Source organism: Microbispora rosea, from assembly GCF_044460045.1.
GTDB lineage: Bacteria > Actinomycetota > Actinomycetes > Streptosporangiales > Streptosporangiaceae > Microbispora > Microbispora rosea.
In genome coordinates this window covers 393803-450686 of sequence record NZ_JBITJO010000005.1, presented here as the reverse complement: position 1 = coordinate 450686, position 56884 = coordinate 393803, and the positions used below count along the sequence as shown (strand labels likewise).

The following is a 56884-nucleotide window of genomic DNA, read 5'->3' as shown; positions in this document are numbered from 1 at the left end:
CCAACCCTCGCCATCTGGGATGCAAGGCCAGAAACCTGGCCCGCTATCAGCGCAGGATGGCCCGCAAGCAGCGCGGCAGCGCGAACCAGGCCAAGGCCAAGGCGAAGGTCGCCCGCGCCCACACCAAGGTGCGGGACGCCCGCGCCGACTTCCTGCACCGCATCTCCACACGGCTGGTCCGCGACCACGACCTGATCGTGATCGAAGACCTCAACGTCAAAGGCATGGTCCGCAACCACAGCCTGGCCAGGGCGATCTCCGACTGCGGGTGGGGCGAGTTCCGCCGCCAACTGGAGTACAAGACCGCCAAGTACGGCCGGACCCTGGTCGTGATCGACCGCTGGTATCCCAGCTCCAAGACGTGCAGTGCGTGCGGGCACCTGCTCGCTCAGCTCTCGCTCAGCACTCGGACGTGGCAGTGCCCGTCCTGCGGTACCCGGCATGACCGGGACGTGAATGCCGCCAAGAACATCCTGGCCGCTGGTCGAGCGGTGTCTGCCTGTGGAGCTGATGTAAGTCCGCAAGGGTCCTCCCTTCGGCGGTCGGCTGTGAAGCAGGAAGCCCAGCCCGTGAGGGTGGGAATCCCTCGCCTTTAGGCGGGGGAGGAAGTCAAGCGAACATCTCCTCCATCTGATCGGCGGCCGGCGACCGGCCGGAATCGATGTGCCGAGAGGCGAACGCGCGGACCCGGGCGACCAGCGCGGGCTCGGCCCCGAGGCGGGGCAGGGCCTCGGCGGCGGCGCGGAAGCAGGCCGAGGCGGACCGGCGCAGGCCGGGGTCGGCGAGACCGAGACGGGCGGCGTCCGCCCACCGGTGGGCGACCGGCCGGGCCGCCTCCATGGCGATCGCGGCGGCCCGGTCGTCGGTGACGAGCGCGTGGACGACGGCCACGCACACGGGCCACTCGGCGGCCCCCTGCGCGTCGAGGTAGCGCACCTCCAGCCAGCCCCGGGGCCGTACGGGCGGGAAGAGCGTGGTGGCGTGGTAGGCGAGGTCGTCCTCGCCGGGTGGCCGCCCGGCCACGCGGGCGAAGTCGCGGAACGCCGAGCCGTCGAGGACCGGCAGGAGACCGCCGGTGTCCCGGACCAGCATCAGGCGGGCGTCGAGGAGGTAGCGCGCCCAGTCGTCCGCCGGGTCGCCGTTCCGCGCGACCGGCGCGGTCCTGCTCGGGTCGAGCCTGCCCCACACGGCCTGGCGGCCGGAGGCCCACCCGTCGGCGGGCGAGTTGGCGAAGGCCGCCACCAGCACCGGGCCGAGCGCGTGGGCGCGTTCCCAGCGGGCCCGGGGATCCTCGCCGAAGTCCAGGTTGACCTGGATCGACGCCGTCGAGCACATCATCGTCAGGCCGTGCGGCCGCTCCAGGAACGCGGCCATCGCCTCATACCTGGGCTCTCGTAACTGCCGTACGGCGGGGCGCAGGGTGTCCAGGCCGCGGCCGCCCAGCCGCAGCCCGGCCCGCGCGAGCGCGAGCCGTACGGCGTCGACGTCGGCGGTGAGCTTCGCGACAGCGGCGGGCAGGACGTCCGGCGGGGCGGACAGTTCGAGCTGCCCGCCCGGCTCGAACGTCACCCGGCTGCCACCCGTGAGCGCGGGAAGCGCACCCGCGATCCGGGCGATGGGGACGGGAAGCACGGGGTTGTCCGCGTCGAAGACCAGGAACTCCAGCTCGACGCCCAACCGGTCGGAGGTGACCCCGCGGAAGCAGTCCCGTGCGTACCTCTGCACGTCGGTCATTCGCCCCCCAACGGGCCGATGTTTACGCGACTCGGTCGTGCCGAGTCAACTTTCCCCGTAATCTCCCCGTTCAACCTGAAACCCACTGAAACAGTGCGTTACACGGCTGCGAGGCGGGCGTCGTCCGCCCCGGGAATCCCTCGTCGCGAGCCGGTAGCGTTGGTGCACATGACAGCTATCGACTCCTCCACCTCGGGTGCGTACGGCATCGGCCTCGCCACGATCGCCGCGGACGGCACCGTGCTGGACACCTGGTTCCCCTTCCCGGCGCTGGGCGAGCCGCCGGCCGTGGGCACCGAGCCGATCACAGGAGACGACCTCGGCGACGGCATGACGGAGCTGGTCGGTCCCGACCCCGCCCGGGGCGTCGAGGTCGTGGCCGTGCGCACCGGCATCGCCGACCTTTCGGCCCCGCCGGCCGACGCGCACGACGTGTACCTGCGCCTGCACCTGCTGTCCCACCGCCTGGTCCGGCCGCGCGCGCTCAACCTCGACGGGATCTTCGGGCTGCTGGCCAACGTCGTGTGGACCAACCACGGCCCGTGCAAGGCGGAGGGGTTCGAGGAGGTGCGGCTGCGCCTGCGGGCCCGGGGCCCGGTGACCGTGTACGGCGTGGACAAGTTCCCCCGGATGGTCGACTACGTGCTGCCGGCCGGGGTGCGGATCGCCGACGCCGACCGCGTACGGCTCGGCGCCCACCTGGCGAGCGGCACCACCGTCATGCACGAGGGGTTCGTCAACTACAACGCCGGCACGCTCGGCGCCTCCATGGTCGAGGGCCGCATCTCGGCCGGGGTGATCGTGGGCGACGGGTCCGACGTGGGCGGCGGCGCCTCGATCATGGGCACGCTGTCGGGCGGCGGCAAGGAGGTCATCTCGATCGGCGAGCGCTGCCTGCTCGGGGCCAACTCCGGCGTCGGCATCTCGCTCGGCGACGACTGCGTCGTGGAGGCCGGGCTGTACGTCACGGCGGGCACCAAGGTCACACTGCCGGACGGGGCGGTCGTGAAGGCGAGGGAGCTGTCGGGCAAGTCGGGCCTGCTGCTGCGCCGCAACTCGACGACCGGTGCGGTCGAGGCGGTGTCCCGCGACAGCAGGGGCATCGAGCTCAACGCGGCGCTGCACGCCAACGACTGACGCCGACGCGGGCCGCCTCCCCCACCCTGAGATGACCCTGAGTCTGCCCTGAACTTGGCCTTCGGCCCTGTGAACGGCGGGAGGGCGGCCCGTACGGTGAAGGCATGGGACGCATTCTCCTCATCGCCGCAGCCGTAATCGTCGGGTTCTTCCTTCTCGGTTCCGTCATCGGGCTCATCTTCGGTGCGCTGAAGTGGGTCCTGATCATCGGCGCGATCGCGCTGATCGTGTCGGTCGTGCTCAAGCTCACGCGGAGCAGCAGGTCGAACCACTACTCCTGACCGGCAGCGTGGCCGGGAAAAGGGGGCGGGCCCCGCCGCGGATGCGGCGGGGCCCGCTGTCACTCGCGCCTCGTGTTACGAGAGGGGCGGGTAGGCGTTCTGCATGAGCTGCTGGAACTGCGCGGAGAACCAGTGGCCCGAGACCGGAGCGCCCGCCAGGGCGCCGCTCGGGTTGTTGCCGTTCAGGCTGTTGCCGCCGTACGTCGGGTCGCACATGCGGTCGAAGCCCTTGCCCTCGTCGTTGTCGATCGCCGAGCTGGAGCCGTCCGACTCACCCGGGGGCTTGATCCAGACGTAGGCGTCGAGACCGGCGGCGGGGTTCGCCCTCGGCCGCTCGCCCATACCGGCGCCGGACTGGTTGCACCAGTTGCCGGCGTGGATCCGGCGGTCGACGCGCGACTCGTTGACGAAGGTGTCCACGTTGGTGGACGTGCTCGCCCCGCTCGGACGGGCCGAACCGCCCCAGCCGTTGCGGGAGGTGTCGATCAGCATGCCGAGGGTGTTCGGGAAGCCCTTCGCGACCAGAGCGTTGCGGAGAGCGACCGAGAAGGACTGCTCGTCCACGTACCAGTTCCAGTCGACCCAGTGGGACTGACGCACCGACTGGCCGTTCACCGTGGTGTTGATGGTGAAGTACGGCTCGACCGTCGCGCCGAAGTTGGCGGTGTTCACGATGAAACCGTCGATGCTGTTCACGCCGGCGGTGGTGCCGGTGGCGACCTGGTAGAAGAGGTTCACCATCGGCTGGAAGTTGTTGTCCCAGCCGAGCCAGGCGTGGTGCGCCGCGTCCACGTAGGTGTAGACGTTCTTGATCGCGTGCAGCTTGTTCAGCGCGTACTGCACGCCCTGGACGTAGGCGCCCGAGGACTGGGCCTCCTGGCACGCCTGGAAGGCGTTGACGTTGGTGATCAGGTTCGGCAGCGAGTCGGGCTCGATAATCGTCACGATGCGGAGGTTCGAGTACTTCGAGTCCGCCATGATCCCCGCGATCACGTCGATGTACTCGCTCTTGTACCGCGCGAGGCCGTTCTGCGCGATCTTCAGCTCGCCGTTGGAGGCGAGCGCCGAGCAGTCGCGGTTCGGCAGGTCGTAGATGACGACCTGGATCGTGAGAGGCGCGCTGCCGTTGGCCGCGTCCTGGGCGACCGCCTCGTCGAGGTGGTCACGCAGGCCCATGCTGTTGTTGCCGGCCGAGCCGGAGCTGATCGCGGCGATGCGGTCCAGCCAGACCGCCGTGGAGATGTTGGCCACCCGCGAGCCGCCCGGCTCGGACTTCGCACTGGCCGACCAGTCCGGGTTCACGTAGCCCGTCGCACCGGAGTACGGGTTGTCCACGTGGGTCCCGGGCGGCGGCGGCGAGGACGACGGAGAAGCGGACGGCGACGGGGACGCCGACGGGGAGACCCGGGGAGAGGGCGAGGCCGACGGGGAGACCCTCGGGGAGGGCGAGGCCGACGGGGAGACCCTCGGGGAGGGCGAGGCGGACGGCGACGGCGACGGCGACTGCGGGGTGCCGTTGCAGGACACACCGTTGATCTTGAAGTCGGTCGGCGCCGGGTTGCTCCCGGACCAGGTGCCGTTGAATCCGATGCTCGTCGAGCCGCCGGTGGACAGGGACTTGTTCCAGTCCATGGCGGTCACGGTCACGTTGCTGCCCGACTGGCTCCAGTTGCCCGACCAGCCCTGGCTGACCTTCTGGCTGCTGTTCGGGAACGTGAAGGCGAGGGTCCAGCCGTTGAGGGCGTCGCCCAGGTTCTGAATGGTCAGGTTGGCGGACATGCCGCCCTGCCACTCACTGGCGGAGTAGGTGACTTTGCAGGAGACCGCGGCACTCGCCGAGGTGGCGGTGGCGACGGCCGCCGTGGAACCGAGCGCGAGCACGGCCGCCGCGACCAGGCCGCGGCGCACCGTGGAGCTCACGGCTCCCGGTCGGGGGGTGGATCTCATTGGGAAGGTCCTCCTGGCGATGAATTCTGCGCTTGGGAGCGCTCCCACGAACCATAGGCACCACCTCCGGCGCCGTACAGGGACCCGTCAAGAGCGGACGAACGGCGAAGTCGCGGCCCGGCGTTCACTTCGCGTCCGAGCAGGGATTCCGTCGCGCCGTTACGTCTGAAGTCACCTGCGTGTTTCGTGAAAGTTTCACCCTTTCGCCGGCGAAACCTGTGGCCAGAGGCCGGATGCCCCGTGCAACCCCCGACACGGGCGTGAGCGCCCCGACGAGCGAAGGGGGAACCCGAGCGAGCCGGAGGGGCGCGCCGCCAATCTGGACTGAGGAGCGCGCGGGAGCGAAGCGACCAGAGCGCGACGAGGGAAGATGGCGGATGTGAGCGCCCCGACGAGCGACGCGGGAAACACGGCCCTACCTGGTCACGGGAGGAACCGGCCCGACGGGTAGCATCCGTGAGTCACACATATCGTGAATGGGGATCGTCATGACCGTCAAAGTGACCGTCACCGGCGCGGCCGGCCAGATCGGTTACGCGCTGCTCTTCCGCGTCGCCTCGGGTCAGCTCCTCGGGGCAGACACCCCGGTGAAGCTGAGCCTTCTGGAGATCCCGCAGGCCGTCAAGGCCGCCGAGGGCACCGCGATGGAGCTCGACGACTGCGCGTTCCCGCTGCTGCGGGGCATCGAGATCTCCGACGACCCGGCCAAGGCCTTCGACGGCGCCAACGTCGCGCTGCTCGTCGGCGCCCGCCCGCGTACGAAGGGCATGGAGCGCGGCGACCTCCTGGAGGCCAACGGCGGCATCTTCGGCCCGCAGGGCAAGGCCATCAACGAGCACGCGGCCGACGACATCCGCGTGCTCGTCGTGGGCAACCCCGCCAACACCAACGCGCTCATCGCGCAGTCCGCGGCTCCCGACGTTCCGGGCGAGCGGTTCACCGCGATGACCCGTCTCGACCACAACCGCGCGCTCTCGCAGCTCGCGGGCAAGCTGAACGTGCCGGTGACCGAGATCAAGAAGATGACGATCTGGGGCAACCACTCCGCCACGCAGTACCCGGACCTCTTCCACGCCGAGGTCGGCGGCAAGATCGCGGCCGAGCAGGTCGAGCAGGAGTGGCTGCGCGACACCTTCATCCCGACCGTCGCCAAGCGCGGCGCCGCCATCATCGAGGCGCGCGGTGCGTCCTCGGCGGCGTCCGCGGCGAACGCGGCGATCGACCACGTGCGCGACTGGGTGAACGGCACGCCCGAGGGCGACTGGACCTCGGCGGCCATCCCGTCCGACGGCTCCTACGGCGTGCCCGAGGGCCTCATCTCGTCCTTCCCCGTGGTGTCCAGGAACGGCCGCTGGGAGATCGTCCAGGGCCTGGAGATCGACGCGTTCTCCCGGGAGCGGATCGACGCCTCGGTGAACGAGCTGGTCGAGGAGCGCGACGCCGTACGGGCTCTCGGTCTCATCTGACGACAGCGCACGGAGGGGGCGGGCCCGCATGGGCCCGCCCCCTCGTGTCGTCCGGGGCCGGCCGCACGATACGGCTCCGCCTGCCTGGGCAGTTGACGGGCATGGACGGCATGTACGACGTGGTGGTGCTCGGCCTGGGACCCGGCGGGGAGGACGTCGCGGGACGGCTGGCGGAGGCGGGCCTCAACGTCGCCGGCGTGGAGGCCGGCCTGATCGGGGGCGAGTGCGCCTACTGGGGCTGCGTCCCTTCCAAGATGATGGTGCGCGCCGCGGGGCTGCTCGCCGAGGCGCGGCGGGTGCCGGGCATGGCGGGCGCGGTCCGGGTCTCCCCCAAATGGGCCCCGGTGATCGACCGGATCAGGGGAGAGGCCACCGACGGCTGGAGCGACGACGCCAAGGTGGAGCAGTTCGAGAGCAGGGGCGTCCACCTCGTCCGCGGGCGCGGCCGGATCACGGGGCCACGGGAGGTGACCGTGGACGGCCGGGTGCTGCGCGCGCGGCGCGGGATCGTCCTCGCCACCGGGACCAGCCCCGCCGTCCCCCCGATCGACGGCCTGGAGGGCACGCCGTACTGGACGAACCGGGACGCCGTCGCGGCGCCGCACGCGCCCGAGTCGCTGATCGTGCTCGGCGGCGGGGCGGTCGGCTGCGAGCTCGCCCAGGTGTTCGCCCGGTTCGGCACGCGGGTGTCGGTCGTGGAGGCCGCCGACCGCCTGCTGGCGCAGGAGGAGCCCGAGGCCGGGGTGCTGCTGGCCCGGGTGTTCGCCGGCGAGGGCCTCGAGACGCACGTCGGCGTCGCGGCCGAGCGGGTGCGGCACGACGGGGACGGCTTCACACTCACGCTGGAGGACGGCCGGGCCCTCCGCGCCGCGCGGCTGCTGGTCGCCACCGGGCGCAGGACCGACCTGGCCGCGATCGGCGCGGGCGACGCGGGCCTCGACGAGAGCGCCCGGTTCGTCAGCGTGGACGGGCGGATGCGGGCCGCCGACGGCGTGTGGGCGGTGGGCGACGTGACCGGCCGGGGAGCGTACACGCACGTCGCCGTCTATCAGGGCAGGATCGCGGCCCGCGACATCCTCGGCGAGGGCGGCCCGCCGGCCGATTACCGGGCGGTGCCCCGGGTCACGTTCACCGACCCCGAGGTCGCGTCGGTCGGCCTGACGGAGCGTGAGGCCCGGGAGGCGGGGCTCGACGTGCGGGTGGGCTTCGCCTCCGTCAGCGAGTCGGCCCGGGGCTGGATCCATGGGGCCGGGCACGAGGGCTTCGTGAAGCTGGTGGAGGACGCGCGGCGCGGCGTGCTGGTCGGCGCCACGAGCGCCGGGCCGGCCGGCGGGGAGGTGCTCGGCGCGCTGGTGGTGGCGGTGCAGAACGAGATCCCGACGACGCGGCTGCGGCACATGATGTACGCCTATCCGACTTTTCACCGGGCCATCGAGGACGCGCTCGAGACGCTCGACGGCCAGACGTAGGCAACCGAGTTGTGACGAACCGGTGACGCCCGGGGCGGGTCCAATGCATGACCTCCCAGGAAGGAGCAGTCATGCGCAACCCCACCCTGCCGATAACCCTGCCGATCACATCGGGTCTGGTCGGCCTCGCCCTGTCCACGCTCACGATCTCGGCGGCGTCCGCCCCGGCCGCGGCCACCGCGCACCACTCGATCCGCTATGCCTCGGTGGACGCCTGCACGGCCAAGGACGGCACCGAGAGGCCGTGCCACACCTGGCGGCTGGACCTGCTCGACGGCAGGCGGGTCGCGCTCGAGGACGCCATGCTGTGGCCGCTCAACGCCAAGGGCAAGGTCGACAAGAGCACCAGCGCCCCCCTCACCGTCAGCGGCGACGGCGATTCGGTGGCGTACTTCCGTAAGTCGGACCATCGCCTGGTGGTGCGCGAGTTCCACGGCGGGGTGCACGGCGCGGTCCACGTGATGCCGAAGACGCCTCTACCGCGCGGCATCGGCATGGACTCGGTCTGGCTGGACATGTCCCAGGACGGCAGCCGCCTGGCCCTCGCCTACACCGACGACGACGGCGTGACGCGCGGCCGCCTGTTCGACGTCGCGCGGGCGACCGCGACCGGCACGATCCCGAAATCGGGCGGGTTCTCCGGCTTCAGCGGGGACGGCTCGGCCGTTCTCCTGCAGCGGGACGCCCCCGCCAACACCACCGGGCTGTCCGTCCACGACGTCACGGGCGCCGAACTGGCCGGCGCCGTCCCACCCCAGATCGTGGCCAACAACGGCCCGTGGGCGCTGTCCGCCGACGACCGCACGGTCGCCTTCGTCACCGGCAGCGGCAAGAAGGCCGCGCTGCGCTTCTACGACGTCAGGACCGACCAGACGACGGGCTCCGTGCGTTTCTCTCTGCCGGGGGACACCTCGCCCGACATGATCGACTGGACCGGCGAGCACGAGGTGACCGTCCACGTCACCGATTCCGAGGGCGGCCGCGACGTGGTGACCGTCCTGAGAATCGACACGCGGACGGGCACGACCCGGGTCCGTGACCGATACAGGGTCCGGGCCGGCATCTACACCTACCAGAGCTGCGGCGGTTGACCTCGCCACTGACCCTGCCGCCGACCTCGCCACTGACCCTGCCGCCGACACTGCCACCGACCCTGCCGCCGATACGGACATGGCCACCAGCGCCGCCATCTCGGAGACGACGGTGAGGCGCTGGGTGAGCCCGGCCGGAACGGCCCCGGGGTCGAGATGCAGCATCCGGAAGGCGTACGGCAGGACCACGAGGAGCAGCGAGCCGAGCGCGACGGTGCACAGCACGCGCACCAGGCGCGAACGGGTGACCCGGGCGACCATCAGCCCGGCCACCGGCAGGCTCGCGAAGGCGGCGAAGGCGGCATAGCGGTGAATGTTGCCGGAGAGCGACAGCGGCACCCCCAGCGGGTCGGTCGGGAACCCGGCCACCAGCAGCAGGCAGGCGCTCCACATGCCCACCAGCAGCGCCGCACGCCGGTCCAGCCGCCCCAGCCGGTCCAGCCGTACGGCCAGCACGGCCGAGCCCACGGCGATCGACGTCAGCGAGACCGGCAGCAGCCAGCCGTGGGGCGCGTAGAAATACTGGCTGATCGTCGCCGTGAGCGGGTCGAGCCCTCCCACCAGGTGCAGCGCGAGCATCGCGGTGGCGCCGGCCGCGACCAGCGCGTATCCCAAGACCATTCCCATGGCTCTTCACTGTGGCCGTGGGAAGGGCGCGGGCCCATCGGAGATCCACCCGAGCCGCCCCTGAGGGATCCCCTAGGAGACGTCGGCGGAATCGGCCGGGGCCGTCTCGGGGGTGGAGGCGCGGAACCAGCGGCAGCCGTACCTGCCCATGGGGAAGCGGGCCCGGCCGGAGCCGGAGATCTCGACCGTGCCGTCCACCAGCAGGTCGGTCAGCACCTTGGACGAGTCGAGCCCGTCCAGGGTGATCTCGACCTCGACCTCGGTCTCGCCGAGGTTGTGCACGGCCACGACCGTCTCGCCGTCGCAGTCGGCCCGGTGGGCGAACACGGCGTCCACGCCGGTGTCGAGCACCGTGTACTCCCCCCAGGCGAACTCGGGGCAGTCCCGGTAGTGCCGGATCAGCCGGGTGATCCACGACAGCAGCGAGTCGGGGTCGCGTTCCTGCGCGCTGACGTTGACCTTCTCGGGGCCGTAGTCCCCGGTGGGCATGGGGATCTGCACCTTCGAGGGGTCGGCGTCGCTGAAGCCGCCGTTTCGGTGCGGGGTCCACTGCATGGGCGTGCGGACGGCCTGGCGGCCCTCCAGCTCCAGGTTCTCCCCCATGCCGATCTCCTCGCCGTAGAAGAGCACCGGGGTGCCCGGCAGCGAGAACAGCAGGCTGTAGACCATCTTGATCCGGTCGAGGTCGCCGCCCAGCATCGTCGGCACGCGCCGGCGCAGTCCCCGGCCGAACAGCTGCATGTCCTTGTCGGGGCCGAAGGCCGCGAAGACCTCCTCGCGCTCGGCGTCGCTCAGCTTGTCGAGGGTGAGCTCGTCGTGGTTGCGGACGAACGTGGCCCACTGGGAGTCCTTGGGCGGCTTGGGGCGCTCCCGCAGCGCGGCGGCCAGCGGACCGCCGTCCTGACGGGCCAGCGACAGGTACGTCCGCTGCATGGTGATGAAGTCGAAGCACATGGTGATCTCGTCGCCGAGATCGTTGCCGAAGTACCGCACCAGGTCGCCGTACGGCAGATTCACCTCGCCGAGGAGGATGGCGCTGCCGTCGCGGCGACTGAGGAAGGCCCGCAGGCAGGCGAAGAACTCGTGCGGGTCCGGCAGGTCGTCGCTGTCGGTGACCTGCTCGACGAGGAACGGCACGGCGTCCACCCGGAAGCCCGACAGGCCCAGCTCCATCCAGAAGCCGAGGATCCGGGAGATCTCGTCCTGCACCTCGGGGTTGGCGGTGTTCAGGTCGGGCTGGAACCGGTAGAACCGGTGGAAGTAGTACTGCCCGGTCTTCTCGTCGTACTCCCAGAGGCTGTCCTCCTCGTCGGGGAACACGATGCCGTTGGGATCGTCGGGCTCCGGCTTGTCGGACCAGATGTACCAGTCCCGATAGCGGGAGTCGCGGCTGGAACGCGCATCCTTGAACCAGGGATGCTGGTCGGAGGTGTGGTTGACCACGAGATCGGCGATGACCCTGATGCCGCGGTCCCTGGCCACCCGCATGAACTCGACGAAGTCGCCGAGCGTGCCGAGGCGCGGGTCGACGCGGTAGAAGTCGGTGATGTCGTAGCCGTCGTCCTTGTCGGGCGTCGGGAAGAACGGCATGAGCCAGATGCACGTCACGCCCATCCGGTCCAGATGGTCGATGCGTTGGATCGCCCCTCTGAAGTCACCGATCCCGTCGCCGTTGCCGTCGGCGAAGGTCTCGATGTCGAGGCAGTACACGACCGCGTTCTTCCACCACAGATCGGAGGTCATGCTCAATCTCATGACCGTTGCCGCTGCCCGGCAAAGGAACGGTAAAACATCGGGCCCGCGCCGCCGCAGCGGCGCGGGCCGACGTGGTGCCGCAGGCGCGGCCGGTCACGACCGCGATGTCACCATGAGTCACGTCGTCAGAGCGGCGTGACCTGTTCGGCCTGCGGCCCCTTGTTGCCCTGAACGGTCACGTAGCTGACTCTCTGGTTCTGGTCCAGCGTGCGGTAACCGTTCGAAGTGATCGCCGAATAATGAACGAACACGTCAGCGGTGCCGTCGTCCGGAGCGATGAAACCGAAGCCCTTTTCGGCGTTGAACCACTTGACAGTGCCTTCAGACAACTGCTTCTCCTTCTTGGAAGCCACACCATGTTCCCAGGTCGGGAGCACGAGGCTGCGCAGCGGATTCGTCGCGCGACCGCGTGAGACGCTGGAAATGCGCGCATATCCGCCACCGGGTCTGACCCGGGTGCGCTTTTTACAAACCATGTTTTCAGGAATTGTCTACTGCGACACTCGCAGCCTGTACGGTCAGTACCCGCGATTACCCGAGGCTATGCCGGTGCCGCCATGTACCAGCGCGCGTGCCCGTCACCGCGTGTGAGCGAGTCGAGCCGCCGGGGCAACTCCTGCCGCGAGAACGGGTCGCCGGAGGCGTTCCGGATATGGATGCCCACGGCGTACATGTCTCGCACCTCCATCAGCGTGCTGTAGCCGGGCCACAGCCGCAGGTCCGAGCCGTACGCGCGGGCGAACTCGTCCACGTCGGCCGCCGACAGGCCGAAGCGGCGCTGCCCGTGGTAGGTGTGCACCAGGTCCCACTGGCGCGGGCCGACGGCCACGCCGTCCCAGTCGCACAGCACCACGTGCCCGTCCTGGCAGCGCAGCAGGTTGTCGATCCAGGCGTCGCCGTGCAGCAGCACCGGCGAGCCGGTGTCCAGGTCGTGCCAGCGCCCGGTGAGCTCCTCGATGCGGTCGCTCAGCCACGACCGCTGGGCGACGGTGAGCACCTCGGCCCGGTGCTCCACCGCGTGCCGCACCTCGGCGAGCGGGTCGGTGAGCGTCCGCAGCCCCACCGGCGGCACCGGCTCGCGGTGCAGGCTGCGCAGCACCCGGCCGAGCTGCCGGGTCGTCGGACGGCCGCGGGAGGGGACGTACCGCCAGAAGGTGACCGCCCGGCCGTCGTGCACGATCGGCTGGTCGGCGATCTCGTCGGCGGGCCGCACGGTCGGAAAGCCCCGGTCGGCGAGCCAGCGGGCGACCGCCACGACCACCGGCAGCCGGGTCAGCGCGTCCGGAGCGGTCGCGATCCGCACCACCAGCTCCCCGCCCGCCACGTCTCCCTGCAGCTTGAAGACCGCGTTGCTGCGCAGCCGCAGGAGCCGCGCGCCCCGCGGGTCCACCCCGATCTTCGCGCAGACCTCGCGCAGGACCCCGAACGCCTCCTCGGCCAGCGGTGCCGGCTCCATCGTCCTCATGGCGGTTTCAGGCGTTCTCGGCGGTCTCGGCGGCGACGTGGACGTCCGCGACGGGGAACAGCCCGCTGAGGGCGAGCGTGGGCGACGACTCCGACAGCACCCGTCGCAGGCGCCGTACGGCGGGCAGCGCGGGATCGGCGTCCGCCAGCAGGGCCCTGGCCCGGGTGACGACGATCGACGTGCGGTGCTCGGCGGGCACCTGCCGCAGCGCGTCCGCGGCGATCCTGCACGCCTCCTCGTGGTCGCCGTGCCTGGCCAGGTGGCTCGCCTGGTCGAGCAGGATCAGCGCCGGGTCGATGGTCTGGAAACCCGGAGGGAACCCGTCGATGCCCTGCACCTGCTGGGCGTCCCCCAGCTCGATCAGGGTGCCGGTGCGGTAGAACTTCATCCGCTTTTCGGTGAAGACGAAGGCCAGGTCGTCCTGGCTGATGCCGCGCATGCGGGCGAAGATCTGCTCCGCCTCGGCGAGCGCGATCCTGGCGGCCTTGCCGTCCCCCATCCTGGCCAGCGCGCGGGCCTCGGCCGCCGCCGCCAGCGCCGCGGGCGAGCTGGGGGCCGAACCGGCCAGCATCCGCGCCTCGCGGGCCAGCCGCACGGTCTCGTTCAGGTCGCCGTAGTAGTAGAGGAGCATGGTCTGCTGGGCCCGTACGAGCGCCCGCAGCCGCAGGTCGCCCACGTCGTCGGAGGCGGCGCGGGCGGTGCCGTACCAGGCGTGGGCCTGGCGGGTGTCGCCCAGCTTCATCAGCGCGTCGGCGGCGAGCAGGGTGAGCATGGTGGTCGCGGTGAGCAGGCGGCGCTGCACCGACGACGGCTGGCGGACCCCGCTCAGCCGGCGCACGTCGGAGATCTCCAGCATGACCCGGCAGAGCATCGGCGTCGGCGGGGTCGTCATGTACTCCCTGCGGTAGCGCAGCACCTGCTCGTCCAGCCGGTCGAGCTGATCCTCGCTCACCGTGCCCGTGGCCAGCGTGCGGTCGAGGTCGTGGCGCAGGCCCTCGACCTCCGCGAAGAACCGGCCGCTCGGCGTGCCCATCAGCATCGCCTGGTGGAACAGCGCCCGGCGCTCCGCGTCGTCGGCGGCCGGGTCCTCGGCCCGGGCCTGCTCACCGGTCTGGCCCGGCCCCACCACGACGATCTTCTGCCCGCCCGTGTCCTCGCAGTAGTCGCCGGCCAGGCCGAGCCGTACGGCGTTGGCCCGGTAGAGCCGGGCCAGCAGGTCGATGGTCTGGGGACGCGGGCGGGCCCGGTTGTTCTCCCAGGCGTTCAGCAGGTCGATGCTCGCCCGAGGGTGACCGAGATTGTGCTGTTCGCACAACTGCTCCAGCTCCTCGATCGCCTGCCTGGCCGACCACCCGCGGCCGAGCCTGTGCGCTTTCAGCAGGCTGACGCCGCAGCACCCGTGGATCGCCTGGACGGTCTGCCAGAGCGTCCACTGCCGTGCCTGTGCCTGTTCGCGCCAGCGACGCGCGCAAGCGGGTGAGTGCTCTCCGCGGGCCATGTGCACGCCCTCCACTGGTGAAGCGGTCCCCGTTTACGGTTGTTTCCCCAAGGTAAACGCGCAGGCACGCAACCCCCCGGGACTGTTACCCCTTCGTGTTCCCGAACCCGCGGGTGTTCCACGGAATCCGAGCGAGTTCCCTGGTTATTGCACGGTTTCGGCGAATCGGCGCGATTGCCGGTGGGTCGTTGCGGGTTCACCCTTTCCGGTGATAGGTCCTGACGTTCCCGGAGGCTGACCATGACGACGGTAGACCGCAGCGAGGCGATGGACCACCTGGAGCGGCTCGCCGCGCAGCTCGAGGCCCACTCCTTCCAGGTGCGCCTGACGGCGCCGGCCGGCCTCTATCCACGTCTGCGCGTCATCAACCCCATGGAGCCCACGATGGCCGAGGACGTGCTCGCGTCCAGCGCCAGCGACGGCGAGTGGTGGTACTGGCTGTCCTGGGCCGGCCGGATCGGGCACGCCTCCGACGTGGTCACCGCCGCGGAGCGCATCGCCAGCGTCCTCCACGTCATCCGCCGCTGAGTCACCCGCGGCACAGCTCCGCTCGACCGCGCCGCCGCCCGCCAGCGCCTGACCGGTAGCGAGGGTCAGGCGAACTTCGACTTCGGGCGGTCCTGGAGGACGCCGTCGACGTACACGTCCACCTTCTCGTCGTAGAAGGCGACCAGCCCGGCGATCTTCTGCGACTCCGGGAGCGGCGTGGGGTACGACCAGACGAGGTCCCTGCCGGACTCGTCCTCGCCGACCGACCAGTACACCGCGCGGCCCTTGTACGGGCAGTGGGTCACGGTCTCCGACGGGCGCAGCAGGTCCAGCCGCAAGTCGGTCTTCGGCAGGTAGTAACGCGGCGGCAGGCCGGTCTCGAACAGGATGCGCGGGCTGCGCGAGTCGGCGACGGTGACGCCGCCCACCTCCACCCGTACGTGACGCGAACTGGGCAGGATGTCCACCCGCGTGTACGGGTCGCGGGGATGGACGAAGACCTCCTCGTCCTCCTCGAACCAGTTGTCCATCGCGTTCCGCTCGAAGCGGACGTGGCCCCGGATCTGCTCCAGCGGCGCGTCGTCCCCGTACACGAGGGCGGCGCCCGCCCGGCCGGCCACGTCGTGGACCGCCGCGTCGCCCCTGCTCGGCGAGTGCCGCGTCTCCCCGGTGGCCTTCAGCTCCTCCGCGCGGACGTCGTCCGCCGGGAAGTAGTACGTCGGGTAGTAGGGGACCTCCCACACCAGCAGGGCCCGGGTGGTGTCGGCCACCGCCCGGCCCTCGACGTAGGCACGCACGCGCTTGGCCGTCGTCTCCACCCGGACACGGCCCCGTTTCGTCGGCTCCATGCCTGCGCCAACCAGCGGGCGGATCGTCCTTATTCCCCGTCCTCACAATCGCCATTTCCCGGTGTGCGGGGCGGGGTCGGCCCGCGCTATCGACAGCGAGCGGATAAGTCGCTTACCCTCGGCTAGGTGGGTCTTCGCCTTTACGATACGCATCGCCGCGCCGTCCGCGATTTCGTCCCCCGAATTCCCGGAACTGTGTCGATTTATCTCTGCGGTCCCACCGTCGTCGTTCCGCCGCACGTGGGACAGCTCAGGTCGCAGGTGAATTTCGACATCCTGCACCGCTGGCTGAAAAACAGCGGATATGAGGTCCTGCTCTGCCGGAACGTCACCGACATCGAGGACAAGATAATTCACAGGGCCATTTCCGAGGGGGTTCCCTGGTGGCGGGTCACCGACCCCGTCCACCGCGCCTTCGTCCGCACCTACACCGCCCTGGGATGCCTTCCGCCCAGCGTGGAGCCGCGGGCGACGGGGCACATCCCGGAGATGATCGAGATGGTCGAGCAGCTCGTCGCGTCCGGCCACGCCTACGAGTCCGACGGCAACGTCTATTTCTCGGTCGGCGCCTACCCGCATTACGGATCCCTCTCCCGGCAGCAGGCGAAACACCTGAGGGCGACCGAGGAGAACGAGCACGGAAAACGCGACCCGCGCGATTTCGCATTGTGGAAGAGCGCCAAACCCGGCGAGCCGGTGTGGGATTCACCCTGGGGCGAGGGGCGTCCGGGGTGGCATCTGGAGTGTTCCGCGATGGCCCGCAGATATCTGGGCACGGAATTCGACATCCACGGCGGCGGAGCCAATCTCATATTTCCGCACCACGAGAACGAGATGGCCCAGTCGCGGGCCGCCGGAGACTCTTTCGCGCGATTCTGGCTGCACAACGGGCCGGTGACGCACCGGGGCGAGAAGATACGCAAACACCACCGCAACCCGCTGGCCGTCCCCGCCCTGCTCGACCGCGTACGGCCGGCCGAACTCCGCTATTACCTGGCGGCGGCCCATTACCGGTCGCCGGTGGAATTCAGCCCCGACGCCCTGGACGAGGCGGCGGCGGCCTACCGGCGGATCGAGAGGTTCGTGCTGCGGGTGTCCTCCGACGCCGCCGCGTCCCTCCCCCCGCAGTTCAGCGAGGCCATGGACAACGACCTGAACGTGCCGCAGGCCCTCGCGGCCGTCCACGGCGCGGTGGCCGAGGGCAACGCCGCGCTGGCGTCCGGAGATCGCGAGCGGGCGGCCGCGAAATGCCGATCGGTCCGGGCCATGCTGAATGTGCTCGGCCTCGATCCGCTCAGCGATACCTGGCAGCGGGAAACGCATCTGCAGGAAGTGGCGGGGGCCGTACTCCGGGTGGTCCGTAATCTCGCCGCCGCCAGCGCCCGGCAGGGAGATCACGAACGCGCGCGGATCATGGAGCAGCACATCGAGAGGGCGCTCGCTAAACGCCACCAAATCGAGCATGCCGCGCTTATCAGATAGATCTTGATCGCCCGGCCGGCGTGCGGGCGGCCCCCGTCCCGCCGTCCGCGACGCGCGGATGACCGACAGGCGGATGTTACAAGAACAAGAACTGACGCTCGGAGGATAATCTCGGCCAATTCATGGGAATCATGAAGGCACCAGCTGACGGACTCCGCCGAAAGGAGGGCCCCGATGAAGAAGGTGCAGATCGTGCCGCGACCGCGGCCGCCGAGAACTCCCGCCCCGATCGACCTGCGCACCCCCTCGGGAAGGGTCCTCCCCTACTAGGCCCCGAGTGGCCCCGGATCAGCTTCCGGCCAGCTCGTAGCAGTGGGCGAAGCCCTCAAGCACGGCGGGCCAGGAGCACCGGACCGGCTCCGTCTCCCTGTTGTGCTCGGCGATCGACTGACGCAGGGCGGAGTCGCGGGCCAGCCGTACGACCGAGGCGACGAGGTCGTCGAACGTGCGGCCCAGCAGGCCCTCCTTGCCCGGCCTGACGAAGTCGGCCACGCCGCTCTGCGCCCGCGCGACCACCGGCACGCCGGCCGCGCGGGCCTCCAGCGCGGCCAGGCCGAACGACTCACGCGGCGCCGGGGCCACGAACACGTCGGCCCCGGCCAGCAGGTCCTTGATCTGCTCCCGGCTGTACCTGCCCGGCAGCGACACCCAGCTCATCCGGCGCGCCCGCAGGTAGCGCTCCATGCGCCCGCGGGCCGGGCCGTCGCCCACGATCGTCGCGCGCATCGCGACGTTCCCCGGCACCCTGTCACGCGCCGTCTCCAGCAGCTTGAGCAGGCGCAACGGCTGCTTACGCGGCGCCAGCCTGCCCACCGCCACCACATGCACCGTCCCGTCTCCGGCGTCCCGTACGGCGCTGTGCCGTTCCGAACCAGGCTCGGGCCGCCACGAGGTCACGTCGAGGCCGTTCGACACCACCTGTACGGGCACCCTAGGCCCGGCCACGGCGCGGATGGGGCGCGCGGCGGCCTCGCTGACGGCGGTGAGGACCAGGCCCCAGCGCCGCCACCCGAAGGCCGCCTCCAGCGCCCGATAGACGCCCCGGGTGACCGGATCCCACATGCTGTGGACGGTCGCGATCACCGGCAGCCCGGACCGCACCGCCGCGTGCACTCCCATCCACGCGAACGGCGAGACGGCCCCCGTGTGGACGTGCGCCACGTCGTACCGGCCGCTCGCCATGATGCGGAGAAGGTGGGCCGTGCCGCGCGGATGGACCGGCAGGTCGAACGGGAGGTTCGCGACCACGCGGTGCACCCCCGGCAGCCGCTCCCCCGGCGTCGCCGTCACCACCTCGACCGTGTGGCCCGCCTCTCGCTGGGCCCTGACGAGGTCGGCGACCTGCACCTCGATCCCTCCGAGCCGCGGCAGGTAGCAGTCGCTGACGTGAAGAATCCTCACCGGGTCAGCCTGGCAGAGCACGCCACGCCCATCAAACCGCGCGCCTGTCCTGACTGCTCACAGGGGAGGGCGACGTCACGCGACCCGGGCCACGTGGGATCATGGGCGGAAGCCGGCGCAGATGAGTGGAGCACGCGATGACGACGTTCCGTGGGGCGCGATGAGGACGGCGGTGTTCTTCCACGCCCATCCCGATGACGAGGCGCTGCTGACCGCCGGGACCATGGCCATGCTGGCCAACGAGGGGCACCGCGTGGTGCTCGTCGTCGCGACGGCCGGTGAGCGCGGCCTCGCCGAACTCCCCCACGGCGAGGAGCTCGGCAGGACCCGCATGGACGAGCTGCACCGATCGGCCGCGGCCCTGGGCTGTGCCCGGGTCGTGCTGCTCGGCTACGGGGACTCCGGCCTGGCGATCGACGGCGGCGTGGCCGGCGAGCGGCCGGACGACGCGTTCATCGACGCCGACATCGAGGAGGCGGCGCAACGGCTGGCCTCGGTGCTCAAGGAGGAGACGGCCGACCTCCTCACGATCTACGACCCGGCCGGCGGCTACGGCCACCCCGACCACGTGCAGGTCTACCGGGTCGGCAGCCGGGCCGCCGAGATCGCCGGGACGCCCATCGTGCTGGAGGCGACGGTCGACCGCGACCTGCTGCTCAAGGGCGTGCGGCTGGCCTCCCGGTTCTACCCGGCGATCGACGTGCGGAGCTTCGAACGGGCCTACTCGCCCCGGGACTCGATCACCCACCGGGTCAACGTGCGCAAGTACGCCAAGGCCAAGAGGGCGGCGATGGCGGCCCACGCCAGCCAGGCCACCGGCGGCGACGGCGACCGCACGCTGGGCGCGATGCTGAAGATCCCGGGGTTCGCCTACCGCTTCGTCTTCGGCACCGAGTGGTACGTGCGCCGCGGCCTGCCCCGCGGCACCCGCCTGCGGCATCCCTTTGACGGCGGCCCGCAGGCCACCCCCTAAGGGGCGTGCTCCTCCGTCAGGAGGATTCGGCCGCCCCCGAGGGCCCGGCAGACTGGAGGGGACCGACACCGGACTGGGGGCATACGCGGGTGAACAGAAAGTGGCTGCAGATCGCGCTGTCTGTGGTGTCGCTCGGGCTGGCCACGGCGCTGGTGGTCTATCTCCCGGAGATCGTCCACACCCTCACCGGCGCCACCGTAAGCTGGACGGAGATCGGCCACCAGTTCGGCGGTCTCGGGTGGCAGACCATCGCGCTGATGACCGTCCTGTGGCTGGCGAGCCTGCTGGCGTACACGTTCGTGATGACCTCCGCGCTGCCCGGGCTCACGCACATGCAGGCGCTCACGCTCAACGCGGCGGGAAGCGCGGTCAGCAACCTGCTGCCGTTCGGCGGCGCGGCGGGCGTGGCCCTGACGTTCGGCATGACCCGCGGCTGGGGCTTCGCCAACCGGCCGATCGTCGTCTACACGCTGGTCACCGGCATCTGGAACTCGCTGTTCCGGTTCATCCTGCCCGCCGTGGGGATCGTGTGCCTGCTCATGGCGGGCAAGGCCACCAATCCCACGGTCGCCAAGGCGGGCTGGGTCGGGGCCGTCTCGATCCTCGTCCTCGTCGCCGTCGTCGCCACGGCGCTCTACTGGGACCGCGCCGCCGCCGTCCTCGGCCGCGTCCTCGACGGGATCGTACGGCTCGCGCCCCGGCGGTTCCGCCCGGCGGAGCACGCGGCGTCGGCGGCCATCGAACGGCTGCGCAGGGACACCGCCGAGATCATCCACAGCCGGTGGGCGGGCCTGTCGCTCGGGATGGTCGCCTTCCTCGCCCTGCAGTGCCTGATCATGGCCGCCTGCCTGGTCGCCACCGACTCCTACCCGGGGCCGGCCGAGACCGTCGCCGTCTTCGCGCTCAGCCGCGTCCTCACCACCGCCCTCGTCACGCCCAGTGGAGCCGGGATCATGGAGGGGGGCGTCGCCACACTGCTGATCGGCGCGTTCGGGCAGCCCGCGGGCGGGGCCACCGCGGCCGCCGTGCTGTTCGGCTTCTGGACCTACACGATCGAGATTCCCTGGGGCGGTCTGGCGCTCGGCGGCTGGGCCCTGCTGCGCAGGCGGGAGACCCGCGCCGGGGCCGCCGAGGCGGGATCGGCCGCCTCCCCGCACCGCACCCGGGTCCGCTGATCAACTGCGGGTCACCCTGCCGATCTCCTACACTCGCTGGGCGAGAAGGTGAGAGTGCCCGGGTTGGTGAATGCCTTGTGCCCCTTCGCGGGCGCGCATACGGTGACGCCTGAGACAGGACGACCAGCGGCGGCCGGCAGGCACGGCGCACGAGAGCGGAGGAGCGCCCGATGAGCCCCCCGACGAGCCCGGTGGCGTTCCGGGTCCTCGGACCGGTGGGGGCGCACGACGGCACCGACGAGCTCGACCTCGGCGGGCTGCGGCAGCGCGCGGTGCTGGCCCGCCTGCTCGTGGCGCGCGGCCAGGTCGTGCCCGTGGACACCCTGCTGTTCGACCTGTGGGACGACGACACCGCCAAGGGCGCCCAGTCGGGGTTGCAGGTCTACATCTCCCGGCTGCGCCGCGTGCTGGAGCCCAACCGGCCCCGTGGCGGGCCCAACCGCCTGCTCGTGACCGTCGCGTCGGGGTACGCCCTGCGCGCCGCCCCGGAGCAGGTGGACGCCCTGCGCTTCGAGGCCATGGTCCGCTCGGCCGGGGAGCGGATGGAGGAGAGCCCCCAGGCCGCCCGGGCCCGGCTGGACTCCGCGCTCGCGCTGTGGCAGGGCACGCCTTACTCGGACTTCGCCGACCAGTCCTGGGCGGAGGCGGAGGTGGCGCGGCTGAGCGAGCTGCGCCTGGTGGCCAGGGAGCGGCACGCCGACGCCGGGCTGCGGATGGGCCTGCACGCCGAGACCGTGCCCGACCTGGAGGCGCTGACGACCCAGCACGCCCTGCGTGAGGAGGGCTGGCGGCTGCTCGCGCTCGGGCTCTACCGGTGCGGGCGGCAGGGCGACGCGCTCGCCGCGCTGCGCCGGGCCCGCACGATCCTGTCCGACGAGCTGGGCATCGACCCGGGGCCGGCGCTGCGGAAGCTGGAGTCGGACATCCTGGCCCAGGCCCCCGGGCTCGACCTTGTGCTCCCCGCGCCCCGGCGGCCCGCCGAGATCACCGCGACCTGGCCGCCCCGGCCGGTCGCCACCGGCGACGCCCCGCCGCTGGAGCCCGAGCCGTTCGTCGGCCGCGACGCCGAGCTGGCCGCGCTCGCCGCCGCCGCTCCCCGCGTCCAGGCGGGCCGGTTCACGGTCGCCGTGGTCAGCGGCGACCCCGGCGCGGGGAAGACGACGCTGGTGCGGCGGCTGTTCGAGCGGCTGGAGGGCGACGGCTGGATAGGGGCGACCGGAGGCTGCCCCGACAGCACGGCGACCCCGCCCGGCTGGGCCTGGGTCGAGGTGCTGCGCGCCCTGATCGCCCGCAGGGGCGCGGGCGAATACGCCGCACTGCTGGCGCCGCTGCTCGACGACGCCGCTCCCGACACCGCCGACGACGAGGCGTCGGGCGGCTTCCGGCTGCACCGGGCCGTCGGCGGCTACCTGTCGGCCGTGGCGCGCGAGGCCCCGCTGCTGATCCTCCTGGAGGACCTGCACTGGGCCGACGACCAGACGCTCGCGCTGCTGCGCGCGCTGCCCAGCCTGCTCGCCGCCAGCCGCGTGCTCGTCGTGGTGACCTGCCGCGACGGCGAGCTGAACGACCAGCAGCAGGACGTGCTGGCCGCGCTGGCCCGGCTCGACCCCGTACGCGTGGGGCTCGGCGGCCTCGACGACGCCGCGGTGGCGGAGCTCGTCCGGGCGACCTGCGTGCACGAGGTGGACGACGAGGTCGTCAGCACGATCGTCGAGCGGGCCGGGGGCAACCCGTTCTTCGTCAAGGAGACGGCCCGGCTGTTCGAGGCCGAGGCCGACATCTCCGAGGTGCCCTCGGGCGTGCGCGACGTGTTGCGGCGGCGGATCGCCCGGCTGCCGGAGCGGGCCCAGCAGGTGTTGCTGCAGGCGGCCGTGATCGGCCGCGACGTGGACGTGGACGTCCTCGTCGACGTCTCCGGCGACGAGGACGCCGTGGTGGACGCGGTCGAGGCGGCCCTGCTCGCCGGGCTGGCGACCGAGCCGGGCCCCGGCCTGCTCAGGTTCGACCACGACCTGGTCAGGGACACGATCTACTCGGACGCCTCCCGGCTGCGCCGCTCGCGGCTGCACGCCGCGGTCGCCTCGGTGATCGAGCAGCGCAGTCCGAACGACGTGGCCGCGCTGGCCCACCACTACGACGCGGCGGGCACGGTGGAGACCGCCGCGAAGGCCGTGCGGTACGCCGGGCTGGCGGCCGAGCAGGCCGAGCGCAGGTTCGCCCACCGGGAGGCCGCAACCCTCTGGCAGCAGGCCATCGCCGCCTTCGACCGGGCTCGCACAGGCCGTGGATCCGTACGCGACCGGCTGGAGCTTCAGCTGCGGATGATCAGGGCGCTGGCGCTGTGCGGGGACATGACCGCCGCCCGCGCGCATCGGGGGGAGGCGATGGCGGTCGCGCTGCCTCTCGGCGATCTGGAGCTGACCGCCCGGGTCGCGGCGGCGCTCGCGGTGCCGCACAAGGGCATCGCGCGCGACTTCACGCGCACGGCCTGGGAGATCGTCGACGTCACCGAGAAGGCGCTGGTCGAGCTGCCGGAGGGCGAGCAGTCGCTGCGGGCCAGCCTGCTCGCGACGCTGGCCCTGGAGCTGGAGGGGTCGGCCACCGAGCGCGGCTACCAGGCGTCGCTGGAGGCCGAGGAACTGGCCAGGTCGAGCGGCGACCCGGCGCTGCTGGCGATGGCGCTGAGCGGGCGGCTGCGGCAGTCCTACACGCTGACGCAGGTCGACGAGCGCGAGACCATCGGCCGCGAGCTGCTGCGGGTCGGGGCGGAGTCGGGCCAGATCGCGGTGCAGACGCTGGCGCACCTCGTGCTGCTGGAGTGCGCGGCGGCCCGGGGCGACTTCGCCGAGGCCGACGAGCACCTCGCGCAGGCCGAGCGCCTCGGACGGCAGTACGCCCTGCCCGCCCCGGCGGCGGTCGGCGCGTGGTACGCCGGGCAGCGGCTGATGATCACCGGCGACTACGCCGGGGCCGAGCGGGCCTACCGGAACGCGGCGCGGCTGACCGCGCGGGCCGGCATGCTCGAAGGCCGCCAGGACCTGCCGCTGATCGCCACGTTCTGCCTGCACCTGGTGGACGGGCGGGCCGCCGAGATGACCGAGCCGCTGGGCGAGGCGCACCAGCGCGGTGCGAAGTGGACGCTCGACGCCTACGCCGTGGCGCTCGCCTCGGCAGGGCACGTGCGGGACGCCCAGGTGGTGGCCACGAGCCGGGAGCCGGTCCGCACCGACTTCCTCTACGAGCTCGCGCTCATCTGGCGGGCGCTCGCCGGGATGCTGCTGGACGACGAGGGCCGGATGCGGGAGGCGTACGAGAAGCTGGCGCCGTTCCGCGACCGCATCGCCGGGGCCGGCACCGGCGTGGTCGCCCTGTGGCCGGTGGCGAAGACGCTCGGCGATCTCGCCGTACGGCTCGGCCTGCCGGCCCGAGACCACTACGAGAAGGCGCTGGCCGTGGCCGAGCGGGTGGGCGTGCCCCGCTGGGTCGCCGAGGCCCGCGGAGCGCTCGCGAACAGGTGAGCGGCCAGAGGGACGGGCAGAGGGACGGGTAGAGGGGCGGAGTTCGCAAAGGCCCCTGTCGCATCGCGAACCCGTCGCCTCTCGTCCTCTCAGGTGTACAAAGGACGAATTGATCGCCGCTTGACATCCGCTTGCAATAGGCGCGAGCCGGGACGCTAAGGTAAGGCTTGCCTGATGACTGCCCCCACGACCGGCGGTGAGAGCACGTGAGGATTCCCGACCCCACGGCCGCCTCCGTGTTCGGCCTTCCTCTGTGGCTGGTCGTCGCGGTCGGCGCGGTCGCCCTGTTCGGCGCGTTCCAGGTGTACTACTGGGTCGGCCGCAGGCTCGGCGAGGCGCTCTACCGCTCGCGGATGGGCCGCAGGATCGGCCGGGCACGGATCGAACGCGTGGAGAACGTGGTGCGCCGGTGGGGCGCGCTCGCCGTGTACGGCTGTTTCTGGGTGCCGGGCCTGCGGCACACGCTGCCGTGGGTCGCGGGGGCGCTGCGGGTGGACTACCGCTGGTATGTGGTGGCCAGCGCGCTCGGCTGCCTGACCTGGGTGCCGGTGACGTCCTTCGGCCTCTACTCGCTCCTGTGGGCCTGGCTGTCGCTGGCGGCCCGCTCCCCCGCGCTGGCCGCGGCCGTCGTCGCCGTCGTGGCCCTGGCCGTCGCCCTCCTCGTACGGCGCCGCAGGAGGAGGGGCGGGACCGGAGACGCGCCCTCCACGCCGGAAGCCGTGCGATCATGTCCGGATGCGTAACGGGGTAATCATCGCGCTGGCCGCCGCCCTCGTCACGGCAGGGGCCGCCGCCGCGCCCGCTCAGGCCGCCGCAACACCGTCGGTCACCGCCAGGGAGGCCTACCTGGTGGACACCACGGACGGAACGGTCCAGTTCGCCAAGCGCGAGACGCGCCGGGTGCCGGTCGCGAGCCTGACCAAGGTCATGACCGCCTACGTGGTGCGGCGGCAGGCCCGCCTGGACGACGTGGTGACCATCACCAAGGCCGACATACGGCACGCGACGGCCGGCGGGGCCGCGACGGCGGGCCTGCGGGCGGGCGAGCGGCTCACGGTGCGCGACCTGCTCTACGGGCTCATGCTCCCCTCGGGAGCCGACGCCGCGCACGCCCTGGCCGAGCGGTACGGCCCGGGGACGGCGAAGTTCGTCGCCAAGATGAACGCCGCGGCACGGCGCCTCGGCCTGCGCGACACCCGCTACGCCAACACCGACGGGCTGCCGTCGAAGGCGTACTCCACCGCCCGCGACCAGGCGACGCTGGCCGTCGCGGCGCTGCGCGACCCCGTGATCGCGACCGTCGCCAGGACGCCCAGGCGGGCAATCGGGAAGTCGGCCCTCCACCGGGCGCACGTGTGGCACAACACCAACGACCTGCTGGACGACGGCGCGGTGGGGCTGAAGACCGGCTTCACCAACCAGGCGGGCTACTGCCTGTCGTTCGCCGCCGTCCGGGACGGGCGCACGTACGTGGGGGTCGTGCTGGGCGAGCGCAGCGAGAAGGCCAGGCTGGCGACCGCGCGCAAGCTGCTCGACTGGGCCGGGACGGGAGCCTCCGAGGAAGCCGAGCCCGGGGTCACGATCCCCTGAGCAGGCCGTGGCAGGCGATGGCCGCGGCGGCCACCACGTTCAGGGAGTCGACGCCGAGGTCCATCGCCTGTGCGCTCATCGGGATGCAGACGGGCTGGTCGGCCTCGTGCAGCCAGTGGGACGACAGCCCGTCGCCCTCCGAGCCGAGCATCAGCGCGACCCGTCCGGACAGCGGGGCCTTGTCCAGCGGCACGGCCGACTGGTCGGGCGTGAGCGCGAGCAGGCGGAAGCCGGCCGCCCTGATCTCCGCCAGGCCGCCGTGCCAGTCGGCCATCCGGGCGTACGGAATGGCGAACACCGCCCCCATCGACACCTTGACGGCCCTGCGATAGAGAGGGTCGGCGCAGCGCGGTGACAGCACGATCGCGCCGACGCCGAGCGCCGCCGCGCAGCGGAAGATCGCCCCCACGTTGCCGTGGTCGACCAGGTCCTCCAGGACGAGGATCCGCGACCCCGCGTCCGTGAGGAGTTCGCCGACCGAGGGAAGCGGGGTGCGCTCCATCGCGGCGAGCGCGCCCCGGTGCACCTGGAAGCCGGTGATCCCCTCCATCACCCGGTCGGAGACCACGTAGACGGTGGCCTCCCCGACGACGCCGGCCAGCGCGTCGAGCCACTTGGCGGTGGTCAGCACGGAACGCACCGGATGGCCCGCGCCGATCGCCCGCCTGATGACCTTCTCGCCCTCGGCGACGAACAGCCCGCGCTCGCTCTCGACGCTCTTGCGCAGGTCGACGTCGCGCAGCCGCACGTAGTCCGACAGGCGCGGATCGGCGGCGTCCTCGACCGGGATGACCACGCGCCAAGGGTACGGGCAGGGAGAACACCTCCGCACACCCGGCGCAAGATGCGGCTTTTGCCAGTATCGTTCCGTAAACCTGTTTCGGCCAGTCGACACCGGAGAGAGCACCGTGGGCGGACGACACCGCACAGACGAACTCGATGGCGGCTTCGACCCCCAGTACGAGCCCCCGCCGCCGCCGCGGCGGCGCGCCGGGCGGGGGACGGTGTTCGTCCCGCTGGCCGGGGCGGTCGCCCTGGCCGTGCTCCTCGGCGTCGCCGCGTACGTGGTGGTGAACAAGAGCCCGGGCTGCGCCGGCGAGAAGGTCAAGCTCTCGGTCGTCACCGCGCCCGACATCCAGCCCGCCGTACAGAAGATCGCCGCCAGGTTCGGCAAGTCGGGCAGGGCCGTCGACGGCAAGTGCGTCGCCGTCACGGTCAAGGCCGCCGAATCGGCCGACGTCGCCAACGCGATGGCGGGCACCGGTCCCACCAGCGGAAAGCTGGACCCCGACCTGTGGATCCCCGACTCCAGCCTGTGGCTGAGCGGCGTCAAGAACGCGCCCGAGCCCGCCGGGAACGCCGCGAGCACCCCCGTCGTGCTGGCCGCGTCCAAGACCGGCGCGGACAAGCTCCAGTCGGCCTTCAGCCCCAGCTGGACCGGCCTGATGAGCGCCGCGAACGCCGCCAACCCCGACGGCCTGGCGCGGAAGGTGCGCGTGCTCGCGCTCGACCCCACGCAGAACGCCGCCGGCCTCGGCGCGCTGCTGGCCGGGGCCGCCGTGCTCAAGCAGGGAGGCGGCAGCGAGGAGACGCTCGTCGGCGTGCTGCGCCAGTTGTCGGAGTCCACCGTGTCGACCCCCGACAGCATGTTCGCCACGCTGACCAAGGCCGCGGCCCGCATCCCGGTCGGCGTGACGTCCGAGCAGGCCGTGTGGTCGTACAACACGACGACGACTCCGTCGAACCCGGCGGTGGCGCTCTATCCGGCCGAGGGAACGATCAGCCTCGACTACCCGATCATCGTCACGGCGAAGGACGCCACGACGCGCAAGGCGGCACAGGCCCTGGCGACCGAGGTGACCTCGCCCAGCGGCAGGAAGACCGTGCAGGACTATGGCTTCCGCGCGCCCGACGGCAAGGGCGGCGGCCTGCTGAAGCCCGACAACGGCGTCAGCGCCAAGAAGCCGGCCGCGATCCCGCTGCCGGACGCCGCGACCGTCACCCGCCTCTCGCAGGCGTGGCACCAGATCAAGCTCGGCACCAGGCTGCTCGCCCTCATCGACATCTCCGGGACCATGGCGCTGCCCGCCGACAAGTCCGGTGTCACCCGGATGCGCGCGATCACCGACCTCACCGTCGAGGGCCTGAAGCTGTTCCCCGACAAGGCCGAGATCGGCATCTGGGCCTTCTCCGACAACCTCCGCGGCGCGGGCGTCGACTGGAAGCCGGTCGTGCAGATCGGGCCGCTTGCCCAGCAGATCAACGGGGTCACCCGCCGCGACGTGATCGGTCAGGCCCTGCGCCAGGCGAAGGCCATCCCCACGGGCAACACCGGCCTGAACGACACCCTGTGGGCCGCCTTCCAGAAGATGACCAAGGAGTACGAGCCCGACAAGGTCAACACGATCCTGCTGTTCACCGACGGCGTCGGCAACGACGACCCGAACGGCGGCATCTCCAACACCGAGATCCTGCGCAAGCTGAAGGACGCCTACGACCCCAAGCGGCCGGTGAGCCTCCTGATCATCTCGTTCAACACCCAGAAGGACGAGGACCGGACGCAGATGACCTCCATCGCCAAGGCGACCGGCGGCGCCGCCTACTTCCCGCAGACGATCCTGGAGATCCGCAACATCTTCCTCAAGGGCATCGCCCGCAGGCTCCAGTAACAGCAGTCGCTGTTTTCGCAGGTCATACCCGTTGGGCATGGCCCTGCGACCCGTAAACGACGCCAGAGGGGACGGCGTCCCACTCGTGTGGGGACCGGCGAGACCAGGTTCCGTCACACGGGGAGGAATGTTCGTTGCCCGCATGGCCCGGCGTCGGGCGAGCCGACGACCATCGACTGCTGGAGGCGCTGCGCCGTGGGGGCGGCGCGGACGCCCAGGCCACGGCCGCGCTGTACGACTCCTACGCCGACCGGCTGAGCGACTACGCGTACGTGCTGGTGCGCGACCTCGACGCGGCGGAGCGCGCGGTGCACGACGCGCTCGTGGCCGCGTCCTGCTGCGCCGACCGGCTGAAGGAACCGGCCCGGCTGCGGGCCTGGCTGTACGCGCTGGCCCGGTTCCACAGCGCCACCCGGAAAGGGGCGGCGCGAGGGGCGAAGGAGGTCACCGGGCCCGTCATGGAGGTGGCGGAGTCCGCGGACCCGCCGCTCGCCGCGCTGGTGCGGGAGGTGCTCGGGGAGATCGCCGGAAACGAACGCGAGGTGCTCGAACTCGCCGTACGGCACGGCCTGACGGCGGCCGAGATCGGGTCGGTCCTCGGGCTCGCCTCCCGGCAGGTGTCGGCGCGGCTCACCCGGGCCCGCGACCACCTGGAGAACGCCGCCGCGGCCCTCGTGCTGGCCAGGGTCGGCCGGGCCCACTGCCCGGAGCTGTCGGCCCTGGTCGACCACGGTGTGGGCGCCGCCTGGCAGGACGGCCCCCTCGCTCCTCCCCTGCGCAAGCGGTTGAGCAAGCACATTGCGGGCTGCGAGGTCTGCCGCGACGGCCGGGGCAGGCACGTGTCGGCCGAGCGGCTGCTCGACATGATCCCCGTCGCCTTCCCCCCGCTGTCGCTGCGCCGCCGGGTGATCGAGTCCGCGCTCCACGCCGACCGGCGTGACGGCGCCGCCGCCACCACCGCCACCGCCGCCATCGCCACCGCCGAGTTCGACCGGCGCGGCTTCCCGGCGGCCGCCGGCAGGCGGGCGGAGCATGTGCCGGCGGAGCGCGGGCGGGCAGAGCACGGGCGGGCAGAGCGCAGGCGGGTCGGCTCCCGTCCGCTGCGGACCGCCCCCGTCATGCTCGCCGCCGTCTGCGTGTTCGGCGCGGCCGGCGGGCTCGCGCTGGTCTCCGGTCAGGCCCCGGCCGAGCGGCTCGAAGCGATACGCGTGTCCCCGACGGCGGCCCCGGAAGACCCCGCCCTCGAAAACCCTGCCCTCGAAGACCCTGCCTCCGAAGAGCCTGTGCTGGGCCCGGAGGAGAGCGGCCCGCCGTCGGCGACGCCCGGCGCGTCCCCAGACGAGACACCCCCACCGGACGATTCCCCCCACTCGGCCGCGACCGCCCCGCCCCACACCACCGCACCCTCGGGGCGGTCGCGGCCGTCTCCCCCTTCCACGCGACGCGCGCCCAGGCCGGCGCTGACGGCGCTGTGTCCCGGAGATCTGGGCGGGTCCACGGGCGCGTCGATCACGCTGGCCGCACGCAACGCCGTGATCGAGTGGACGGCCGTCACCTCGGGCGGGATCGCGGTCTCGCCCCGGCACGGCAGGCTCCGCGCGGGCGCGAGCGGCCGGGTCACGCTCACCGTCGTCGATCCCGGCGTCGCGGGCAGGGGCGTGGTGACCTTCGCGTCCTCGGCCGGCCGGCCCTCGTGCCGGGTGGCCTGGGACGGCCGGGAGGGGGACGGCGACGCCGACCCGCTGCCCGACCGGACCTCCGACCCCACGACGGGTCCCCCGACCCGCCCTCCGACCCGCCCGTCGTCCGAGCCCCCAGGCGACTCGGGCGACTCGGCCGAGCCGGGCGACGGCCCGCCTCAGGCCGGCGAAGCCGCGGCCACTCCCTCCGGCTGACGCATCCGTCACAAAATCACCATTTGTTACACCTCCGTTGGAAGATTGGCACCCGCCAGTAACAATCAGGATTCGTCAGGTGTCAGCGGAAGTTTGAAAGGGGAAAAACGACGCGACCGAGGATTTGAGGGGGCATTGTGGCCCAAGCATGGCTGCCCGGCGCAAGCCGACTTCCCTCCCCCGGGGACTCCGGAGCGATGCTCGGAGGAGCCCCGAGGACCGTCTGGTTCATCTGGCCCGCCGACCCCCAAGGGGTCTCGGCCAGGTCCGTCGCCCAGCGGCTGATCCAGCTCCACCGGCCTTCCCACCTGGTGTGGAACCCGGTGACCGGGGAGATCGTCCAGTTGCTCCCGCCCACCAGGGCGGGCGGCGGACTAGCCGCGGACCGCGGCAGGAACGGACGGATCTGCGTGCAGATCCAAGTCATCGGCTCGGCGAGGGAACCGTTCACCGACACCAAACTCGACGGCCTGGACGACATCCTGGCCTGGCTCGACTCCTGGGAGGTGCCGCGCCGATGGCCGGCCGGCCCTCCCCTGCCCTATCCGCACTCCCTGACCGCCGAGCGCAGCAAACGGCTGTGGGCGCGGGGCGGCCACTTCGGCCACTCCCAGGTGCCCGGCACCAGGGAGGGCGACCCGGGATCGATCGACATCGCCCGCATCATCGGCGAGGAGGCGCTCAACCTGGAGGTCCCCCTGCCCGGACGCGAGCTCAGGCTTCTGCAGGAGGTATGAGCTCCCGGATCACCGCGCACCCGCGCCGCACGTCGGCCCGGGAGGCCGAGCCGTAGCCCAGCACGAGGCCGTGCACCCGAGGCGGCCCGAGATGGTGGGGTTCGGTCGTGTCCAGGAGCACGCCGCGTTCCCCGGCCCGCCGCACGAGGCCGGGGAGCACGCCGGCGGGCAGGGTGACCATGACGTGGAGCCCGGCCGTGTCGCCCCGCACGTACGGCCCGAGCGCCTCGACGATGGCCGCCCTCCGGCGGGCGTACTCCAGCCGCATCCTGCGCAGGTGCCGGTCGAGGTCACCGCGTTCCAGCAGGGTCGCCACGGCCCGCTGGACCGGCCCGGACGTGCGGTCGGCGAGCTGCATCCTGCGCTCGGCCACGGCGTCGAGCAGGTCGGCGGGGGCGACCAGCCAGCCGAGCCCGACGTCGGGACCGAGCGACTTCGACAGCGTGCCGAGCAGCACCACCCGCCCGGGGTCGAGCCCGTAGAGCGCGGGCAGCGGCGCGACGTCGTAGCGGAACTCGGCGTCGTAGTCGTCCTCGACGACGATCGCGCCGGTCCTGCGCGCCCAGGCGAGCAGCTTCTCCCTGCGCGGGATCGGCAGCCTGCCGCCGACCGGGAACTGGTGGGCGGGCGTGGTGTAGAGCACCCGCAGGTCGTCGGGGAGCGCCTCGACGATCACGCCCTGCTCGTCCACCGGGCAGGGCACGACCTCCGCGCCCCGGGAGGCGAAGATCCGCCGGGCGGCCCGCCAGCCGGGCTCCTCCACGCCGGCCCGGGTCCCCGGCCCGAGCAGCGTGGCGGCGATCAGGTCGAGGCCGTTGCCGGTGCCCCTGGTGACCATGACGTTCCCCGCGCCCACCGGCACGGCCCTGGCCCTGCGCAGGTGGTCGGCCAGCAGCTCGCGCAGCTCCGGATGGCCGTAGGGGTCGGGAAACGCGTTCAGCGCGAGCTCGCCGGCCGAGCGCCAGGCCCGCCGCCAGGCCGCCGTGTCGTACCCGAACACCCACGGCCGCCCCGGCCGCAGGTCCACCCATCCCGGCGGCGCCGGCTCGCGGTGGACGCTGCCGCGGGTTTCGATCACCTGTGCGCCGGGCTTCTCGTACGGCAGGGTGTCGTCGGCCACATAGGTGCCCGAGCCGTGCCGCCCGTCCAGCCACCCCTCGGCGTACAACTGCTGGTACGCGTCGGTAGCGACGGTCCTGCTGACCCCCAGCAGGGCGGCGAGCGCCCGCGTGGACGGCAGCCGCTCCCCCGCCCTGAGCCGGCCGGTGCGCATGGCCTCCCGCAGCTGACCGGCCACCTGGACGGCGAGCGGCACCGGGGCCTCGCGGTCCACGGCCAGCGGCAGATCTATGGTCACGCGCACAGTGATCCCCGCAAAGTGGTCTCTCCATATGGGCACTGAGTGGACGTGTTCCGCCGGTCCACTTCGGCCTAACTTATCGGACATGCTCTCCACAACCGCCCGTACAACCCTTAGGCGGTCGAAAGACCGCGCCCGCACCGACCGCGCCGACCTGTACGCGATCCTGGACGCCGGTCTCATCTGTCATCTCGGCGTGGTGGCCGACGGATCCCCCATGGTGGTCCCCACCGGATACGGGCGGATCGGCGACACCCTCTACCTCCACGGCTCCACCGGCGCGACCTCGCTGCGTGCCGCGCTCGGCAGCCCGGTCTGCGTCACCGTGACCCACCTCGACGGCATCGTGCTGGCGCGCTCCGCCTTCCATCACTCCGTGAACTACCGGTCCGCCATGGTCTACGGCCTCGCCCGGATGGTGGACGACCCGGAGGAACGACTCGCCGGCCTGCGGGCCATCACCGAGCAGCTCGCCCCCGGGCAGTGGGACGTCGTGCGCCTGCCGGACCGCAAGGAGACGGCCGCCACGGCCGTGGTCGCCCTGTCCCTGGAGGAGGCGTCGGTGAAGGTCCGGCAGGGACCGCCGGTAGACGACGAGGAGGACTACGACCTGCCCGTCTGGGCGGGTGTGCTGCCGCTCACCGTGTCGTGGGGCGCTCCCGAGCCCGACCCGCGCCTCGCGCCCGGCATCCCGGTTCCCCCGCACGTCGCGAACCGCCGGCCACGGCTGTAAGCGGGTTGCAAGCGGTTTCACCGACACTACGGCCGACCATCCATCGACCAGGGAGGCCGCATGAGTTCCGCCGAGCACTGGAATGTGCCCGGCTACACGGTGACGCGTGAGCTGGGCGCGGGAGGCGGCGGCCGCGTCGTCCTCGCCGTCCACGAGTGGTCCGGCGCCCCGGTGGCGATCAAGTACCTGTCGGAGGACCTGCGCCGGGACGAGGGATTCGTCGTCCGCTTCCGGCAGGAGGCCCGCCTGCTCGTCGAGCTGGACGACCCCCACGTGGTGCGGCTCTACGAGTACCTGGAGACCGGGCGGGGCGCCGCGATCGTCATGGAACTGGTCGACGGTCCCACCCTGCGGGCACTGCTGCGCGAGCAGGGCCCGACGGGCGCCGAGGCCGCGCTCGCCGTCCTCAAGGGCTCCCTGCTCGGCCTGGCCGCGGCGCACGCGACCGGCGTCGTCCACCGCGACTACAAGCCCGAGAACGTGCTGGTCACCGCCGACGGGGCGAGCAAGCTCGCCGACTTCGGCATCGCGGTGCGGGCCGGAGGAGCCCCCGGCTCCCCGGCCGGCACCCCGCCGTACATGGCCCCCGAACAGTGGACGGGCATGGCCACCTCGCCGGCGTCGGACGTGTACGCCGCGACCGCGGTCTTCTTCGAGTGCCTGACCGGGCACCGGCCCTACCGGGCGACCGAGCACTCCGTCCTCCGGCACATGCACAGGACGGCCCCCGTACCGGTCGAGGAGGTCCCGGAACCGCTGCGGCACCTGGTCGCGCGCGGCATGGCCAAGGACCCCGCGCTGCGGCCGGCGAGCGCGGCGGCGTTCGTCGCCGAGCTGGAGCGGGCCGCCGTGGCGGCGTACGGCCCGGACTGGGAGGAGCGAGGCCGTCGCAGGCTGGCCGCGCTCGCCGCCACCCTGGCCGCGACGTTCCCGCTGAACCGGGCGCGTCCCCCCGAGGTCGGTACCTCGCTGTTCACCACGGCGCTGCGGTCGCTGCGGAGCAGGGGTGTCCTGCTCACCGCCGGGGCCGTGCTGATCGTGGTCGCGGGCGGCGGCATCGGCGCGTACGCCCTCGGCTCGGCCGGGACGCGCACCGTCGCGGCGTCCGCGTCGCCGGTCGTCCCCGAGAAGACACCGAGCGGGACACCGCACTTGACGCCGCACGGGACTCCGCACGAGACACCGAGCGAGACGCCCCGGGAGACCCCGGACGCGACCGTCACGGAATCGGTCACGCCCTCGCCGGAGCCTTCTCCAGCACCCTCCCCGACGCCCTCTCCGACGCCCTCGGCCACACCGTCGGTGAAGCCGTCGCCCTCCCCGTCGCCCTCGCCGTCGCCTTCTCCGTCGCCCTCTCCGTCGCTCAGCACGGTCGCCGACCTGGATGTCGGCGGGCTGTCGTACCGAGCCGGAACCGGTGAGGACGGCGCGACCGGCGCAGGCACGGTCACCGTCAGGACGAGCGGGCCGGGCGCGGTGACCCTGACCGTGCGCTTCACCGCGAACGGCACGGTGACCGCCACCCGCACGCTCACCCTCCGCGGCGCGACGTCCTACACCCGCACCGTCTCCGGCGGGCTCGGCCGCGTCTGCTCGGGCAGCTGGGGCATGAGCGTGACCACCCGCCCGGCCGCGCCGGGCGGCGCCCGCGAGGCCACGGCGAAGGTTCCGCCGTGCCCGACCTCGGTCACCGCGCTGAGGGTCGGCACACCGGCCGTGTCCTCGGCCGGAGCCGCGACGGCCGCCGTGACAGCCACTGTGACAGCCACCGTGACGGTGACCACCGACGGCACCGGCCCGGTGGACCTCAGCGGACGGTTCTCCGCGCCCTCGGCGGACGGCGGCACGAAGACGGTCCGCCTGTCCGGGGCGAGGACCTACACACGGACGCTGTCGTACACCTTCCCGCGCCGCCCCTGCGGCGAGAGCGTCACGTTCGGCGCCTCGACCGACCCCGCGGCCCCGGGCGGCGCCGCCTCGCGTTCGGTCACTGTGACCTGCCCCGCCTCCGTCGGCCAGGTACGCGTGCAGAGCCTGGCCATCAGCGGGACGACGGCCACGTCCACCATCACCGTCACCACCGGCAACACCTCCGAGGTGCGGTTGAACCTCGCCTGGACGAGCGGCGGCTCCACCGTGTCCACCCGGACCGTCAGCCTGTCGGGCAAGACCGGCTACACCGTCACGACCTCGTATACCTACTCGCGCTGGCCCTGCGACTCGTACGGCGTGACCGCGTCGACCTCCCCTGCCGCGGCGGGCGGCGCCTCCACGGTCACCCGGCAGACGGATTCGTGCATCAAATAGGACCGGATGGGATCGGACTATTACTGACAACCCAGTCTGACTAAATCGTGACTTCTCAGCGCATCAGGCGGTGCGTCACTAAGCTACGGTCTCGTCATTCGGCGGGGGCCCCAGGCGATGAGGAGACAGACCGTTATGCACGGCCAGACGGGCGCCTGGCGCGTCCCCGGCTATACGGAAATTCGTGAACTCGGAACCGGGGGCGCCGGGCGGGTGATTCTCGCGCGGCACGACGCCGACGACATCCCTGTGGCGATCAAGTACCTGTCCGACGAGATGATGGCGGACCTGCACTTCGTCGCCCGGTTCCGGCACGAGGCCCGCCTGCTCGCCGCCATGGACCCCAGCCCCCACGCGGCGCGCTTCTACGAGTACGTCGAGACCGCGCGCGGCGCCGCCATCGTCATGGAGCTCATCGACGGCGTCTCGCTGCGCGCGATGCTCCGCTCGGAGGGCCCGACCGGTCCCGAGGCCGCGCTCGCCGTGCTCAAGGGCTCGCTGCTCGGCCTGGCCGCGGCGCACTCCATCGGCGTCGTCCACCGCGACTACAAGCCCGAGAACGTCATGGTCGAGGCCGACGGCACCAGCAAGCTCGTCGACTTCGGCATCGCGGCGCAGGCCGGCGAGGGGGTCAGGGCGGCCGGTACGCCGCCGTACATGGCCCCGGAGCAGTGGTCGGGCGGCAAGGCCGGACCGGCGAGCGACGTCTACGCCGCCACCGTCGTCTTCTTCGAGTGCCTCACCGGCGGACGGCCCTTCCGGGCGCAGAACATGGCCGCGCTGGCCCGCCAGCACCAGGCGACCCCTCCTCCGGTCGACGAGGTGCCGCCTCCGCTGCGCGACCTCGTGGAGTGCGGCATGGCCAAGCGGCCGGAGGACCGGTTCGCGTCGGCCGAGGAGTTCCTGCGGGAGCTCGAGACCATCGCCGCCGGCGCGTACGGCCCGGCCTGGGAGGAGCGCGGACGGCGCCGGCTCGCGGCGCTCGCCGGTCTGCTCGTGCCGTTCTTCCCGCTGAGGGAGAACGACCCCGAGACCGGCACCGCGCTGGCCGAGACCAAGCTCGGCGGGCTGCTGAGCCAGACCCGCATGAAGATCGGCCTGACCCTGGCCGGAATGGTCGTGATCGCGGGCGGAACGGTGGCACTGGTCCAGACCGTGAGCGGCGGCACGACCCTGCAGGCGGGGACGACGATCGAGACGTCGAGCCCGCCCGCGATCGATCCCTCGTCGATCGAGGTGGAGGACGACTCCGGCGGCGAGCCCACCGACGAGCCGGTCGAGCAGCCCGAGGACGCCACCCCCACCCCGGCCGCCACCGGCCAGGAGCCGAGCACCCCGCCGACGACGCCGCCGACCGTGCGGCCCAGCGCGACCCAGCGGGCGACCCCCAGGCCCAGCCTCTCGACGACCGCGAAGCCGAAGCCCACGCCGACCATCAGGCGGACCCCGAAGCCGAGGCCGTCGCCGAAGCCCGTGCCCTCGGACGACTCGGTCACGGTGGACCCGCGCGGCAACACGCCGACGAGCACGCGGCCCAGCCCCGCCCAGACCAGCAACCCGCCCACGACACGGCCCACTACCCGGCCCACCATCACGCCCACCACCAGGCCCACTCAGCCGACGGCGCAGCCCTCCACCAGCCAGCCGACGCCGACGCGGCCGACCAGCACTCCCGACGACCCGCCCGTGCTGACGTTTTCGCCCACCCCTCCTTCTGATACTCCGACGGGCGGGCTCGCCGCCGCCCTGGTGACGATCGGCCTCGTTCCCGCCACACTGGCCATGGGACGCATGCGCGGACGGCACCGAAGGCGGCGGTAGATGCGAGAAGGCGCGACGGTCGCGGGGCACCGGCTCACCGGCCGCACCCGGCGCAGCGAGGTCGGCACCTGGGCGGACGCCGTGTCCCCCGACGGACGGCCGTCCGGCGCGCTGTTATTCGATCCCCCGGCCGTCGCGACGGCCGGGGCACGCGAGCGGCTCGTCGCGACGGTCGGCGCCGACGTGCGTCTCCAGTCGGGCGGGCCGATCGGGCTGCTGCCCGTGATCGACCTGGTGGCCGCGCGCGACGAGGTCTGGCTGATCACCACACGGGCGACGCCGGCCGTCGCCGACCTGATGGCCGCCGGCCGCCTGGACCCGGGCGGCGCGGCGACCGTGCTCCTGGAGACCGCGCAGGCGCTGCTCACCGTGCACGCCGCCGGGGCGGCCCACGGCGCGCTGCACGCGGGGACCATCGTGATCGGCGAGGACGGCTCGGTGCTGCTGGCCGAGCGCGGCCTGCTGCGGGCGCTGCGGGGCGAGCACGCGTCCGCGGAGCAGGACGTGGCGGCCTGGGCCGCGCTCGCCGGCGCGCTGGCCGCGAACTGCGGTCAGGGACACGCCGCGGCGGCGCTGCGGCACGCGTCGGCCGCCGCGGCCCACGGACTGGCCGCCGCGCGGGACACGCTGCTCGCCGAGCGCGACGCGTTCCCCGGGGTGGGCAGGGAAGGGCTGGCCCACGCGGCCCACGGCCTGTCCGCGCCCGCGTCCCCCGATCTCCCCATCGGCCCTGCCGCCGCCCTGGCCGCCGGTTCTTCCGGCGGGGAGGCGGTGACCCTGCTCGACCTGCCGGACGCGGCGGACGGCCCCGGCGACGTGATGATGCGGTTCGGGCCCGGGGTCCCGACCGAGACCACGGCCGCGCAGATCTGGCGGGCCGGGCAGACCTCCGCCTCCATCACGGCCACCCAAACCCGCGGTCCGGCTCCCCGGCGGCGCCGGAGGCGTTCGACGGCCTGGGCGGGGACCTTGCTGCTGGCGATCCTGATCGCGGCGGTGATCCTGTGGCTGCGCCAGACGCCCGGCGCGCCGCTCGCGGTGAGCGACGTCGACGTCAAGGCGCCCAAGAAGACGGTGCGCTGCGACGGCCAGGCCGACTTCGTCGGCGTCGTCACCACCAACGGCGAGGCCGGGTCGATCCGCTACCTCTGGATCCGCAGCGACGGCCGCAAGCCGCTGGAGGGGGAGCAGCGCACCTCCTCGGGAGACACGTCGGTGGACCTCCCCCTGCACTGGAAGGTGACCGGAGCGGGGTCGTTCAAGGGCACGGCCACGCTCCGCGTCCTGTCCCCCACGACGTCCGGAAAGCCGATCCAGGACAAGGCAAGTTTCACCTACAAATGCTGATTTCATTAGTGTGGCGCGCATGACGACGACCCCCGCCGGCTGGTATCCGGACCCGTACGGCTCCCCTCTCCTGCGATGGTGGGACGGCACCCAGTGGACCGACGCCACCCACGCTCCCGGGCAGGAGGCCGGGGCGCCTCAGGCCCCGCAGCAGGCACCGCTGCAGGCCCCACAGCAGACGCAGCCCCAATGGGGACCTGTGAACCAGACGGCGCAGCTTCCGATGCCCGAGTTCGGCGCGCCGCGGCGTACGGCCCCGGTCTGGCCGTGGATCGTGGGCGGCATCGCGACGGTGGTGGTGCTCGCGCTGGTCATCGGTGGTGCGGTCATCGTCCTGCGCGATCGCGCCTACACGGCCAACGCCCGGCCGGACACCACCGCGACGGCCCCGCAGCTCGACCAGACCGTGCCGCCCGAGCAGGAGCCGCAGCAGTCCGCGCCGCCGCTGCCCCAGCTCCCCCAGCCGTCCGGCGACCGCATCAAGGACCCGGTGACCGGCCTGTCGTACGCGTACCCGGGCGACAAGTGGCAGGTGCCGGAGTCGAAGGACATCAACAACCCCGCCGACCAGCGGAGTCCGCTGTGGACGAGCGGCTGCACGGCGACGTCCCAGGCGAACTACGACGGCAGGGGCAACGACTGGGTCGGCAGCGTCTACACCGCCGAGGTGCCCCAGATCTACCCCTACAGCGGCTCCCAGGGTCTGGGGCAGCTGTCCCAGACCCTGCTGCTCACCTTCGACCAGGACTTCTACGGCATCCCGCATGACCACAAGATCCTGCGCAACGAGGCGCTGACCGTGAGCGGCAAGCAGGGCTGGGTCATCGAGTTCGAGATGGACTTCACCAAGGTCGCCGAGGCCAACGGCCTGAAGTGGAAGAAGGAGAAGGGCGCGATCGTCCTGGTGGACCGCGGTCAGAACGCCCGTCCTGCGATGCTGTACGTCTCGGTGCCGGACAACCTGGACCAGTCGGTCCTCAAGCGCGTGGAGGACTCTCTTCAGTCTCAGTGACGTCCCCATTTACCCTTCAGCATTACTCTTGAGCCATGACTGACCCGCTGGTCTGGATCGACTGTGAGATGACCGGGCTCGACCTCGGCCGTGACGCGCTGATCGAGGTGGCCTGTATCGTCACCGACAGCGAGCTGAACCAGCTGGATGAGGGCGTGGACGTCGTCATCAAGCCCCCCGCCGAGACGCTGGAGCAGATGTCCGAGGTCGTGCGGGAGATGCACACGGCCTCGGGACTGCTGCGGGCCCTCGCGTCGGGGGTGACCCTGGCGGAGGCCGAGGCCGTCGTGCTCGACTACATCCGCTCCCATGTGCCCGAGGCCAAGAAGGCGCCGCTGTGCGGCAACTCCATCGCGACCGACCGCGCCTTCATCGCCAGGGACATGCCGCTGGTGGACACGTTCCTGCACTACCGGATGGTCGACGTCTCGTCGATCAAGGAGCTGGCCCGCCGCTGGTATCCCCGGGTCTACTTCGCCTCTCCGGAGAAGCAGGGCGGGCACCGGGCGCTGGCCGACATCACCGAGAGCATCCGGGAGCTGCGCTACTACCGCGCCGCTGTCTTCGTGCCGCAGCCCGGCCCCGACTCCGCCACCGCCCGCGAGGTCGCGGAGGCCGTCTCCGGGCCCTGACCTCCGCACGTGGCGGTATTGAGGCGCGAACAACTCCGAAATGCCGCTACACTTTCTTCGTACGCCTCGAACGGCGCACATGGTGGGTGTAGCTCAGCTGGCAGAGCGCCAGGTTGTGGTCCTGGATGTCGTGGGTTCAAGTCCCATCACTCACCCCAGCGGCGAACGGCCGGTCCTTGCGGACCGGCCGTTCGCTTTTTTATCAATGGCTATGCGCCGCGTGTATACACTCGGGATATAGCCTGTGGGCATGACCGTACCCCTCGCGTTGCTCGGCCTGCTGGAGCGGGAGCCGAGCCACGGATACGACCTGAAACGCGACTACGACACCTTCTTCGGCCGCAGCAGGCCGCTGCCCTTCGGGCAGGTGTACTCCACGCTCGGCCGCCTGGCCAGGGACGGCAAGGTCACCGGGCAGAGCGAGCCGGGCGACGGGCCGGACCGCAAGCGCTACGCCATCACCCCCCTGGGCCGGCAGGAGGTCGCCACGTGGCTGACCGAGCCGGTCGCGGCCGAGCCGTACCTGCAGACGGTGCTGTTCACCAAGGTCGTGCTGGCGCTGATGCTGGGCCGTGACGCGGCCGGCTACCTGGACGCGCAGCGCGCCACGCATATGCGGCGCATGCGGGAACTCACGGAGGTCAAGCGCGGCGGCTCCCTGACCGACGCCCTGCTGGCCGATCACGCCATGTTCCACCTGGAGGCGGACCTGCGGTGGATCGACGTCACCCAGGCCCGGCTGGGCGCGCTGGCCGAGATGGTGCGTACGTCGTGATCGTCGAGGCTCGGGAGGTCAGCCGCTCCTACGGCAGCACGGTCGCGCTGCGCGAGGCGAACCTGTCGGTGGCCGCGGGCGAGGTCGTGGCGATCATGGGCCCCAGCGGGTCGGGCAAGTCGACGCTGCTGCACTGCCTGGCCGGCATCTTCACACCGGACAGCGGCGAGGTGTGGTTCGACGGACGCCGCCTCGACACCCTCGACGACGGCCGCCGCAGCGAGCTGCGGCGCACCGCTTTCGGCTTCGTCTTCCAGTTCGGCCAGCTCGTGCCGGAGCTGACCGCGGCCGACAATGTGATGCTGCCGCTGCTGCTGGGCCGCACCCGGAGGAAGCACGCCGAGCGGCGCGCGGCCGAATGGCTCGAACGGCTGGAGCTGGCCGGCCTGGGCGGCCGGCGCACCGGGGAGCTGTCCGGCGGGCAGGCGCAGCGCGTGGCGATCGCCAGAGCGCTGGTGACGCGGCCGCGGGTCGTGTTCGCAGACGAGCCCACCGGCGCGCTGGACACGCTCACGGGCGAGCACGTGATGGACCTGCTGGTGGGCCTGGCCCGCGAGGAGGGCGCGACCGTGATCGTGGTGACCCACGACGCCCGGGTCGCCGCCTGCGCCGACCGGGAGGTCGTGGTGCGCGACGGCCGGGTCTTCGACCCGTATACGACCGGGGCCGTCCGATGATCCGGCTGGGCCTGCGGCTGTCGCTGAGCAGCGGCAGGGAGGCGGTGGCCAGGCTGGCGATGATCGTCGTCGGGGTGGCGGCCGGCGTCGCGGTGCTGCTGGCCACGCTGTCGCTGTTCAACGCGTTCCAGGCCACCGACGGCCGTCCCTGCTGGGAGTGCACGACCGGCTCGGCGCCCAGCGGCTGGGCCCTCGACGCGACGGCCGACGGCGCGTTGTGGAGCTACCGCGAGGACTTCTACGCGGGCCGCACGATCAAGAGGCTCGACGCCGCCGCGCTCGGCACGCGGGCGCCCGTCGTCCCCGGCCTGTCCCGCATGCCCGGCCCCGGGCAGTATTACGCCTCGCCCGCGCTGGCCGGGCTGCTGGACTCGGCGCCGCCTGAGGAGCTGGCCGCCCGCTTCCCCGGCACGCGCGCCGGGCTGATCGGCGACGCGGCGCTGTCCGGGCCCGGCGAGCTGGTCGCCGTGGTGGGACGGACGCCGGATCAGGTCGCCGCCCTGCCCGGCGCCAGGCAGGTCGACGAGGTCGGCACCATGCCCGCCGTCGACGACAGCGGGGACGTCTACCGGTTCGCCTTCGGCGTCGCCGCGGTCGGGCTGATCGTCCCACTGCTGGTGCTCGTGGGCACCGCCACCCGGCTGGCCGCGGCTCGCCGCGAGACCCGCTTCGCGGCGATCCGCCTGGTCGGCGCCACCACGCGGCAGATCAACGTGCTCGCGGCGGTGGACGCGGCGCTGGGCGCGCTGGCCGGCGCGCTGACGGGCCTCGCGATCTTCCAACTCGTACGGCCTGCAGTGGCCGGGGTGCGGATCACCGGTGCGCGGTTCTTCCCCGACCTGGTCGCCCCGCACGCCTGGCAGTACGCGGCCGTGCTCGGCGGCGTGCCGGTGGTGGCGGCCTGCGCCGCCCTGTGGTCGCTGCGCCGGGTGCGGATCTCGCCGCTCGGCGTGGCGAGGAAGACCGCCGCGTCCCCGCCGCGGGCGTGGCGGGTGATCCCGCTGCTGGTGGGACTGGGGATGTTCGCGGGCCCGGTGTATCGGAACGGCAAGCCCGACGAGCTTCTGGCCGTCGTCGCGCTCGCGCTGATCATGGTCGGGCTGATGCTGGCCGGGCCCTGGCTGACCATGGTCGCCGCGCGCCTGGCCGCCCGGCTGACCCGGGGCGGGGCGACGCTGCTGGCCGCGCGGCGCCTGGCCGCCGATCCGAAGACCGCCTTCCGGTCGGTGAGCGGGCTGGTGCTGGCGGTGTTCATCGGGACGACGATCGCGGCCCTCGTGCCTGCTGTGGTCGCCGGCCAGCAGAAGGTGGCCGGGGGCACCCTCAACGACGTCCTGGGCGCCACGTTCGATCGGCCGGGCGTCCCCGGCCTGTCACCGCGGGCGGCGACGGAGCTGCTCGCCCGGCTGCACACCTATCCGGGTGTGGAGGCGCTGCCGATCTACGGCCGGACGGACGCGGGGAAGGTCCCCCCACGGCCCGACGGCCCGCCGCCCACGCCGTACGTCGTCGAGTGCGCCGGCCTGGCCCTCTTCCCCGTCCTCGGCCGCTGCCCCGCAAGCACGCACGCCGTGGCGGGCAACTTCGCCCGCATCGTCGGCGCCGACAACCCGCTCACCGTCGACAGGCTCCTTCCGCTGGCGGGCCCCGACAGCCCGACCGCCTCCGCCGACGGACTCGACCTGGCGGCCGTCATGATCACCACGCCGGACACGGCGACACTGGAGCGGCTGCGCACCCTGCTGGCCGGTTACACCGTCGAAGCGCCGATGACCTTCGCCGAGATCGCCCAGGTCAGGGCGGACCTGTACACCCGGGCGGAGAACGTCGCGCTGGCCATGGTCGGGCTCACCCTGGTCGCGGGCGCCTGCGGCCTCGTGGTCGCGGCCGGCGGCGGGCTGGTGGAGCGCAGGCAGCCGTTCACCCTGCTGCGGCTGGCGGGCACGCCCACGCGCACTCTGGCCGCGGTGGTGCTGCTGGAGTCGGCGCTGCCGCTCGTGCTGGCCGCCACGCTCGCCGCGGTCGCCGGTTTCGGCGTGGCCGAGCCGCTCATCGACGCCCTCGCGATGAAGAGCGCGTCGACGGCCATGCCGGGCCCCGTCTACTTCGCCTCCCTCGGCGGCGGCCTGGCCGCGTCCCTCCTGGTGATCCTCACCACGCTGCCGCTGCTGCGGCGCATGACCACGCCCGACAACGCGCGTTTCGAATAGGAGCTCCCATGAAGCTCGTGCCTGCCGCGGCGATCTCGCTGGCGTTGCTCGCCCCTCCCGTGTCCCCGGCGGAGGCGGCCGACGCGGGATACTCGGCCACGATCCGGCGTACCGAATACGGCATCCCGCACATCACCGCCAAGGACTACGGCGGCCTCGGTTTCGGATACGGCTACGCCTTCGCCCAGGACAACCTGTGCACGCTGGCCTCCTGGGTGGTGACCCTGCGCGGCGAGCGCTCCCGCTACTTCGGCCCGGAGGCCGAGTCCGACGACCCCAAGCCGGTCGCCAACCTCACCAGCGACGTCTACTACAAGAGCGTCGCCGCCTCGGGCGTCGTACGGCGGCTGCTGGCCCGGCCCGCGCCGGTCGGCCCGAGCGACGAGCTGCGCCGCCTGGTGGACGGCTACGTCGCCGGATACAACCGCTACCTGGAGGACACCGGGGTGGCGAACCTGCCCGATCCCCGATGCCGGGGCAAGGCGTGGGTCGGCCCGATCACCGCCACCGACATGTGGAACAACCTGCTCGACCTCAGCCGGATGGTCTCCAGCTCCAGCCTGAAGGAGGCCATCACCGGCATGGCCGAAGCCGAGAGACCGAAGCCTGAGCCGCCGGCGGCGGGCAGCAACGCCTGGGCGCTCGGCCGTAAGGCCACCCGCGAGGGCGGCGGCATGGTGCTGGCCGACCCGCACTTCCCCTGGCAGGGAATCCGCCGCTTCTACCAGGTCCAGCTCACGATCCCCGGCGTGCTCGACGTCTCCGGCGGCAGCCTGTACGGCACCCCGGTCGTCCAGATCGGCCACAACGCCAAGGTCGCCTGGACCCACACCGTCTCCCATGCGCAGCGCTTCACCGTCTACCGACTGGAACTCGCGGGCGGCCACAGCTACACGGTCGACGGCCGGGCGGAGCCGATGGGCGAGCAGGAGGTGGAGGTCGCGCTGCCGGACGGCACCCTCTCCGGCCACACCCTCCTCACCTCCCGCTACGGCCCGGTGCTCGCGGTCGGACGGACCGGCGAGGCCGCGTACGCGCTGGCCGACGCGAACGCCGCCAACCTGCGGGCGGCCGACGAATGGCTGGCGATGGCCAGGGCGGGCAGCCTCGACGAGCTGCGTGAGGCCCAGCGGACCCACCAGGGGATGCCGTTCGTCCACACCCTCGCCACCGACGTGAGCGGCACCGCCTACTTCGCCGACACCTCGGTCGTCCCGCACGTCACCGACGCCGAGGCGAAGCGCTGCGCCAAGCCTTCGCCCGTTCCGGGCCTCGACGCGTACGTCCTGGACGGCTCGACCTCCGCGTGCCTGTGGGGCAGGGACGGCGACGCCGTCGTGCCGGGCATCTTCGGGCCGGGTACGCAGCCGAGGCTGGTCCGGGACGACTACGTCGCCAACTCCAACAACACCTACTGGATGACGAACCCGGAGAAGCCGCTCACCGGCTATCCCCAGGCGTACGGCGAGACGGGCACCGAACTGGAGCCGCGCCCCCGGGTCAGCCTCGACATGATCGCCCAGCGGCTGTCCGGGGCCGACGGGCTCGGCGCGCCCGGCTTCACGCTGGAGACGTTGCAGGCCACGGTGCACGGCAAGCGCAACCTGACCTTCGAGCTGATGCGCGACGACCTGCTGAAGCTGTGCCGTACCCATCCCGAGCTCGGCCACGAGGCCTGCAGGACGCTGGAGAGGTGGGACGGGCGGGCCGCCCTGGACGGCGAGGGCGCCATCCTGTGGCGCGAAATCTTCACCCGGCTGGGCCGTCCCATGTGGCGGGTGCCTTTCGACCCCGCGCGTCCGCTGACCACCCCGAGAGGGCTGAAGATCGATGACCCGGCGGTGCGGCAGGCCCTCGCCGACGCCGCGCTGTTCTTCCGGTCGAACCGGATTCCGCTGACGCTCACCCCCGGGCAGGCGCAGAGCTACTCCTCGATCCCGATTCCCGGCTGCACCGAAGGGGAGGGCTGCTTCGACCGGGTGCGCACGGGCGGGCCGCTGGGCACGGACGGACGCTACCCGGAGGTGAACACCGGATCCAGCTTCATGATGGCCGTCGAGCTCACCCCCGGCGGCCCGCGCACACGTACCGTCCTCACCTACTCCCTGTCCGCCAACCCCGCGTCACCCCACCACGCCGACCAGACGGCCCTGTTCTCGCGCGGCGGGTGGGTGACTGAACGCTTCACCGCGGCCGAGATCGCCGCCGATCCGCATCTCGAGACCGTCACGATCCACGGGGGGCATTGACCCGGGCAAGTCAGTGCACTTTTCCCCAAAGGTGGACGATGCGGGTTATGCTGCCTCACAACCGCCGTGCGGGGGCCTCGGCGATCTCTGATCGTCTTCTACGGAGGCCGGATGAGAATCGACGACCGCACCGGAATGGGGCTGAGCAAGCGCGAGGCCGAGGTCATGGAGCTGATCGCGACCGGTCACTCCAACGGCGAGATCGCGCGGCTGCTGTTCCTGAGCGAGAAGACCGTGAAGAACCACGTCAACCGCATCTACGCGAAGCTGGGCGTGGACTCGAGGATGACGGCCATCTGCCGGTGGCGCGGCGAACCCGCGCCACCCGCGCCGTCAGCCCCCGGCCCGATCCCCGGTCCGATCCCCGGCGAGGACGGCGCGCAGCCCGGCCAGGCCGTACTCAAGCTCGTCCGGCTGGACGGACAGGGCAGGGCGTAGCCGTACGGACCGCTCGCCGCAGCGCAGGACCAGGATCGCGCGTTCCTCCCGGAGCCGGGCGACCAGGCCGCCGGGGTCGGGAACGTCGAAGGCGCACATCAGCCCGCGTCCGCGCGCGTTGGCGACCAGGCCCTCGGCCTCCAGGCCCTGGAGGGCGCCCAGCAGCTTCTCGCCCAGGATGGCCGCCCTCGGGATCAGGGCGTCGCGCTCGATGATCTCCAGCATCCGGCGGGAGCGCACCATGTCGGCCAGGCCGCCGCCCCAGGTGGAGTTGATCCTGCCGCTGACCCGGAACACGTTGTCGGGCACGAGGTCCACCCTGCGGCCCGCCATGATGCCGCCGACCTGGACCTTCTTCGCGAAGGCCACGATGTCGGGGGCCAGGCCGAGCTGCTGGTACGCCCAGGGGGTGCCGGTCAGGCCGACGCCGGTCTGCACCTCGTCCACGACGAACAGGGCCTCGTACTCGTGGCAGAGCGCCTGCATCGCCTGGAGGAACTCGGGGCGCATGTGGTTGTCGCCGCCCTCGCCCTGGATGGGCTCGGCGATGAAGCAGGCGATGTCGTGACGGAACCGCTCGAACGCCTCCCTGGCCTGCGCGAGCGCCCGTTCCTCCGCCCGCTCGACGTCCCCGAAGTGGATGGCGGGGACGTCCACGCGCGGCCAGCAGAACCGGGGGAACCTGTCGGTCTTGACGGGGTCGGTGTTGGTGAGCGAGAGCGTGTAGCCGCCCCGGCCGTGGAAGGCCCGCGTGAGGTGGAGGACGCGCGTGCCGAGGCCGGGGTGGCGGCCGTGGGCCTCATTCCAGCGGCTCTTCCAGTCGAAGGCGCACTTGAGCGCGTTCTCCACGGCCGCCGACCCGCCCTCGACGAAGAACAGGTGCGGCAGCTCGGGGTCGCCGAGCACCCGCCGGAACGTCTCCACGAACTCGGCGAGGTGGACGGTGTACATGTCGGAGTTGGCCGGCTTGTTGGCGGCCACCCGGCCGAGCAGTGCGACGAACTCCGGGTCGTCGGCGAACGGGTTCACCCCGAGCGGCGACGACGCGAAGAACGTGTAGAAGTCGAGGTATCTCCGGCCGTCCCGAGCATCGACCAGCCAGGAGCCGGCGCTCCTGTCCAGGTCGAGCACGAGGCGGTAGCCGTCCACGAGCAGGTGCCGTGCGAGGGCGTCGTGCACAGTGGTGGGGTCCATTTCGCCTCCGCGTCATACTGGGAAACGAGATGATTCCCTCACATCAGGGCATCTATGTGAAGGGTTTCCGCCTAGATAGCACCTCAAGAGAACATTTTTCAGGCCGCAAGGGTAGGTCCCACGTCCGAGAAGCTCATCACGGGCAGACTGCTGACGATTCGAATCCGATTGTGTACCTTTGCTTCAGATTCCGTGGGTTTATACGGATTGCAGCGATCTTTTCTGAGGCAGGGATGATGATCGACCGTAGTCGGCTGGCCCGGTTGCTCGACCGCGAGCGCGACGCGTTCCGGAGGCGCAACCCGCGCTCGGCCGCCGCGTACGAGCAGGCGAGAGGTCACCTGTTCGGCGGCGTGCCGATGACGTGGATGAACAAGACGGCCGCGGGTTTCCCGCTCTACCTGGCCGAGGCCCGCGGCGCCCGGGTCACCGACCTGGACGGCCACGAGTACGTCGACCTCTGCCTCGGCGACACCGGCGCGATGGCCGGGCACTCCCCTCAGGCGACCGTGCAGGCCGTCGCCGACCGGTTCGGCCGCCGGGGCGGCGCCACGGTGATGATGCCGACCGAGGACGCCGCCTGGGTCGGCGCCGAGCTGGGCCGCCGGTTCCGCGTGCCCTACTGGAGCTTCTCGCTGACGGCCACCGACGCCAACCGATGGGCGATCCGGCTGGCCAGGGCGATCACCGGCAGGCCCAGGATCCTCGTGAACAGCTACTGCTACCACGGCAGCGTGGACGAGGTGCTGCTCGTGGTCGGCCCGGACGGCCGGCAGGTGTCCCGCGAGGGCAACGTCGGCGCTCCGGTCGATCCCACCGTCACCTCACGCGTCGTGGAGTTCAACGACCTGCCCTCGCTGGAGCGCGAGCTGGCGTACGGCGACGTCGCGGCGGTCCTCATGGAGCCCGCCCTCACCAACATCGGCATCGTGCTGCCCGAGCCCGGCTACCTGGAGGGCGTCAGGGAGCTGACCCGGCGGTACGGCAGCCTGCTGATCAACGACGAGACGCACACCTTCTCGGCGGGCCCGGGCGGCTGCACGAGGGCGTGGGACCTGACCCCCGACATCGTCACGATCGGCAAGGCGATCGGCGGCGGCATCCCGAGCGGCGGCTACGGCCTGTCCGCCGAGGTCGCCGCGCGCGTCGAGGCGATGGACGGGCTCGACCTGGTCGACATGGGCGGTGTCGGCGGCACGCTGGCCGGCAACGCCCTGTCGGTCGCCGCGATGCGCGCCACCCTGGAACACGTGCTCACCGACGACGCGTTCGCCGCCATGACCGAGCTGGCGACCCGCTTCACCAAGGGCGTCCAGGAGGTGATCGACGCGCACGGCCTGCCGTGGTCGGTCACGCAGCTCGGGGCGCGCGCCGAGTATCGCTTCACCCGTCCCGCGCCGCGCAACGGCGGCGAGTCGAACGCGGCCGGCGACCCCGACCTGGACGACTACCTGCACGTCTACCTGGCCAACCGGGGCGTGCTGCTCACGCCGTTCCACAACATGGCGCTGATGTCCCCCGCCACCACCGAGGCGGACGTGGACCTCCACCACGAGGTGTTCGCCGCTGCCGTGGCGGACCTGGTCTCATGACGCTCGACGAGGTCGACCGGGTCCTGCTGCGCGAGCTGCAGCGGGACGGCAGGGCCTCCTACACCGCGCTCGCCGAGGCCACCGGCCTGTCGGCTCCCGCCGTACGGCAACGGGTGCAGCGGCTCCGCGACGAGGGGGTCGTGCAGATCGTCGGCGTCACCGACCCGATGGCGCTGGGCCTGCCGGTCATGGCGCTGATCGGCGTCCGCGTCGACAGCGACGTGCACGAGGTCGCCGACCGGATCAGCGAGCTGTCCGGCGTGATCTACGTGGTGCTCACGGCGGGCTCGTTCGACCTGTTCGCCGAGGTGGTGTGCCGGGAGCCCGCCGAGTTGCTCAGCGTGCTCAACGACCACGTCAAGCGGGTGCCGGGCGTCACCAGGGCCGAGGCGTTCACCTACTTCGGGATCCACACCCACAGGTTCGCCTGGCCCGGTGTGTGATCACAGGGCCCTGAGGAACCGTGCGGCGACGGGTACGGCGGCGCCGCGGCCGGTGCCGCCGTGCTCGACGAACACGGCGAAGGCGAGGTCGCCCCGGTAGCCGATGAACCAGGCGTGGTCCTGCCCGCCCCGGTAGTCCTCGGCGGTGCCGGTCTTGCCCGCGGTGCCCTGGGGCAGATCGGAGCCGGCGGCGGTCCCGTCGATCGTGACCGCGCTCATCAGCGAGCGCAGTCCCTCCGCCACGTTGGACGGCAGGGGCACGCTCTGCGGCAGCTCCCCCTGCGGCGCCTCGTCCGCCAGAGGGCGGGCCGGCCGCCACTCGCCGCTCTCCACCGCGGCGGCGACCAGCGCCATGCACAACGGGGTCGCCTCCACGGTGCCCTGTCCGAAGGAGTCCTCGGCGAGCGCGTCCTGGTTCGCCGGCCGCCCCAGGCTGCCGCACGTGCTCGTGCCGGCGCTCTCCCCCTGCACGCCGAAGCCGAACGCCCTGGCCTGGTCGACCAGCGTGTCGCCGTTCAGCCGCTCGACCGTCAGCCGGGCGAACGTGGTGTTGCACGACAGGGCGAACGCCTGGCGCAGCGTGACCGTCCCGTGGTCCTCGTTGTGGTAGTTCGAAATCGACCGGTTGAAGGGGATCTGGTAGGACGCCGGGCACTCCACCGTGCTGTCGGGGGACAGCCCGTTGGCGAGCAGGGCGGCCGCCGTGACCGTCTTGAACGTGGAGCCGGGGGCGTACTTACGCTCGAACGCCGCCCGGCCGCCCAGCCGGTCGGCGACCGCGAGGATCTCCCCCGTGGACGGCCGTATGGCCACGACGGCGCCCCGCTGCACGCCGTCGAGCGCCCGGGCCGCCGCAGCCTGCACCGCGTAGTCGATGGTGGTCCGTACGCCGGCCGGCGGCTTCTCCGGCTTGTAGGACAGAACGGTCTTCGCCGGCATGCCCGGGTTGTCGACCTCCAGCGCCCATCCCACGGCCACCCCCGTCGCGGGCGCCACCCCCTGGCTCACCAGGTTGTCGAGGTACGCCTCGGCGCCCGAGTCCCGCGGGAACTCCCGCCCTCCCCTCGTCACCGGCCGCAGCGGCCCCACGTCCGGCTCGGTCCTCACGAGACTGCCGCCGGGCTGGATCTCCGGATGCAGGACGGACGGCGACCAGACGACCTTCCAGGTGAGGTCGCGTACCGCCAGCTGCAGACTGGAGTCGAAGCGCCAGGTGCCGGCGTCCTGCTCGTCGCGCTCCTGGGTGAAGGGGATCTCGGCCGTCTCCTCCCCGGTGCGTACGATGGTGCCCACCGTGATCCGCAGCGACTTGGAGAGGGCGGCGTCCTCGAACTCGCGGTGCTGGTCCGCGAAGTCGTCCGGGGGATCCTCGACCAGCTCGCGCATGGCGTCGTAGTCGCTCTTGACCCAGGCCTGGAAGTAGGCGGCGGCCGTCTCGTCCGGAGAGCCCTCCGGAGAGCTCGCGGGAGACGGCTCGGGAGATGACACCGGGCGGAGCTGGAGCGTCTGCGGGCCGCCGGGCGCGGACGTCCCCCGCGGCGCGGCGACGAAGTCCGAGGCCGGATCCTGCATGCCGGAGACAATGAGTCCGGCAACGCCGAAGACGAAGATGGCCGCGGCGACCATGACGAGGGCGAGCAGGGCCCTGTTCCGCATACGGTTCTCATATCACGCGAAAGGAGTCATAGGTGGCAAGGAGCAGAGAACCGTTGCCAGGCCGCTATCCGGTGACCTTCGGCGAGGTGGAGCTCCTGCGCGACCTCGACCGGCCCGACGGGTGGATGCTGATCAGGGACGGCGTGCCTCAGTCGTACGTCGACCTGACCGATCCCACCTATCTGGACTTCTCATACACGCAGCTCATGGCGAGTGTGATCGACTGCCTGCCCGAAGGCCCGCTCGACGCCGTCCACATCGGCGGCGGGGCCTGCACGATCCCGCGGTACATCTCCGCGCGACGGCCCGGCTCCCGGCACATCGTCGTGGAACCCGACGCCGGGCTGGTCCAGCTCGTACGCGACCAGCTCAACCTCAAGTCGGTGCCCCGGATGAAGGTCCGGGTGGTGGACGGCCGCGCGGCGACGACAGGTCTCGGTGACGACTCGGCCGACCTGTTCGTGCTCGACGCGTTCTCGGGCGCGACGATGCCGGTCGAGCTGGCGACCGTCCAGTACATGACGGAGATCGCCCGCGTCCTGCGCTCCTCCGGCATGGCGCTGATCAACGTGGCGGACGGCAAGGGCCTGCCGTTCGTGAAGCGGGTCGCCTCCTCCGTGAGCCGGGTCTTCCCGCATGCCGCGCTACTGGCCGAGCCCGGCATCCTGCGTGGACGCAGATTCGGCAACGTCGTCCTGGCGGCCTCGCGCGGCGACCTGCCCATCGAGGCGCTCACCAGGAAGGCGGCGGGCGGCCTCACCCAGGCGCGATGCCTGGCGGACGAGGACCTGACCCGCCTGGTCGCGGGCGCCCCTCCCATCCACGACGGCGACGCCGTCCTCTCCCCCGTTCCCCCGCCGGGGCTGTTCGACTAGCTCACGACCTCGGCCGAACCTGCGCCCGGCTTGCGGGCCTCGGCCGAGGCGGCGCAGGATTTGCGGGCCTCGGCTGAGCCGGCGCACGGCGCACGGCCTTGGCCCCGGTCACTGCGCCGGAAGCAACCTCCGGTCCTCGCGAAGCCCGCTCCGCTGGGCCTTCGCTGCGGTCCTCGCTTCCTTCCGCTCCGCTCCCTCGATCCGTCGATCCCTCGCGTCGGCCATGGTCGTCATTTCCGTAGCCGTGTGGCTCCAAGTCGGTGGTAGGTGAAGGCCCAGCGGTCGGTGCCGGTTTTGCGGCGGGTGTAGCGGTGGGGGTGCTGGTAGCGGTCACGGTTGTGGAACTGGCAGGCCGGACCGAGCAGCTTCAGGTCGGTCAGTCCGCCGGTGCTCCAGTTGTCGGCGTGGTCGATCTGGCACATTGTCGCCGGGAGTGGGCAGCCGTCGACCCAGCAGGTGGCATACCGGGCGAAGACGGCTCGTCGTTGGGCGGGGGTGGCCAGGCGGACTTTGCGACCCATGTCGAGCACCTGCCCCTCGGCGTCCATGACCAGCCGCACCAGAGCCGAGGTGCGGGCGAGGCGGTGCACGCTGGTGACGGGCAGCATCTGCCCGGTCGCCAGCAACAACCCCGGCACCGTCCCCAGCAACGCCCCGGCGCCATCCCGCGTAGCCTCCCCGGCGGCTCTCCGGCCGATGCGGTGTCCTGCCCACGCGGGTACTCCCCCGCAGGCCGAGGCCCGGCGTGGGCGTGATGCGCGAAGGCATCCTCGGGAGGAGGATCCGGCTGCGCTGCCTCGGAAGGCGCTGCGCCGGAAGGTGTTATGTTCGAAGGCGCTGGGTTTGAGGGCGCTGCGTGTGAAGGCCCGCCATCGTCTGCAGGCCATGCTGACCCGTGCCGCCCCGCGTCCGGTGCCCCAGTCTTTGCCACAGCACGGTCGCGGTCTGCGCCCTCTACGGGCGGGGTGTCGTCGCCCTCGGCAGAGGCGGCGCTCGCGGTGTCGTGCGGCTCGCACTCACCGGCCCGCCGCTTACCAGGCCCGCGCTCACGGGACGCCCGCCCACCAGTTCCGCGCTCGTAGGTTCCGTGCTCACCCGCCCCGCGCTCGTCGGGTCCTGGGTGGCGGGACTCCTCATCGCGGGGACCGGTGGTGGCACGGTCGGCGTTTCCGGCACCGGCGTCCGCGGCTCCATCGGCTCCGGCGTCGCTCCCCGCACTGGCGTCCGCCGCTCCATCGGCACCGGCATGCGCCTCAGTCTCGGCTTCGGCGGGGTCGGTGGTGGCGGCCTCGCCCGGGGCAGAGCCGCTGGTGTCGTCGGCGGCGGCGGCAGAGTCGCCGGTGTCGGCGGTGGCGGCGGGGTCGGAGTCGGCAGAGTGGGGGTCGCTGGCGTCGTCAGTGGCGGGGTCGGTGGGGAGGGATTCGGCGTTGACCAGGACCAGGAGTTCGGTGGCGATTTTCTGTTCCAGCAGGGCGATGAGGGCATCGGCCTGGCGCACACTCAGCGGGCGGTCATCGCCCTCCGCCCGCGGTTTGGCGTAGGCGTCCAGCAGGGCCCGCAGCCGGGCTGCCGCCTCGCGGGGGAGGGAGAACTCCCCTTCCAGGCCGCCGCCCCGACCGGGACGCACCCGAAGGAACCGCCGCCCGTAGTCGGCCCGCTCGTCGTGGTCTTCTCCGTCGGGGTCCAGCACCGCCCGCAGATAACGCCCGGCCTTGGCCACCTCCGCCGCGCCTGCCTTGCCCGCCAACTCCAGCAGGATCGGCTCGGCCACACCGGCGTGCTCATTGCTCAACTGGGCGGTGGCGGTGCAGATCGCCTCCACCACCCCTGCCGCCAACTGGCCGGCGGCGAACTTCTCCCGCACCCGCGGCAGACGCGCCAGCTCCACCGCCAGGGTGAGCAGGCGTCCCGCTCCGGCGACGCTCATCCCGGCGGCGGTGCGCAGCCAGCTGCGGGTGGAGGCGTGCCCATGCTGCTTGGCCCGCCCAGCGGCATGCACCCGCCCCACCCGATCAGCAAGCGCACACGTGATCCGATCCCGCGCGAACGCCAAATCCTCCGCCTCAGCCAGGCAGACATCCGCATCTTCCGGAAGCGGCGTCAACGCCAGTGCCTGCGCCGACTCCCGCAACGACCCCACCAGCACCCACGACGACCGAGCACGAGGGCGACCACCCGCGCCAACCCCACAACCATCGGCACCAAGGTCATCGGCACCCGGGCTGCTTGTGGTCCCGGCACCGGGCGCGCCGTCGCTCGTGTTCGCGCTCGTGTGCTGCGGCGACTGGAGGTCGATGATCGGAAAGTACTCGCGGGCGGTAGAGCCATCGGCAGACCACAACGGCGAGTCGGCGGTCAACCGGTCCCACCAGCCGTCGCCAGTGTTATTCGAACGACGAGAGCGGTCGGGATCGATGTCGAACAGATCCATCGCACCCTCCTCGTGAGATTCGAAAACCTGTATGAATTCTTTCACCCTCTGTGAGCATGCGGCAAGCTCGCAGGCCGACAAGCTGGGATCACAGGCGAGACCTGAGGCCCGATCGATTACTCTCCGTCACCGGTGACGGCTCGCTCGTAGGCCCGGAGCGTCTCGACGAACATGCGCCGCTGCTCGCTCGTCAGCGGCCACAGGGCGCTGCGCCACGCACCGGCGCCACGGGCGAGCCAGGCGTCGACGGCCTCCCGGTTGGCCTCGGCGATGCTCACGATCGTGCGACGGCGGTCCGCGTCGTCCTCGCGGCGGTCCACGACTCCCTTGCGGCTGAGGTCGCCCACCATCAGGCTCACGGTCGCCGGGGTGACCTCCAGTCGGGCGGCGAGCTCGTTCACCGTGAGCGGACCGTCGAACAGCAGGTAGGACAGCAGCGACAGGTGGCGTGGCGCCAGGTCGAGCGTCCGGAGCGACTCGGGGACCGGCATGCGCTTGGCCCGCCCCACCAGACGCGGCATCAGCAGCAGGAGGGTGCGAACCCCCTCATCCAGGCTCAGTCCCTCATCCGTTGACATAGATAGATCTCCAAAATATCTTTGCTATCAAAGCAAATACTTCTGAGGCTCGGGAGCCATCGTCGCATGTCCGAATGGAACGACAAGATCATCGAAGAGTTCCGGGTGAACGCCGGCGTGGTCGGCGGACCGTTCGAGGGAACACCGCTGATCCTGCTGACGACCACCGGCGCCAGAACGGGCGCGGCCCGGACGAACCCGGTCGCCTGCCGGCGTGACGGGGACAGGATCCTGGTGTTCGCCTCCTACGCGGGCGCGCCACGCCACCCGGACTGGTATCACAACCTGCTGGCCAATCCCACCGTGACCGTCGAGGCGGGCGACGGGACGGCGATCGAGACGTTCACCGCCACGGCCGTACCGCTGCCGGGCGAGGAGCGCGACCGCATGTACGCCCGGCAGGCCGAGCTGGCGCCGGTCTTCGCCGACTACCAGGCCCGTACCTCCCGTGTCATCCCCGTCGTCGCCCTCTACCGGCGAGACCGCGAACGCGCCCGGGCGCTCGGCGACGAGCTGGTGCGGATCCACGACGGGCTGCGGGCGGAGATGGCCGCGCTGCTGACCGCAGTGGAGGACGGGCTCGCCGCGGGCAGCCCGGTGAGCCTGCCGGGTCGTGGCCTGGAGGAGGCGCTGCGGGAGCGCTGCCTGTCCTTCTGCACGGCCTTCCACGAGCACCACGTCAACGAGAACGAGCGGGGCTTCCCCCTGCTGGAGCGGGCCTTCCCCGGGCTGGCCCCGACCCTCGACCGCCTGCGCGAAGAGCACGTGCGGCTGGCCGGGATCAGGGAGGACCTGCGTACGGCGGTGGGCGAGGCGGGCACCGGCGACCCCGCCGCTCTCATGGACAGGCTCACGCGCCTGTCGGCCGAGCTGGAGGCCCACTTCGCCCGCGAGGAGGAGCAGCTCCTCACCGCGCTGAACGCGCTCCAGATCTAGGACTGTCCGGACTCGTGGTCGGCCACGATGGCGTCGATGCGGGCGGCGAGCTTGTAGTCGAGGTCGGTCAGACCGCCGGCGTCGTGGGTGGTCAGCGCCAGGTGGAGGGTGCGCCATCGGATGTCGATGTCGGGATGGTGGTTGAGCGCCTCGGCCTGCTCGGCGATGTCGTTCACGATCGCGATGGCCGTACGGAAATCTCGGGCGACCACGGTCCTGCGGATCGTGTCTCCCTCTCGGCGCCACTCGGAAGCCTCGTACATGGAATCAGGACATCACGAAACACGGCCCATTGTGTAGATTCGCCCGCGTGGATGAGCAGGCGGGCGAGCAGGTGGACGAGCTGCGGCGGGAGCTGTGCGAGTACGGGC

At 72.0% G+C, this 56884-nt stretch carries 47 protein-coding genes, 1 tRNA gene and 2 pseudogenes (2 of these 50 cut by a window edge); 33 read left to right on the top strand and 17 right to left on the bottom strand.

Features of this window, described 5'->3' with window-relative positions; all coding sequences use genetic code 11:
- Positions 1 to 596 carry the 3' end of an RNA-guided endonuclease InsQ/TnpB family protein gene (locus ACIBK1_RS24050; protein WP_396737772.1) on the top strand. The gene continues 607 nt to the left of window position 1, outside the view, so 596 of the gene's 1203 nt are visible here — the last part of the coding sequence; the start codon falls outside the window, past its left edge; its stop codon occupies positions 594 to 596.
- A 13-nt stretch (positions 597 to 609) separates the two neighbouring features.
- Here the strand turns inward: ACIBK1_RS24050 and egtA are convergent, their stop codons facing one another.
- Positions 610 to 1734, bottom strand: a complete 1125-nt coding sequence (egtA, locus tag ACIBK1_RS24045; protein WP_030511607.1) for an ergothioneine biosynthesis glutamate--cysteine ligase EgtA — start codon at positions 1732 to 1734, stop codon at positions 610 to 612.
- Positions 1735 to 1902: 168 nt separating this feature from the next.
- Between egtA and dapD the strand changes: the two genes are divergently transcribed.
- Together dapD and ACIBK1_RS24035 are read left to right on the top strand one after the other, a co-directional pair.
- The gene (gene dapD, locus ACIBK1_RS24040; protein ID WP_030511608.1) at positions 1903 to 2871 is read left to right on the top strand and encodes a 2,3,4,5-tetrahydropyridine-2,6-dicarboxylate N-succinyltransferase; all 969 of its coding nucleotides are present in this window, start codon (positions 1903 to 1905) and stop codon (positions 2869 to 2871) included.
- Positions 2872 to 2975: 104 nt separating this feature from the next.
- Positions 2976 to 3152, top strand: coding sequence for a hypothetical protein (locus ACIBK1_RS24035; protein WP_156081201.1), 177 nt, complete (start codon positions 2976 to 2978; stop codon positions 3150 to 3152).
- 75 nt (positions 3153 to 3227) lie between these two features.
- On the opposite strand, the gene ACIBK1_RS24030 is transcribed toward ACIBK1_RS24035, so the two are convergent.
- On the bottom strand, positions 3228 to 5099 hold the full coding sequence (locus ACIBK1_RS24030; protein ID WP_449566888.1) for a glycoside hydrolase family 6 protein: 1872 nt from the start codon (positions 5097 to 5099) through the stop codon (positions 3228 to 3230).
- Positions 5100 to 5587: 488 nt separating this feature from the next.
- Here ACIBK1_RS24030 and ACIBK1_RS24025 point away from each other — a divergent pair, with 488 nt between their 5' ends.
- The 3 genes from ACIBK1_RS24025 to ACIBK1_RS24015 all read left to right on the top strand — a co-directional run bounded on the left by ACIBK1_RS24025 (position 5588) and on the right by ACIBK1_RS24015 (position 9125).
- Positions 5588 to 6565, top strand: coding sequence for a malate dehydrogenase (locus ACIBK1_RS24025; protein ID WP_030511610.1), 978 nt, complete (start codon positions 5588 to 5590; stop codon positions 6563 to 6565).
- Positions 6566 to 6666: 101 nt separating this feature from the next.
- Positions 6667 to 8034, top strand: coding sequence for a dihydrolipoyl dehydrogenase family protein (locus ACIBK1_RS24020; protein ID WP_363531641.1), 1368 nt, complete (start codon positions 6667 to 6669; stop codon positions 8032 to 8034).
- A gap of 71 nt (positions 8035 to 8105) precedes the next feature.
- Positions 8106 to 9125 (top strand): hypothetical protein, encoded by a 1020-nt coding sequence (locus ACIBK1_RS24015; RefSeq protein WP_396738029.1) that lies wholly within the window; start codon positions 8106 to 8108, stop codon positions 9123 to 9125.
- A 132-nt stretch (positions 9126 to 9257) separates the two neighbouring features.
- Here ACIBK1_RS24015 and ACIBK1_RS24010 read toward each other — a convergent pair.
- The 5 genes and pseudogenes from ACIBK1_RS24010 to ACIBK1_RS23990 form a co-directional block, all read right to left on the bottom strand.
- Positions 9258 to 9704 (bottom strand): annotated as a pseudogene (locus tag ACIBK1_RS24010) (DUF998 domain-containing protein); the annotation flags it as partial.
- Between the two features lie 120 nt (positions 9705 to 9824).
- Positions 9825 to 11495, bottom strand: a complete 1671-nt coding sequence (locus ACIBK1_RS24005; RefSeq protein WP_396737766.1) for an alpha-amylase family protein — start codon at positions 11493 to 11495, stop codon at positions 9825 to 9827.
- Positions 11496 to 11632: 137 nt separating this feature from the next.
- On the bottom strand, positions 11633 to 11836 hold the full coding sequence (locus tag ACIBK1_RS24000) for a cold-shock protein (protein WP_030511616.1): 204 nt from the start codon (positions 11834 to 11836) through the stop codon (positions 11633 to 11635).
- A gap of 212 nt (positions 11837 to 12048) precedes the next feature.
- On the bottom strand, positions 12049 to 12963 hold the full coding sequence (locus ACIBK1_RS23995) for a phosphotransferase enzyme family protein (RefSeq protein ID WP_197042899.1): 915 nt from the start codon (positions 12961 to 12963) through the stop codon (positions 12049 to 12051).
- A 16-nt stretch (positions 12964 to 12979) separates the two neighbouring features.
- Positions 12980 to 14470 (bottom strand): XRE family transcriptional regulator, encoded by a 1491-nt coding sequence (locus ACIBK1_RS23990; protein WP_197042900.1) that lies wholly within the window; start codon positions 14468 to 14470, stop codon positions 12980 to 12982.
- 240 nt (positions 14471 to 14710) lie between these two features.
- On the opposite strand from ACIBK1_RS23990, the gene ACIBK1_RS23985 reads away from it, so the two are divergent.
- Positions 14711 to 14998, top strand: coding sequence for a hypothetical protein (locus ACIBK1_RS23985; RefSeq protein ID WP_030511619.1), 288 nt, complete (start codon positions 14711 to 14713; stop codon positions 14996 to 14998).
- A gap of 65 nt (positions 14999 to 15063) precedes the next feature.
- Here ACIBK1_RS23985 and ACIBK1_RS23980 read toward each other — a convergent pair whose 3' ends face one another.
- A complete protein-coding gene (locus ACIBK1_RS23980; protein WP_396737763.1) occupies positions 15064 to 15807 on the bottom strand; it encodes a DUF427 domain-containing protein in 744 nt (247 codons plus the stop codon).
- Positions 15808 to 15933: 126 nt separating this feature from the next.
- Here ACIBK1_RS23980 and cysS point away from each other — a divergent pair, with 126 nt between their 5' ends.
- Positions 15934 to 17289 carry a cysteine--tRNA ligase gene (cysS, locus tag ACIBK1_RS23975; RefSeq protein WP_396737760.1) on the top strand — a complete coding sequence of 452 codons (1356 nt, stop codon included), beginning with the start codon at positions 15934 to 15936 and terminating at the stop codon, positions 17287 to 17289.
- 288 nt (positions 17290 to 17577) lie between these two features.
- On the opposite strand, the gene ACIBK1_RS23970 is transcribed toward cysS, so the two are convergent.
- Entirely contained in the window at positions 17578 to 18690 is a 1113-nt protein-coding gene (locus ACIBK1_RS23970) for a glycosyltransferase family 4 protein (RefSeq protein ID WP_363531629.1), read from the bottom strand.
- 160 nt (positions 18691 to 18850) lie between these two features.
- Here ACIBK1_RS23970 and ACIBK1_RS23965 point away from each other — a divergent pair, with 160 nt between their 5' ends.
- From ACIBK1_RS23965 to ACIBK1_RS23945, 5 genes are all read left to right on the top strand, one after another.
- Entirely contained in the window at positions 18851 to 19663 is an 813-nt protein-coding gene (locus tag ACIBK1_RS23965; protein WP_030511625.1) for a PIG-L deacetylase family protein, read from the top strand.
- 89 nt (positions 19664 to 19752) lie between these two features.
- Positions 19753 to 20838 carry a lysylphosphatidylglycerol synthase domain-containing protein gene (locus ACIBK1_RS23960; protein ID WP_051762571.1) on the top strand — a complete coding sequence of 362 codons (1086 nt, stop codon included), beginning with the start codon at positions 19753 to 19755 and terminating at the stop codon, positions 20836 to 20838.
- A 170-nt stretch (positions 20839 to 21008) separates the two neighbouring features.
- Positions 21009 to 24356 (top strand): BTAD domain-containing putative transcriptional regulator, encoded by a 3348-nt coding sequence (locus tag ACIBK1_RS23955; RefSeq protein WP_396737755.1) that lies wholly within the window; start codon positions 21009 to 21011, stop codon positions 24354 to 24356.
- A 206-nt stretch (positions 24357 to 24562) separates the two neighbouring features.
- Positions 24563 to 25099: a DedA family protein gene (locus ACIBK1_RS23950; RefSeq protein WP_051762573.1), complete on the top strand. Its 537-nt coding sequence runs from the start codon at positions 24563 to 24565 to the stop codon at positions 25097 to 25099.
- The gene (locus ACIBK1_RS23945) at positions 25092 to 25946 is read left to right on the top strand and encodes a D-alanyl-D-alanine carboxypeptidase family protein (protein WP_051762574.1); all 855 of its coding nucleotides are present in this window, start codon (positions 25092 to 25094) and stop codon (positions 25944 to 25946) included. The genes ACIBK1_RS23950 and ACIBK1_RS23945 overlap by 8 nt, the downstream gene beginning before the upstream one ends.
- Here the strand turns inward: ACIBK1_RS23945 and ACIBK1_RS23940 are convergent.
- On the bottom strand, positions 25933 to 26742 hold the full coding sequence (locus ACIBK1_RS23940; protein WP_363424954.1) for a TrmH family RNA methyltransferase: 810 nt from the start codon (positions 26740 to 26742) through the stop codon (positions 25933 to 25935). The two genes, ACIBK1_RS23945 and ACIBK1_RS23940, sit on opposite strands and share 14 nt — an antisense overlap.
- Before the next feature lie 112 nt (positions 26743 to 26854).
- Here ACIBK1_RS23940 and ACIBK1_RS23935 point away from each other — a divergent pair, with 112 nt between their 5' ends.
- From ACIBK1_RS23935 to ACIBK1_RS23925, 3 genes are all read left to right on the top strand, one after another.
- Complete coding sequence (locus ACIBK1_RS23935; RefSeq protein ID WP_083744776.1) at positions 26855 to 28615, top strand: substrate-binding and VWA domain-containing protein; 1761 nt, start codon at positions 26855 to 26857, stop codon at positions 28613 to 28615.
- Positions 28616 to 28749: 134 nt separating this feature from the next.
- Positions 28750 to 30510 carry a sigma factor-like helix-turn-helix DNA-binding protein gene (locus ACIBK1_RS23930; RefSeq protein WP_396737750.1) on the top strand — a complete coding sequence of 587 codons (1761 nt, stop codon included), beginning with the start codon at positions 28750 to 28752 and terminating at the stop codon, positions 30508 to 30510.
- Between the two features lie 197 nt (positions 30511 to 30707).
- Positions 30708 to 31247: a hypothetical protein gene (locus ACIBK1_RS23925; RefSeq protein ID WP_051762575.1), complete on the top strand. Its 540-nt coding sequence runs from the start codon at positions 30708 to 30710 to the stop codon at positions 31245 to 31247.
- Here the strand turns inward: ACIBK1_RS23925 and pdxR are convergent.
- Complete coding sequence (gene pdxR / locus ACIBK1_RS23920; protein ID WP_357317959.1) at positions 31225 to 32610, bottom strand: MocR-like pyridoxine biosynthesis transcription factor PdxR; 1386 nt, start codon at positions 32608 to 32610, stop codon at positions 31225 to 31227. The genes ACIBK1_RS23925 and pdxR overlap by 23 nt on opposite strands.
- Positions 32611 to 32692: 82 nt before the next feature.
- Here pdxR and ACIBK1_RS23915 point away from each other — a divergent pair, with 82 nt between their 5' ends.
- The 12 genes from ACIBK1_RS23915 (at position 32693) to ACIBK1_RS23860 (ending at position 46808) form a co-directional block, all read left to right on the top strand.
- Positions 32693 to 33340 carry a pyridoxamine 5'-phosphate oxidase family protein gene (locus ACIBK1_RS23915; protein ID WP_030511635.1) on the top strand — a complete coding sequence of 216 codons (648 nt, stop codon included), beginning with the start codon at positions 32693 to 32695 and terminating at the stop codon, positions 33338 to 33340.
- 60 nt (positions 33341 to 33400) lie between these two features.
- Positions 33401 to 35647 (top strand): serine/threonine-protein kinase, encoded by a 2247-nt coding sequence (locus tag ACIBK1_RS23910; RefSeq protein WP_063754714.1) that lies wholly within the window; start codon positions 33401 to 33403, stop codon positions 35645 to 35647.
- A 135-nt stretch (positions 35648 to 35782) separates the two neighbouring features.
- Positions 35783 to 37468: a protein kinase domain-containing protein gene (locus ACIBK1_RS23905; RefSeq protein WP_396737746.1), complete on the top strand. Its 1686-nt coding sequence runs from the start codon at positions 35783 to 35785 to the stop codon at positions 37466 to 37468.
- Positions 37469 to 38815: a protein kinase family protein gene (locus tag ACIBK1_RS23900; RefSeq protein WP_051762578.1), complete on the top strand. Its 1347-nt coding sequence runs from the start codon at positions 37469 to 37471 to the stop codon at positions 38813 to 38815. It abuts the gene before it with no gap.
- Positions 38816 to 38834: 19 nt separating this feature from the next.
- Entirely contained in the window at positions 38835 to 39827 is a 993-nt protein-coding gene (locus ACIBK1_RS23895; RefSeq protein ID WP_030511639.1) for a DUF2510 domain-containing protein, read from the top strand.
- 35 nt (positions 39828 to 39862) lie between these two features.
- The gene (gene orn, locus ACIBK1_RS23890) at positions 39863 to 40459 is read left to right on the top strand and encodes an oligoribonuclease (RefSeq protein ID WP_030511640.1); all 597 of its coding nucleotides are present in this window, start codon (positions 39863 to 39865) and stop codon (positions 40457 to 40459) included.
- Between the two features lie 82 nt (positions 40460 to 40541).
- A tRNA-His gene (locus tag ACIBK1_RS23885) sits at positions 40542 to 40617 on the top strand.
- A gap of 92 nt (positions 40618 to 40709) precedes the next feature.
- Entirely contained in the window at positions 40710 to 41234 is a 525-nt protein-coding gene (locus tag ACIBK1_RS23880) for a PadR family transcriptional regulator (RefSeq protein WP_030511641.1), read from the top strand.
- Positions 41231 to 41911: an ABC transporter ATP-binding protein gene (locus ACIBK1_RS23875; RefSeq protein ID WP_030511642.1), complete on the top strand. Its 681-nt coding sequence runs from the start codon at positions 41231 to 41233 to the stop codon at positions 41909 to 41911. The genes ACIBK1_RS23880 and ACIBK1_RS23875 overlap by 4 nt, the downstream gene beginning before the upstream one ends.
- The gene (locus tag ACIBK1_RS23870) at positions 41908 to 44121 is read left to right on the top strand and encodes an FtsX-like permease family protein (RefSeq protein WP_396737740.1); all 2214 of its coding nucleotides are present in this window, start codon (positions 41908 to 41910) and stop codon (positions 44119 to 44121) included. Before ACIBK1_RS23875 ends, ACIBK1_RS23870 begins: the two co-directional genes overlap by 4 nt.
- Positions 44122 to 44129: 8 nt before the next feature.
- A complete protein-coding gene (locus ACIBK1_RS23865) occupies positions 44130 to 46370 on the top strand; it encodes a penicillin acylase family protein (protein ID WP_030511644.1) in 2241 nt (746 codons plus the stop codon).
- 111 nt (positions 46371 to 46481) lie between these two features.
- Positions 46482 to 46808, top strand: a complete 327-nt coding sequence (locus tag ACIBK1_RS23860; RefSeq protein WP_081903960.1) for a helix-turn-helix domain-containing protein — start codon at positions 46482 to 46484, stop codon at positions 46806 to 46808.
- Here the strand turns inward: ACIBK1_RS23860 and lat are convergent.
- Positions 46704 to 48002: an L-lysine 6-transaminase gene (lat, locus tag ACIBK1_RS23855; protein WP_030511646.1), complete on the bottom strand. Its 1299-nt coding sequence runs from the start codon at positions 48000 to 48002 to the stop codon at positions 46704 to 46706. The two genes, ACIBK1_RS23860 and lat, sit on opposite strands and share 105 nt — an antisense overlap.
- A gap of 236 nt (positions 48003 to 48238) precedes the next feature.
- On the opposite strand from lat, the gene ACIBK1_RS23850 reads away from it, so the two are divergent.
- Entirely contained in the window at positions 48239 to 49594 is a 1356-nt protein-coding gene (locus ACIBK1_RS23850; RefSeq protein ID WP_197042903.1) for a transaminase, read from the top strand.
- A complete protein-coding gene (locus tag ACIBK1_RS23845) occupies positions 49591 to 50037 on the top strand; it encodes an Lrp/AsnC family transcriptional regulator (RefSeq protein ID WP_030511648.1) in 447 nt (148 codons plus the stop codon). The genes ACIBK1_RS23850 and ACIBK1_RS23845 overlap by 4 nt, the downstream gene beginning before the upstream one ends.
- On the opposite strand, the gene ACIBK1_RS23840 is transcribed toward ACIBK1_RS23845, so the two are convergent.
- Positions 50038 to 51693 (bottom strand): penicillin-binding transpeptidase domain-containing protein, encoded by a 1656-nt coding sequence (locus ACIBK1_RS23840; RefSeq protein ID WP_396737733.1) that lies wholly within the window; start codon positions 51691 to 51693, stop codon positions 50038 to 50040. It lies immediately after the preceding gene.
- A 32-nt stretch (positions 51694 to 51725) separates the two neighbouring features.
- On the opposite strand from ACIBK1_RS23840, the gene ACIBK1_RS23835 reads away from it, so the two are divergent.
- Positions 51726 to 52568: a spermidine synthase gene (locus ACIBK1_RS23835; protein ID WP_036408802.1), complete on the top strand. Its 843-nt coding sequence runs from the start codon at positions 51726 to 51728 to the stop codon at positions 52566 to 52568.
- A 230-nt stretch (positions 52569 to 52798) separates the two neighbouring features.
- Here the strand turns inward: ACIBK1_RS23835 and ACIBK1_RS23830 are convergent, their stop codons facing one another.
- From ACIBK1_RS23830 to ACIBK1_RS23820, 3 genes and pseudogenes are all read right to left on the bottom strand, one after another.
- Complete coding sequence (locus tag ACIBK1_RS23830) at positions 52799 to 53455, bottom strand: HNH endonuclease signature motif containing protein (RefSeq protein WP_396737730.1); 657 nt, start codon at positions 53453 to 53455, stop codon at positions 52799 to 52801.
- Between the two features lie 617 nt (positions 53456 to 54072).
- Positions 54073 to 54999: pseudogene (locus ACIBK1_RS23825) on the bottom strand (DUF222 domain-containing protein); the annotation flags it as partial.
- A gap of 116 nt (positions 55000 to 55115) precedes the next feature.
- Complete coding sequence (locus tag ACIBK1_RS23820) at positions 55116 to 55577, bottom strand: MarR family winged helix-turn-helix transcriptional regulator (protein WP_396737727.1); 462 nt, start codon at positions 55575 to 55577, stop codon at positions 55116 to 55118.
- Positions 55578 to 55643: 66 nt separating this feature from the next.
- On the opposite strand from ACIBK1_RS23820, the gene ACIBK1_RS23815 reads away from it, so the two are divergent.
- Positions 55644 to 56513, top strand: coding sequence for a nitroreductase/quinone reductase family protein (locus ACIBK1_RS23815; RefSeq protein ID WP_396737724.1), 870 nt, complete (start codon positions 55644 to 55646; stop codon positions 56511 to 56513).
- Here the strand turns inward: ACIBK1_RS23815 and ACIBK1_RS23810 are convergent.
- Positions 56510 to 56776: a 4a-hydroxytetrahydrobiopterin dehydratase gene (locus ACIBK1_RS23810; protein ID WP_036408806.1), complete on the bottom strand. Its 267-nt coding sequence runs from the start codon at positions 56774 to 56776 to the stop codon at positions 56510 to 56512. The two genes, ACIBK1_RS23815 and ACIBK1_RS23810, sit on opposite strands and share 4 nt — an antisense overlap.
- A gap of 47 nt (positions 56777 to 56823) precedes the next feature.
- On the opposite strand from ACIBK1_RS23810, the gene ACIBK1_RS23805 reads away from it, so the two are divergent.
- A protein-coding gene (locus ACIBK1_RS23805) for a class II aldolase/adducin family protein (protein WP_396737721.1) crosses the window boundary here: on the top strand, positions 56824 to 56884 show its 5' portion. 581 nt of this gene lie beyond the right edge of the window; 61 of the gene's 642 nt are visible here — the first part of the coding sequence; its start codon is at positions 56824 to 56826; its stop codon lies beyond the right edge, outside the window.

Coding starts and splice junctions, on each gene's coding strand:
- egtA (WP_030511607.1), bottom strand. CDS start 1,734: ATGACCGACGTGCAGAGGTACGCACGGGACTGCTTCCGCGGGGTCACC.
- dapD (WP_030511608.1), top strand. CDS start 1,903: ATGACAGCTATCGACTCCTCCACCTCGGGTGCGTACGGCATCGGCCTC.
- ACIBK1_RS24035 (WP_156081201.1), top strand. CDS start 2,976: ATGGGACGCATTCTCCTCATCGCCGCAGCCGTAATCGTCGGGTTCTTC.
- ACIBK1_RS24030 (WP_449566888.1), bottom strand. CDS start 5,099: ATGAGATCCACCCCCCGACCGGGAGCCGTGAGCTCCACGGTGCGCCGC.
- ACIBK1_RS24025 (WP_030511610.1), top strand. CDS start 5,588: ATGACCGTCAAAGTGACCGTCACCGGCGCGGCCGGCCAGATCGGTTAC.
- ACIBK1_RS24020 (WP_363531641.1), top strand. CDS start 6,667: ATGGACGGCATGTACGACGTGGTGGTGCTCGGCCTGGGACCCGGCGGG.
- ACIBK1_RS24015 (WP_396738029.1), top strand. CDS start 8,106: ATGCGCAACCCCACCCTGCCGATAACCCTGCCGATCACATCGGGTCTG.
- ACIBK1_RS24005 (WP_396737766.1), bottom strand. CDS start 11,495: ATGACCTCCGATCTGTGGTGGAAGAACGCGGTCGTGTACTGCCTCGAC.
- ACIBK1_RS23995 (WP_197042899.1), bottom strand. CDS start 12,963: ATGGAGCCGGCACCGCTGGCCGAGGAGGCGTTCGGGGTCCTGCGCGAG.
- ACIBK1_RS23990 (WP_197042900.1), bottom strand. CDS start 14,470: ATGGCCCGCGGAGAGCACTCACCCGCTTGCGCGCGTCGCTGGCGCGAA.
- ACIBK1_RS23985 (WP_030511619.1), top strand. CDS start 14,711: ATGACGACGGTAGACCGCAGCGAGGCGATGGACCACCTGGAGCGGCTC.
- ACIBK1_RS23980 (WP_396737763.1), bottom strand. CDS start 15,807: ATGGAGCCGACGAAACGGGGCCGTGTCCGGGTGGAGACGACGGCCAAG.
- ACIBK1_RS23965 (WP_030511625.1), top strand. CDS start 18,851: ATGAGGACGGCGGTGTTCTTCCACGCCCATCCCGATGACGAGGCGCTG.
- ACIBK1_RS23955 (WP_396737755.1), top strand. CDS start 21,009: ATGAGCCCCCCGACGAGCCCGGTGGCGTTCCGGGTCCTCGGACCGGTG.
- ACIBK1_RS23945 (WP_051762574.1), top strand. CDS start 25,092: ATGCGTAACGGGGTAATCATCGCGCTGGCCGCCGCCCTCGTCACGGCA.
- ACIBK1_RS23925 (WP_051762575.1), top strand. CDS start 30,708: ATGCTCGGAGGAGCCCCGAGGACCGTCTGGTTCATCTGGCCCGCCGAC.
- ACIBK1_RS23915 (WP_030511635.1), top strand. CDS start 32,693: ATGCTCTCCACAACCGCCCGTACAACCCTTAGGCGGTCGAAAGACCGC.
- ACIBK1_RS23910 (WP_063754714.1), top strand. CDS start 33,401: ATGAGTTCCGCCGAGCACTGGAATGTGCCCGGCTACACGGTGACGCGT.
- ACIBK1_RS23905 (WP_396737746.1), top strand. CDS start 35,783: ATGCACGGCCAGACGGGCGCCTGGCGCGTCCCCGGCTATACGGAAATT.
- ACIBK1_RS23900 (WP_051762578.1), top strand. CDS start 37,469: ATGCGAGAAGGCGCGACGGTCGCGGGGCACCGGCTCACCGGCCGCACC.
- ACIBK1_RS23895 (WP_030511639.1), top strand. CDS start 38,835: ATGACGACGACCCCCGCCGGCTGGTATCCGGACCCGTACGGCTCCCCT.
- orn (WP_030511640.1), top strand. CDS start 39,863: ATGACTGACCCGCTGGTCTGGATCGACTGTGAGATGACCGGGCTCGAC.
- ACIBK1_RS23880 (WP_030511641.1), top strand. CDS start 40,710: ATGACCGTACCCCTCGCGTTGCTCGGCCTGCTGGAGCGGGAGCCGAGC.
- ACIBK1_RS23870 (WP_396737740.1), top strand. CDS start 41,908: ATGATCCGGCTGGGCCTGCGGCTGTCGCTGAGCAGCGGCAGGGAGGCG.
- ACIBK1_RS23865 (WP_030511644.1), top strand. CDS start 44,130: ATGAAGCTCGTGCCTGCCGCGGCGATCTCGCTGGCGTTGCTCGCCCCT.
- ACIBK1_RS23860 (WP_081903960.1), top strand. CDS start 46,482: ATGAGAATCGACGACCGCACCGGAATGGGGCTGAGCAAGCGCGAGGCC.
- lat (WP_030511646.1), bottom strand. CDS start 48,002: ATGGACCCCACCACTGTGCACGACGCCCTCGCACGGCACCTGCTCGTG.
- ACIBK1_RS23850 (WP_197042903.1), top strand. CDS start 48,239: ATGATCGACCGTAGTCGGCTGGCCCGGTTGCTCGACCGCGAGCGCGAC.
- ACIBK1_RS23845 (WP_030511648.1), top strand. CDS start 49,591: ATGACGCTCGACGAGGTCGACCGGGTCCTGCTGCGCGAGCTGCAGCGG.
- ACIBK1_RS23840 (WP_396737733.1), bottom strand. CDS start 51,693: ATGCGGAACAGGGCCCTGCTCGCCCTCGTCATGGTCGCCGCGGCCATC.
- ACIBK1_RS23830 (WP_396737730.1), bottom strand. CDS start 53,455: ATGGCCTGCAGACGATGGCGGGCCTTCACACGCAGCGCCCTCAAACCC.
- ACIBK1_RS23820 (WP_396737727.1), bottom strand. CDS start 55,577: ATGTCAACGGATGAGGGACTGAGCCTGGATGAGGGGGTTCGCACCCTC.
- ACIBK1_RS23815 (WP_396737724.1), top strand. CDS start 55,644: ATGTCCGAATGGAACGACAAGATCATCGAAGAGTTCCGGGTGAACGCC.
- ACIBK1_RS23810 (WP_036408806.1), bottom strand. CDS start 56,776: ATGTACGAGGCTTCCGAGTGGCGCCGAGAGGGAGACACGATCCGCAGG.